Annotated in this window: 67 protein-coding genes (2 of these 67 only partly in view); 63 read left to right on the top strand and 4 right to left on the bottom strand. The window is 30.3% G+C overall.

Translation table 11 applies throughout. The features are described from left to right. The 7 genes from H0I32_RS16460 to H0I32_RS16430 form a co-directional block, all read left to right on the top strand. Window positions 1-1,583, top strand: partial view of a tetratricopeptide repeat protein gene (locus tag H0I32_RS16460; RefSeq protein ID WP_179314888.1) — the 3' portion only. It extends 40 nt beyond the left edge of the window; the window shows 1,583 of its 1,623 coding nt (coding positions 41-1,623); the start codon falls outside the window, past its left edge; it ends in the stop codon at window positions 1,581-1,583. An 821-nt stretch (window positions 1,584-2,404) separates the two neighbouring features. Then, entirely contained in the window at window positions 2,405-3,409 is a 1,005-nt protein-coding gene (locus tag H0I32_RS16455) for a hypothetical protein (protein ID WP_179314789.1), read from the top strand. Window positions 3,410-3,564: 155 nt separating this feature from the next. Next, window positions 3,565-4,401, top strand: a complete 837-nt coding sequence (locus H0I32_RS16450) for a TlpA family protein disulfide reductase (RefSeq protein WP_179314788.1) — start codon at window positions 3,565-3,567, stop codon at window positions 4,399-4,401. Window positions 4,402-4,573: 172 nt separating this feature from the next. Then, the gene (locus H0I32_RS16445) at window positions 4,574-5,095 is read left to right on the top strand and encodes a hypothetical protein (RefSeq protein ID WP_179314787.1); all 522 of its coding nucleotides are present in this window, start codon (window positions 4,574-4,576) and stop codon (window positions 5,093-5,095) included. Window positions 5,096-5,214: 119 nt separating this feature from the next. Beyond that, complete coding sequence (locus tag H0I32_RS16440) at window positions 5,215-5,997, top strand: hypothetical protein (protein WP_179314786.1); 783 nt, start codon at window positions 5,215-5,217, stop codon at window positions 5,995-5,997. A 180-nt stretch (window positions 5,998-6,177) separates the two neighbouring features. After that, window positions 6,178-6,429 (top strand): hypothetical protein, encoded by a 252-nt coding sequence (locus H0I32_RS16435; protein ID WP_179314785.1) that lies wholly within the window; start codon window positions 6,178-6,180, stop codon window positions 6,427-6,429. A gap of 65 nt (window positions 6,430-6,494) precedes the next feature. After that, a complete protein-coding gene (locus tag H0I32_RS16430; RefSeq protein WP_179314784.1) occupies window positions 6,495-6,668 on the top strand; it encodes a hypothetical protein in 174 nt (57 codons plus the stop codon). 819 nt (window positions 6,669-7,487) lie between these two features. Here H0I32_RS16430 and H0I32_RS16425 read toward each other — a convergent pair. Beyond that, a complete protein-coding gene (locus H0I32_RS16425) occupies window positions 7,488-7,865 on the bottom strand; it encodes a Fur family transcriptional regulator (RefSeq protein ID WP_173589718.1) in 378 nt (125 codons plus the stop codon). 89 nt (window positions 7,866-7,954) lie between these two features. Here H0I32_RS16425 and H0I32_RS16420 point away from each other — a divergent pair, with 89 nt between their 5' ends. From H0I32_RS16420 to H0I32_RS16220, 41 genes are all read left to right on the top strand, one after another. Beyond that, window positions 7,955-8,956: an NAD(P)/FAD-dependent oxidoreductase gene (locus tag H0I32_RS16420; protein WP_173589719.1), complete on the top strand. Its 1,002-nt coding sequence runs from the start codon at window positions 7,955-7,957 to the stop codon at window positions 8,954-8,956. A gap of 1 nt (window position 8,957) precedes the next feature. After that, window positions 8,958-9,197, top strand: coding sequence for a hypothetical protein (locus H0I32_RS16415; protein ID WP_179314783.1), 240 nt, complete (start codon window positions 8,958-8,960; stop codon window positions 9,195-9,197). A gap of 1 nt (window position 9,198) precedes the next feature. Then, on the top strand, window positions 9,199-9,801 hold the full coding sequence (locus tag H0I32_RS16410; protein WP_179314782.1) for a class I SAM-dependent methyltransferase: 603 nt from the start codon (window positions 9,199-9,201) through the stop codon (window positions 9,799-9,801). A 158-nt stretch (window positions 9,802-9,959) separates the two neighbouring features. After that, window positions 9,960-10,451, top strand: coding sequence for a hypothetical protein (locus H0I32_RS16405; protein WP_179314781.1), 492 nt, complete (start codon window positions 9,960-9,962; stop codon window positions 10,449-10,451). Window positions 10,452-11,174: 723 nt separating this feature from the next. Further along, window positions 11,175-11,426 carry a hypothetical protein gene (locus H0I32_RS16400; RefSeq protein ID WP_179314823.1) on the top strand — a complete coding sequence of 84 codons (252 nt, stop codon included), beginning with the start codon at window positions 11,175-11,177 and terminating at the stop codon, window positions 11,424-11,426. A 393-nt stretch (window positions 11,427-11,819) separates the two neighbouring features. Then, window positions 11,820-12,674, top strand: coding sequence for a hypothetical protein (locus tag H0I32_RS16395; RefSeq protein ID WP_179314822.1), 855 nt, complete (start codon window positions 11,820-11,822; stop codon window positions 12,672-12,674). 155 nt (window positions 12,675-12,829) lie between these two features. Further along, window positions 12,830-13,465: a hypothetical protein gene (locus tag H0I32_RS16390; protein ID WP_179314821.1), complete on the top strand. Its 636-nt coding sequence runs from the start codon at window positions 12,830-12,832 to the stop codon at window positions 13,463-13,465. 158 nt (window positions 13,466-13,623) lie between these two features. Then, window positions 13,624-14,391, top strand: a complete 768-nt coding sequence (locus H0I32_RS16385; protein ID WP_179314820.1) for a hypothetical protein — start codon at window positions 13,624-13,626, stop codon at window positions 14,389-14,391. Window positions 14,392-14,551: 160 nt separating this feature from the next. Then, window positions 14,552-14,965 carry a hypothetical protein gene (locus tag H0I32_RS16380; protein WP_179314819.1) on the top strand — a complete coding sequence of 138 codons (414 nt, stop codon included), beginning with the start codon at window positions 14,552-14,554 and terminating at the stop codon, window positions 14,963-14,965. A 157-nt stretch (window positions 14,966-15,122) separates the two neighbouring features. Next, window positions 15,123-15,647 carry a hypothetical protein gene (locus tag H0I32_RS16375; RefSeq protein WP_179314818.1) on the top strand — a complete coding sequence of 175 codons (525 nt, stop codon included), beginning with the start codon at window positions 15,123-15,125 and terminating at the stop codon, window positions 15,645-15,647. A gap of 164 nt (window positions 15,648-15,811) precedes the next feature. Then, window positions 15,812-16,525 (top strand): hypothetical protein, encoded by a 714-nt coding sequence (locus H0I32_RS16370; RefSeq protein ID WP_179314817.1) that lies wholly within the window; start codon window positions 15,812-15,814, stop codon window positions 16,523-16,525. Window positions 16,526-16,715: 190 nt separating this feature from the next. Next, complete coding sequence (locus tag H0I32_RS16365) at window positions 16,716-17,291, top strand: hypothetical protein (protein WP_179314816.1); 576 nt, start codon at window positions 16,716-16,718, stop codon at window positions 17,289-17,291. Window positions 17,292-17,421: 130 nt separating this feature from the next. Beyond that, complete coding sequence (locus H0I32_RS16360; protein WP_179314815.1) at window positions 17,422-17,964, top strand: hypothetical protein; 543 nt, start codon at window positions 17,422-17,424, stop codon at window positions 17,962-17,964. A 709-nt stretch (window positions 17,965-18,673) separates the two neighbouring features. Beyond that, complete coding sequence (locus H0I32_RS16355; protein WP_218747095.1) at window positions 18,674-19,240, top strand: hypothetical protein; 567 nt, start codon at window positions 18,674-18,676, stop codon at window positions 19,238-19,240. A gap of 833 nt (window positions 19,241-20,073) precedes the next feature. Then, window positions 20,074-20,277 (top strand): hypothetical protein, encoded by a 204-nt coding sequence (locus H0I32_RS16350; protein WP_179314930.1) that lies wholly within the window; start codon window positions 20,074-20,076, stop codon window positions 20,275-20,277. A gap of 834 nt (window positions 20,278-21,111) precedes the next feature. Beyond that, window positions 21,112-21,993, top strand: coding sequence for a PIN domain-containing protein (locus H0I32_RS16345; RefSeq protein WP_179314855.1), 882 nt, complete (start codon window positions 21,112-21,114; stop codon window positions 21,991-21,993). A gap of 258 nt (window positions 21,994-22,251) precedes the next feature. Continuing rightward, window positions 22,252-22,686 (top strand): lipocalin family protein, encoded by a 435-nt coding sequence (locus H0I32_RS16340; protein ID WP_179314854.1) that lies wholly within the window; start codon window positions 22,252-22,254, stop codon window positions 22,684-22,686. Between the two features lie 402 nt (window positions 22,687-23,088). Next, a complete protein-coding gene (locus H0I32_RS16335) occupies window positions 23,089-23,625 on the top strand; it encodes a YcxB family protein (protein ID WP_179314853.1) in 537 nt (178 codons plus the stop codon). 200 nt (window positions 23,626-23,825) lie between these two features. After that, window positions 23,826-24,173 carry a hypothetical protein gene (locus H0I32_RS16330; protein WP_179314852.1) on the top strand — a complete coding sequence of 116 codons (348 nt, stop codon included), beginning with the start codon at window positions 23,826-23,828 and terminating at the stop codon, window positions 24,171-24,173. Window positions 24,174-24,329: 156 nt separating this feature from the next. Then, window positions 24,330-24,812, top strand: a complete 483-nt coding sequence (locus tag H0I32_RS16325; protein WP_179314851.1) for a hypothetical protein — start codon at window positions 24,330-24,332, stop codon at window positions 24,810-24,812. 112 nt (window positions 24,813-24,924) lie between these two features. After that, window positions 24,925-25,347 (top strand): hypothetical protein, encoded by a 423-nt coding sequence (locus H0I32_RS16320; RefSeq protein ID WP_179314850.1) that lies wholly within the window; start codon window positions 24,925-24,927, stop codon window positions 25,345-25,347. A 10-nt stretch (window positions 25,348-25,357) separates the two neighbouring features. Then, window positions 25,358-25,771 carry a contact-dependent growth inhibition system immunity protein gene (locus H0I32_RS16315; RefSeq protein WP_179314849.1) on the top strand — a complete coding sequence of 138 codons (414 nt, stop codon included), beginning with the start codon at window positions 25,358-25,360 and terminating at the stop codon, window positions 25,769-25,771. Window positions 25,772-25,952: 181 nt separating this feature from the next. Continuing rightward, window positions 25,953-26,204, top strand: a complete 252-nt coding sequence (locus H0I32_RS16310) for a type II toxin-antitoxin system ParD family antitoxin (RefSeq protein WP_042297154.1) — start codon at window positions 25,953-25,955, stop codon at window positions 26,202-26,204. Continuing rightward, the gene (locus tag H0I32_RS16305; protein WP_179314848.1) at window positions 26,197-26,496 is read left to right on the top strand and encodes a type II toxin-antitoxin system RelE/ParE family toxin; all 300 of its coding nucleotides are present in this window, start codon (window positions 26,197-26,199) and stop codon (window positions 26,494-26,496) included. The genes H0I32_RS16310 and H0I32_RS16305 overlap by 8 nt, the downstream gene beginning before the upstream one ends. A gap of 715 nt (window positions 26,497-27,211) precedes the next feature. Continuing rightward, a complete protein-coding gene (locus H0I32_RS16300) occupies window positions 27,212-27,865 on the top strand; it encodes an alpha/beta hydrolase (RefSeq protein WP_179314808.1) in 654 nt (217 codons plus the stop codon). Between the two features lie 121 nt (window positions 27,866-27,986). Next, window positions 27,987-28,625 (top strand): tetratricopeptide repeat protein, encoded by a 639-nt coding sequence (locus tag H0I32_RS16295; RefSeq protein WP_179314807.1) that lies wholly within the window; start codon window positions 27,987-27,989, stop codon window positions 28,623-28,625. Window positions 28,626-28,774: 149 nt separating this feature from the next. Beyond that, window positions 28,775-29,476: a hypothetical protein gene (locus H0I32_RS16290; protein WP_179314806.1), complete on the top strand. Its 702-nt coding sequence runs from the start codon at window positions 28,775-28,777 to the stop codon at window positions 29,474-29,476. Window positions 29,477-30,039: 563 nt separating this feature from the next. Further along, window positions 30,040-30,255, top strand: a complete 216-nt coding sequence (locus H0I32_RS16285; RefSeq protein ID WP_179314805.1) for a hypothetical protein — start codon at window positions 30,040-30,042, stop codon at window positions 30,253-30,255. 65 nt (window positions 30,256-30,320) lie between these two features. Continuing rightward, the gene (locus tag H0I32_RS16280) at window positions 30,321-30,758 is read left to right on the top strand and encodes a hypothetical protein (RefSeq protein ID WP_179314804.1); all 438 of its coding nucleotides are present in this window, start codon (window positions 30,321-30,323) and stop codon (window positions 30,756-30,758) included. A 182-nt stretch (window positions 30,759-30,940) separates the two neighbouring features. Beyond that, complete coding sequence (locus H0I32_RS16275; RefSeq protein WP_179314803.1) at window positions 30,941-32,332, top strand: hypothetical protein; 1,392 nt, start codon at window positions 30,941-30,943, stop codon at window positions 32,330-32,332. A gap of 197 nt (window positions 32,333-32,529) precedes the next feature. Beyond that, window positions 32,530-33,702: an XRE family transcriptional regulator gene (locus tag H0I32_RS16270; protein WP_179314802.1), complete on the top strand. Its 1,173-nt coding sequence runs from the start codon at window positions 32,530-32,532 to the stop codon at window positions 33,700-33,702. Beyond that, on the top strand, window positions 33,702-34,211 hold the full coding sequence (locus H0I32_RS16265) for a DUF4411 family protein (protein ID WP_179314801.1): 510 nt from the start codon (window positions 33,702-33,704) through the stop codon (window positions 34,209-34,211). The genes H0I32_RS16270 and H0I32_RS16265 overlap by 1 nt, the downstream gene beginning before the upstream one ends. A 1,219-nt stretch (window positions 34,212-35,430) precedes the next feature. Then, window positions 35,431-36,453: a hypothetical protein gene (locus tag H0I32_RS16260; RefSeq protein WP_179314920.1), complete on the top strand. Its 1,023-nt coding sequence runs from the start codon at window positions 35,431-35,433 to the stop codon at window positions 36,451-36,453. Between the two features lie 206 nt (window positions 36,454-36,659). Next, a complete protein-coding gene (locus tag H0I32_RS16255) occupies window positions 36,660-37,094 on the top strand; it encodes a helix-turn-helix domain-containing protein (RefSeq protein WP_173589740.1) in 435 nt (144 codons plus the stop codon). Beyond that, complete coding sequence (locus H0I32_RS16250) at window positions 36,983-37,912, top strand: IS3 family transposase (protein ID WP_179377411.1); 930 nt, start codon at window positions 36,983-36,985, stop codon at window positions 37,910-37,912. The genes H0I32_RS16255 and H0I32_RS16250 overlap by 112 nt, the downstream gene beginning before the upstream one ends. Before the next feature lie 110 nt (window positions 37,913-38,022). Continuing rightward, window positions 38,023-38,724, top strand: a complete 702-nt coding sequence (locus tag H0I32_RS16245; protein WP_179314924.1) for a hypothetical protein — start codon at window positions 38,023-38,025, stop codon at window positions 38,722-38,724. 674 nt (window positions 38,725-39,398) lie between these two features. Beyond that, complete coding sequence (locus H0I32_RS16240) at window positions 39,399-39,962, top strand: hypothetical protein (RefSeq protein ID WP_179314925.1); 564 nt, start codon at window positions 39,399-39,401, stop codon at window positions 39,960-39,962. A gap of 740 nt (window positions 39,963-40,702) precedes the next feature. After that, entirely contained in the window at window positions 40,703-41,740 is a 1,038-nt protein-coding gene (locus H0I32_RS16235; RefSeq protein ID WP_179314879.1) for a hypothetical protein, read from the top strand. A gap of 165 nt (window positions 41,741-41,905) precedes the next feature. Further along, the gene (locus H0I32_RS16230) at window positions 41,906-42,373 is read left to right on the top strand and encodes a hypothetical protein (protein ID WP_179314878.1); all 468 of its coding nucleotides are present in this window, start codon (window positions 41,906-41,908) and stop codon (window positions 42,371-42,373) included. A 142-nt stretch (window positions 42,374-42,515) separates the two neighbouring features. Beyond that, window positions 42,516-43,646, top strand: a complete 1,131-nt coding sequence (locus H0I32_RS16225; protein ID WP_179314877.1) for a hypothetical protein — start codon at window positions 42,516-42,518, stop codon at window positions 43,644-43,646. A gap of 66 nt (window positions 43,647-43,712) precedes the next feature. Beyond that, entirely contained in the window at window positions 43,713-44,300 is a 588-nt protein-coding gene (locus H0I32_RS16220) for a hypothetical protein (protein ID WP_179314876.1), read from the top strand. Between the two features lie 719 nt (window positions 44,301-45,019). Here H0I32_RS16220 and H0I32_RS16215 read toward each other — a convergent pair. The 3 genes from H0I32_RS16215 to H0I32_RS16205 are packed head-to-tail and all read right to left on the bottom strand — an operon-like array spanning window position 45,020 to window position 46,218. Beyond that, a complete protein-coding gene (locus H0I32_RS16215) occupies window positions 45,020-45,430 on the bottom strand; it encodes a protein-export chaperone SecB (RefSeq protein ID WP_179314894.1) in 411 nt (136 codons plus the stop codon). 1 nt (window position 45,431) lies between these two features. Then, on the bottom strand, window positions 45,432-45,656 hold the full coding sequence (locus tag H0I32_RS16210; RefSeq protein WP_179314893.1) for a hypothetical protein: 225 nt from the start codon (window positions 45,654-45,656) through the stop codon (window positions 45,432-45,434). Continuing rightward, complete coding sequence (locus tag H0I32_RS16205; protein ID WP_179314892.1) at window positions 45,643-46,218, bottom strand: hypothetical protein; 576 nt, start codon at window positions 46,216-46,218, stop codon at window positions 45,643-45,645. The genes H0I32_RS16210 and H0I32_RS16205 overlap by 14 nt, the downstream gene beginning before the upstream one ends. 195 nt (window positions 46,219-46,413) lie before the next feature. On the opposite strand from H0I32_RS16205, the gene H0I32_RS16200 reads away from it, so the two are divergent. The 15 genes from H0I32_RS16200 to H0I32_RS16130 form a co-directional block, all read left to right on the top strand. Beyond that, on the top strand, window positions 46,414-47,496 hold the full coding sequence (locus tag H0I32_RS16200; RefSeq protein ID WP_179314891.1) for a toxin-antitoxin system YwqK family antitoxin: 1,083 nt from the start codon (window positions 46,414-46,416) through the stop codon (window positions 47,494-47,496). A gap of 161 nt (window positions 47,497-47,657) precedes the next feature. Next, on the top strand, window positions 47,658-48,050 hold the full coding sequence (locus H0I32_RS16195) for an SMI1/KNR4 family protein (protein ID WP_179314890.1): 393 nt from the start codon (window positions 47,658-47,660) through the stop codon (window positions 48,048-48,050). Window position 48,051: 1 nt separating this feature from the next. Beyond that, entirely contained in the window at window positions 48,052-48,351 is a 300-nt protein-coding gene (locus H0I32_RS16190) for a hypothetical protein (protein WP_179314889.1), read from the top strand. 224 nt (window positions 48,352-48,575) lie between these two features. Then, window positions 48,576-49,484, top strand: coding sequence for an alpha/beta hydrolase (locus H0I32_RS16185; RefSeq protein WP_179314921.1), 909 nt, complete (start codon window positions 48,576-48,578; stop codon window positions 49,482-49,484). A 162-nt stretch (window positions 49,485-49,646) separates the two neighbouring features. Next, window positions 49,647-50,087, top strand: coding sequence for a hypothetical protein (locus H0I32_RS16180; protein WP_179314856.1), 441 nt, complete (start codon window positions 49,647-49,649; stop codon window positions 50,085-50,087). Between the two features lie 6 nt (window positions 50,088-50,093). Beyond that, window positions 50,094-50,318: a hypothetical protein gene (locus H0I32_RS16175; protein ID WP_179314857.1), complete on the top strand. Its 225-nt coding sequence runs from the start codon at window positions 50,094-50,096 to the stop codon at window positions 50,316-50,318. A 178-nt stretch (window positions 50,319-50,496) separates the two neighbouring features. Continuing rightward, window positions 50,497-51,303, top strand: coding sequence for a hypothetical protein (locus H0I32_RS16170; protein ID WP_179314858.1), 807 nt, complete (start codon window positions 50,497-50,499; stop codon window positions 51,301-51,303). 161 nt (window positions 51,304-51,464) lie between these two features. Then, on the top strand, window positions 51,465-51,749 hold the full coding sequence (locus H0I32_RS16165; RefSeq protein WP_179314859.1) for a hypothetical protein: 285 nt from the start codon (window positions 51,465-51,467) through the stop codon (window positions 51,747-51,749). Between the two features lie 18 nt (window positions 51,750-51,767). Continuing rightward, on the top strand, window positions 51,768-52,259 hold the full coding sequence (locus H0I32_RS16160; protein ID WP_179314860.1) for a hypothetical protein: 492 nt from the start codon (window positions 51,768-51,770) through the stop codon (window positions 52,257-52,259). A 126-nt stretch (window positions 52,260-52,385) separates the two neighbouring features. Next, window positions 52,386-53,423, top strand: coding sequence for a hypothetical protein (locus H0I32_RS16155; protein ID WP_179314861.1), 1,038 nt, complete (start codon window positions 52,386-52,388; stop codon window positions 53,421-53,423). Window positions 53,424-53,570: 147 nt separating this feature from the next. Further along, window positions 53,571-54,401, top strand: coding sequence for a trypsin-like peptidase domain-containing protein (locus H0I32_RS16150; protein WP_179314862.1), 831 nt, complete (start codon window positions 53,571-53,573; stop codon window positions 54,399-54,401). Window positions 54,402-54,596: 195 nt separating this feature from the next. After that, entirely contained in the window at window positions 54,597-55,031 is a 435-nt protein-coding gene (locus tag H0I32_RS16145) for a helix-turn-helix domain-containing protein (RefSeq protein WP_179314915.1), read from the top strand. Beyond that, window positions 54,920-55,849 (top strand): IS3 family transposase, encoded by a 930-nt coding sequence (locus H0I32_RS16140; protein ID WP_179314916.1) that lies wholly within the window; start codon window positions 54,920-54,922, stop codon window positions 55,847-55,849. Before H0I32_RS16145 ends, H0I32_RS16140 begins: the two co-directional genes overlap by 112 nt. Window positions 55,850-55,983: 134 nt before the next feature. Continuing rightward, complete coding sequence (locus tag H0I32_RS16135) at window positions 55,984-56,604, top strand: hypothetical protein (protein ID WP_179314843.1); 621 nt, start codon at window positions 55,984-55,986, stop codon at window positions 56,602-56,604. 159 nt (window positions 56,605-56,763) lie between these two features. Continuing rightward, window positions 56,764-57,671 carry the 5' portion of a hypothetical protein gene (locus tag H0I32_RS16130; protein ID WP_158850506.1) on the top strand. It continues 1 nt past the right edge of the window, so the window shows 908 of its 909 coding nt (coding positions 1-908); the start codon lies at window positions 56,764-56,766; only part of the stop codon is in view: it crosses the right edge, with 2 bases visible at window positions 57,670-57,671.

The raw sequence follows: 57,671 nt of genomic DNA, 5'->3' as shown, positions 1-57,671 counted from the left end.
TTGAACTTTCTAAATTTAACTCACAACAATTTCAGACTGAATGCTGTGCTTTGGCATTATGGAAGCTTAAAGAAAACAACTATAATCTTGATATTGCTATTAAAGAACTAAGGAAAATTGGATTGAGTAATGAGCAAGCTGATGCTATTTTACAAAAAGTTAATAAGCATACCCAAAAAGAGACAGAATTAAAGCTAGAAAATACAGAGTTTGGTATTTCTGACGAAGCACTAGAAAAAATATTGAATGGTGTAGCTACCAAAGAACAAATCAAAAGCACATTAGACAAATTATTTTCTTTCGCTACTTACCAAGGCAAAAATGGGAAATCAAAAAATGCAATAGACTTATTTAATAAATGTATCCTAATCAATCCACATTTTATTGGTGCATACGTAAACTTAAGTGCTCTATATTACGACATGGATAATTATGAAGAATCCCTTAAAATTATAAATAAAGCAATCAAATTAGACCCTTCAAATAAAGTCTTATATCAAAACAAAGCAATCACTTGTAATACTATTGAGAATCACAATGAAGAAAAAAAATGTTATGAAAAGATTGTCGAAATAGACATTAATGATATTGATGCTTTATTTGCTTTGTCACAATGCCAAGTAATTGATAATGAATTTGAACCTGCTTTAAAATCTTTAAATAAAGTAATCAACTTAGCACCAAACAAGGAAGAATTACACGGACCTCAGTTAAGTAAAATAGGTGTACTTTTAGAATTAGGATTCGAAAAAGAAGCAATGGAATTGTATCATAAAATGATTGAACGATTTCCAGATGACCCATCAATTCACAGCATAATCCCAAATCTTTATTACTTTAAAAATAAAAAACATCTGGCTTTTGATTTTTTCGATTCAAGATATAAACAAACAAAAGATATCCAGTATCTAAAACATAAAGCAGATTTTTTATTTCATAGAGACAAAGAAAAAGCACTCGAATCTTATGAGCAATATTTGAAATTTATACCTAATGATTCTAACGCCTTGGAATGCAGAATAGCTTTAATGTCAGAATTGAAAAAAAAAGTTGACGTAAAGTCTGAGGCAAACAAAATATTAGACATTGACCCAAACAATATTAATGCGCTACATAATAAGGTTAGAGAATTATTTCTAGAAAACAGCTTTCAAGAAGCTTTTGAGATTGCTGAAAGAATCTATTCTTTAGATAAGAATAACATGAACTCTATCAGTCTTTTAATTCAAGTAGGCGAAAAATTTAAAAGTGAAAAAGAAATAATTGAGTTATTAGAAAAATTAAAAACAGAAAACCAACAAGAAAAATACAACATTGAATATCAAAAAGGTTTGTATTACAAATCAATTGGTCAAGATGAAAAAGCTATTTCTGTTTTTAATTCACAAAACCTAGAATATGATTTTGCTTGGAACTACTATCAAATAGCAATAATTAAAAACAATCAAAAAAAAACAAATGAGTGTTTAGATTATTTAGAAAAAGCTATTCAAAGAGATTTAAATATCAAACAAGACGCAAGACATTATCAAGAATTAAAAAACTTATTTGACAATCCCGAATTTAAAAAGATAACTGAATGAAATACTTTTGCTAACACCGTGTATAATTAATTGCTTGGTTCTTCTCTACTTGCGAATATTCCTGCGGAATATTCACGGGTTCGTAAAAGTTTGCTAATTTAGTTGCCAAACCACGCAACTAACCATACACAATCACGTTGTGATTAATATTGCCGACTTTCGGTCATCCACCAAACATTGTAGCTTTCTTCGAGGTCTTTTAAGTTTCTAAAAATGATGTGATTTGAAAATCGACGTAGGAAGATTTTTAAAGCGCCAAACTGTTCGATTGAAATCGTTGAGAGCGCGCTCTCAGAACGTTTGAAAACGTTAAACAGTTTGTCTGAAGTTATTGAAAAAAAATGAGAAAGTCAAGTTTATTGTATTATTTAACATTAACAAATACCTGATTGACAGTTCCTTACATTAATGTTTTTTTCAATAACTCATCATTTTCAGAAATTTAAATAATAAGGATTCGAAGAAAGCTTTTATTTTAAAACAAGCCATATATCGGTATATAACCAATTTTAAAACAAAACAAGGTTTGGTGGCTGGCTCTTTATGTAGCGTCGTCAAGACTACGTATTTTAAATTTTTTGTAGATAACTAAATCTAAACCTATAATAAAGATCCTGGAAAGCTATAAACGAAATAGAAAAGAAAAATACTAAACACAACAGCGTATATAAATAATAGCTAAGTCATTGGTCTCATTTATTTTTCGTTACTTTATAAACAGATATACAATCCGAATAGCAGTTGAATATTTAAGGCTACTATTCATATACGTACACCGTTACCTGCCATTTGAAAATCACTCTGTAGAAGATAATAGTTGAATGAAAACAATAAATAACATATTACTTTTAGTCGTTTTACTTATACTAATAAGTTGTAAAACAGAATTAAAACCTGACTTACAATTTGTTTACTCAATTGACAAACAAGGCGTTTTTATTAATTCATTAAAAGAAAATACTAACAAACAAATTTATAGCTCAAATAAAGTATTTTTAAATAGTTATTTCAGTTTTATAGATGACAGTATTATACAAGTTGGGCACCAAAGTCGATTAAAAAGTGAGGAAAAAGAGCGTAAAGTATATTCTAAATATTTTCATAAAGTAGATGGAGACAGTACATTCATTACAAATAATCCGCCATACACAACAACAGACAGATATGATTTTTTAACTGACAGTATTTTATATATTAACATTAGAAAAGGCTCAAGTTATTTAAAAAGAACTTTGGACTATGAACACTACGAACATTCGGAATTGAAAATAAAAACAACAGAATTTAATGAGAAAGGGAAAGTCATCTCACAAAAAGACACATCTTTTGCTTGCGGAGGAACATCTAGCTCTTCGAAAGGAATACGATTCTGTGATTTTAAAAGATATTACGAAAAAAGCGAAACCATATTAGGCAAGACAATTATTTCAAAACGTGGAGACTTGATTTTACAAGATAAGAACTCTGAATCTGTTTTATTAAAGTTTGACGGACACTTTGACCCAAAATTTGGTAGTGGTTTTTATAATCCAACTTTATCAAGTGATGGTAAGAAGGTGTCATTCCAATATTTAGCTGGATTTTTAAACAGCGGTTCCTGTATTTATGAGATGGACATGGTAACTCAAACCAAAACCAAATTAATCGGAGAAGGTTTTTTTAACCCAATCTATTCACCTGATAACAAATTTCTATTGCTGTTTTCTGATAGTAGAAAAGCAAAAAATAACACTTGGATAAAAGACATATATATTTTAGACATAGAAACTAAAACAAAAACTAAAGTTGGAGAAGGAGAAAACTATATGTGGATTCCGAATAAATAAAAACGGCAGGTAACACCGTGTATAATTAATTGCTTCATTGAGCCTACTTGCGAATATTCCTGCGGAATATTCACGGGTTCGTAAATGTTTGCTAACTTAGTCGCTTAACCACGCAACTAACCATACACAACAACGTTGTGCATAATTTAACAAAAATGAAAAAACATCAAATAATTACAATTTTATTATTATTTTTTGTTTTTTCCTGCAAAGATAAACCTGAAAAAACTCAATTATCAGAGCAACTTGAAAACCTTGAACCCAAAATCAACTTGAATGAATTGGAAACTGATTTTATGAAATGGTGGACTTACCACTCAAATAACATTTCTTTATCTTTAAATTTTACAAGTTTAAACGAAAGGTCAGATACGATTGAAAAAAAGCAATTTTTGGAGAAACTAATTACTTCCAAATTTATACCTGTAAAATTAAAGTCAAATGAAGGGTTTGAAACATATAAACTTTTCAAGCTTGATTCCTCTGCTAATAAAAGTATTGGAAGTACAATAAAAAATGAATCCTTGACAAAACTTAAACATTACAAGATGGAAGGATTGCCCTTTTCTGAATTTGACTTTACTGACCTGAATGGTAATCTCTACACTAACGAAAACACAAAAGGAAAAACTATAATCCTGAAAACTTGGTTTATTAACTGCAAAGCTTGTGTCGCTGAATTCCCTGAACTAAATGAATTGGTCGAAAAACACAAAAAAAGGAATGACATAATCTTTGTGAGTTTAGCATTAGACACTAAATCTGAATTGGAAAACTTCTTACATAAAAAAGATTTTGAATATAAGGTCGTTCCTAATCAAAGAGATTTTATTAAAAAAAAATTAAATTTACAAATCTATCCAACACACATAATAGTGGATAGAAATGGAATAATTTTAAAAGTGGTAAATAAGGCTTCAGAAATGATTGAGTTTTTAGAGAATGAAAAGAAATTGACTGAAAACATTTTACCGCCACCGCCACCGATGTAAAAAAAACTATGCACAACACCGTGTATAATTAATTGCTAGGTTCTTGCCTACTTGCGAATATTCCTGCGGAATATTCACGGGTTCGTAAAAGTTTGCTAACTTAGTTGCTAAACCACGCAACTAACCATACACAAAACCGTTACCTGTAATGCCGAAAAACCATGAAAACTGAATGAACATCTTACTGAAATTAAAACATTGGCAAATTTTTTTAATTTGGATTTTAGGAGCTATTCAATTGGCGATTTTTATGAAATCTGACTTTTGGTTTATATCATTTGCTATTTACTTCGGACTTTTTTTTCTCTGGATTTATTCCATTGGTAAAATTCTGAATAAAAACAATCCTGAATTAATTAAACGTATGAATATTTGGTGGATTTTATATGCGCTTTCCTTAATTCCTTTTGCATTAGACTTCCGAGATATGGTAACGGAATCTTACGACCGAATTGACTCGTGGATTATAGCTCTGACTGGAATTATTGGATTTATATCAATTGCGAAAATTGTAATTTATTCGGCTAAAACAATGAAAAAAGCTGAATTGCACAAAGATTATAAAACAAAGGATTTAGTTTCGGAAATATTTTTCATCTGGTTTTTCATCATTGGAATTTGGATTTTACAACCACGACTGAATAAAATAATGGCTGATAAACAAAGCACTACAGGTAACACCGTGTATAATTAATTGCTAGGTTCTTGCCTACTTGCGAATATTCCTGCGGAATATTCACGGGTTCGTAAAAGTTTGCTAACTTAGTTGCTTAACCACGCAACTAACCATACACAACAACGTTGGCAATAATAATGAGACAAACTTTTAGCATATTAATAATCGTTCTGATTTCAATCAATGGATTTGCTCAATGCGATGATATTGAAAAATTGGAATTAGGCGGAACTTATTCTTCTAGAACTCGAAACTATATTCCTTTTGAAATAAAGCATAAAGATAAAATAGAAAAAGAAGACACTTTTTATCCATACGACATAAAGCATATTGAAAAATATTCTGATTTTATTCTGCTTAAAGCCAAAGAGTATATTGTTGAACGCTCTAATATTGACTTTTATAATAAATTAGAAATGGGACAATTTCAGGTAAATTACCCAAAATCTGTAAAAGCAAAATATGGCAAAGAAAAATTATACAAATTATCGAATTACAAAGTAACCTATTGGATTCTTCATACTTATCGGAATAACGGTTTTGAATATGCATTTGGATTGGAATTCGACAAAGATGGAAAAATGATTTCTGAAAACGAATTCCCTGATTTCTCACTCAATCCTGAATTTGAAAAACTGAACGAACCTTGCCTTGCGCTAAACAAAGTCAAATCTGATGAGAGATTTAAGGACAAGAAAATCGAATTTATTGAATTGGCGTATCTTGACGAGATTAATTCATTTTGTTGGTTAATTAAAGAAAAGACAGACCAACCAAAGGAATTAGGCTTAAATCATTACAAAATTGAATTATTTTATGTCAATGCCAACACAAATAAAATAGAGCTAATTAAAGAACAAAATGGAACCATAATAGCTTGTGGATTTGAAAAACCGAAATTTGTAAAAAATAAAGATTGAACAAAATTACTATTGCCAACACCGTGTATAATTAATTGCTTGGTTCTAGCCTACTTGCGAAAATTCCTGCGGAATTTTCACGGGTTCGTTAAAGTTTGCTAACTTAGTTGCTTAACCACGCAACTAACCATACACAAACACGTTGGCATTCATTGAGCAGAACCGTTAAAAATGACAATTATGAGTAATTTAAAAGACATTAAATCGGAAATTGAAAAATATGCAAATGACTCAAATCTGACTGAATTACTAATCGTTGAGAAACTGAAAAAACATTACTTTGACAAAAAAGTAAACGAGAATTTAAAACTGTATAAGAAAGGTAAGAAAAAAGTGAGCGAAATAACAAAAGACCTGAAAATCTCGCCACGAAAATTTTATGCGATTTTAGAAAAAAAAAAAATAGAACATAAGAAATATAAAAAAGAGTAAATTAAAACAAAACGTTTAACTTTTAGCTCGTTTGCGGAATCTGAAACTGAATTAAAAAATATATTATGAATAGAATAAGAATAATTGGTTTAATAATGTTAATAATCGGAATTGTTTTGCAGTTTTCATTTGAAAATGATGGAACTGATTTTCTTACTGGATTATTAGTAGGAGGAGGAATTGGATTGCTAATAACTGGACGAATTAAATCTAAAAAAAAATCTCATTCTGACGTTTAGAATGTTTAAGAAATTGGAATTAAAAAAGTTTACGGAATAAATAGTTGACCGAATTTACTCAAACGCTAGAAAAACATTAAACTAAATAAAAAAACAACGAAATGCCAACACCGTGTATAATTAATGGCTAGTTCGAGCTTGCTTACGAAAATCCTCGCGGATTTTCTATTCGGTTTTTATTTGCTAAATTAGGTGCTTAAACACGCCACTAATCATACACAAACACGTTAGCAGCAAGCAGTCACGTTTTGCTAACAGCTTTCTTAATCCAAGAGTTCTTTATTTTTTGAGTCGATAAAATTCTTAATTGAATAATCTGACTAGATAAGTATTACGGAATAGCAACGCTGGATTAACTACTCAGATGGATAAGCCGAATTGACTTAGAGTGCGGAACAACAACGTTGGATTGATTACTCAGATGAATAAGCAGAACTGATAAGAATTACGGAAAAACAACGCAGGATTATAGAAACCATTAAAAATTAGAATTTACCAGATCCATAAAGAAAACCATCAACTGACTCTACTCTACTTTAATTTTACAACTTTACGGCCGATCTGAACGCGAAAAAACCAATCTGAACGTAATTGGACACTGAAAACGGAATTATGCACTAAAATCAATCTTAGAGTTGTTTAAAGAAACAGCGTAAAATTAAAAGCCGGCTGCTAACACCGTGTATAATTAATTGCTTTTGAGAGCTTACTTGCGAAAATTCCTGCGGAATTTTCTCTGGTCCGTAAAAGTTTGCTAAATTAGCTACCAAACCACGCAACTAACCATACACAAACTCGTTGTGGGCAATGTAAACAAACCTACGAACAGTCATTACAAACCCCAGACAGAACACAATTTGCATTTTGAACTTCATAGCCATTGGGAAATGAATATTCAACAGGAACTTGCAGGCATTCAATCGTATCACACAATAAACACCGAAAATGAAAATGATGCTGAATAACCTCTTGTGGATTTTCACATTTTTTACAAACCGCAAAATATTGTTTACCGTCTTCTGCAACAATTTTATGTACGACATCATCATCACAAAATCTATTTAAAACCCTATATATAGTTGCCCTATTTATTTTAATATTAATTTGTCTTTCAATAGCATCCTGACTTAAAGCCTTTGTTGAATTTGAGAGCAAATCGAGTATAGCTTCTTTTGTAGGTGTATTCCTTCGATTCATATTTTATTGCGAATAAGTTGCAATAATATAAAAAGATTGTATATTTGACAAAAATACTATTGCGACAAAATCGCATTAAATAAATATAAATGACGAGAAGGGAAATAATTAAACTAATAGGAGCAACAGGTTTAGTACTTACAATACCACAACCGTTATCACTCTTCGCTCAATACAATAACAAAATGGATAAAAAAGAATTTGAAGTAATTATTATTGGTGGTAGTTATGCGGGACTTTCAACTGCAATGAGTTTAGGACGCTCATTGAGAAATACATTGATAATAGATGCAGGAAAACCGTGTAATCGTCAAACACCACACTCACATAATTTTTTAACTCAAGACGGAAGTACACCAAAGGAAATTTCTGAAATTGCAAAAAGTCAAGTAACAAAATACGACAGTATAAAATTCTATGATGGACTTGCAATTAGCGGACAAAAAAGTAATAAAGGATTCGAAATCACCACTTCAAAAGGAGATATTTTTACAGCAAAAAAATTGGTTTTAGCTACAGGAATAAAAGACTTAATACCAGATATAAAAGGGTTTTCTGAATGTTGGGGTATTTCAGTTGTGCATTGCCCATATTGTCACGGATACGAAATAAGAAACAAGAAAACTGCTATTATTGCAAATGGAGAAAGAGCATTTCACCTTGCTTCTTTAGTGAATAATTTAACCCAAGAAATAACAATTCTCACTTCGGGAACAAAAGATTTTGATGAAAACCAGCTCAAAAAGTTAAAACAGTATCAAATTCAAATTATAGAAAAAGAAATTTCTGTAATAGAACATCAAAATGGACAATTGGAAACAATTGAATTTAAAGATGGTAGTTCGGAAAACTTTGATTGTGCCTATGCTTCTATTCCTTTTGAACTTAATTCAAACATACCAAAAGAATTGGGGTGTAATCTCACAGAACACGGACATATTGAAGTGAATTTTATGCAAAAAACTACAGTAGAAGGTGTTTTTGCTTGTGGTGATAATAGCACAATGATGCGTTCAGTTGCTATAGCAGTTTCTAGCGGAAACATTTCAGGTGCAATAATCAATAATGAACTTACACAAGAGCGTTTTTAATATGGTAGAAGTATTTATAACCAACGTAAAATCAGAATGTCTCTCAAAAGAAATTCTACAACTTTTGGAAAACGAATATCCTAAACTTGAATCTAATTTTGACTTGGAGAATTTCAATAAACCATATCCTTGTGGCCATTCCATATTAAGAATTGAAGGAAAAATAATTAATATAAAATCAATATCTAAACGACTAAAAAGTAAAGGAATTGAATTATTAGAAGATAAAATTTGTGTATAGTATGACAGAGTTTTGGGAAAAAGCATTTAACAACAAACAAGAAATGTGGGGTAATAATCCAGCAAAATCTGCTTTACTAATAAAAGACTTCTTTCTGGAAAAATCTGTAAAGAACATTCTAATTCCAGGAATTGGTTATGGACGAAATGCACAACCATTTATAGAAAGCGGATTAAACGTAAGCGGAATTGAGATTTCCAAAACTGCCATTGATCTAGCTAGAAAACATTATGGGATTGATATAAACATTTTTCACGGTTCTGTAACCAAAATGCCTTTTAACAATAAAAAATATGATGGAATATTTTGTTATGCTCTCATCCATTTATTGAACAGCGAAGAAAGGAAAAAACTAATCCAAGACTGCTACCACCAACTAACTAAAAACGGGTTTATGGTTTTTACTGCTATAACCAAAAACACCTCTCAATATGGACAAGGAGAATTGATAAGTAAAGACCGTTACGAAATTCATAAAGGAGCGAAAATATTTTACTATGACCAAGAATCAGTCAAAACAGAATTTGAAAAGTACGGACTTTTTGAAATCACAGAAGTAGATGAAAATCAGTCAATGTACCTAATTAAATGCAAAAAAGAATAAAAACACTGCCCACAACACCGTATATAATTTATTGCTTAGTTCTAGCCTACTTACGAAAATCCTCGCGGATTTTCTATTCGGTTTTTATTTGCTAAATTAGGTGCTAAACCACGCAACAAACCATATACAAACACGTTGTAGCTAATTAAAACCAACAAATGCGAATAATATTTATTATACTTTTGAATTCTTTGATTTTAGTTAGTTGTGGAAATCAAAATAAAGACAAAAAAGCCGAAATTAAATTAGAAAAGAACGAAGTGGAAACGAAATCATTATTGGACAACGTTAAACTTGCCGTAAATCCAAAATTTAAAGATTGGGTATTATTTGAAAATGGAACTTACATAATATTTGATGATATAACTCAAATTGACAACATTGAAAGTGAAGCAATAAGACTAATGAAAGAATTCGGACCAGTACACGCTGGTGGACCTGCTGGAGATTTTAATGTGATATCACTAAATCAAACCGAAGGTTGGGTCGTATCTGGACACGGTTATGGAATGTATACGTACGTTAACCCTTCTGAACTAGAATCAAATTCACCTGAAGACCTTACAATTGGAATTTATGGACGTTCAAAACGGAATAGTGACGGACAAAATCCGAATATAATTTATGTAAATAGTTCGAAAAATAACTAGCTACAACACCGTGTATAATTAATTGCTTTATTGAGCTTACTTGCGAATATTCCTGCGGAATATTCACGGGTTCGTAAATGTTTATTAACTTAGTTGCTTAACCACGCAACTAACCATACACAACAACGTTAACTACAAGCTGTCTCGCCAACTAACATTTTTCTTAAATTGAAACATCGTAAGCCCTAATTTGATTGATTACTCAGATGGATAATTAAATCTGAAAAGCATTACGCATTGCTTACGGTTTGACTTCATAAACCAAGAAAAATAGAATTTTAAAAGATAATTTAAAGAAACCAATTTTGAGCTTACTCTACTCTGTTTGAAATTAAAACAACTAAGATAATTTTAGATTAAAAAGATCAATAAAGTAAATCAAGATTGAAAAGCTTGTGTTTATCGTTACGGTTGAACTGTACGCAGGAAAACCAATCTGAGCTAAACTGGATTCGCTAAACGGAGTAATACCCTTAAACCGTTGCTAAAATTAGAATTCCTAAATTATATTTATTGGAAAATTTAAAAATCTGAAATCTGTATAAATAGAAAAAAAGCCGGTAGTTAACACCGTGTATATTTAATTGCTTGGTTTCTGCTTATCTGGAATATTCCTTCGGAATATTCTCAGGTTCGTAAAAGTTTACTAATTTAGTTGCCAAGCCACGCAACTAAGCATACACAAACACGTTGGCAACCATTACCCACTCAAAATAAGAAAAAATGATAGAATTAATTGACAATATAAATTATTTAGAACCTAATAACGATGTCGAAAAAGCTATTTACGAAAAAGTAAATGAGCATTATAAAAACGAAGTTGAAAAGATTTTTAAAATCATAAGACAAATTAAAACCAATCATAATGCTAAAGTCTTTGCTGTTGGGAATTTAATAGACAATCAAATTAACTTTAAATTGGAGTGTGAAAATGTTGAATTATCTGAAAAGATCAAAAATATATTTGACTCTTAAATTGGAAATTATTAATAGAAATTAATATTGATGTTTGATTTTTATAAATTTCAATAACATCTCCTAAAGATATATTTTCCTTTTTCAATTTTAATTGATTATACTTAAACTCATCCAGTAACTTTAAGTATTTTTTTGAATTAGTTTTAATTGTACCTAATGTAATAAACATAACATTTTAATTTAAAATCATCCACTTTAATATTGGGGGAATGAAAACCCATTATCTGAATTAAAAAACGGTTGCCAACACCGTGTATATTTTATTGCTTTTTTAGGCTTACTTACGAAAATACTATCGTATTTTCTATTCGGTTATTATTTAGTAACTTAGTCGCTTAAACCACGCAACAAAGTATACACAAACACGTTAGCAAACATTTACAGAAAACCGTGAAATACATTAATATTCTCATATTACTATTAATATTTAGTTGTTCGAATGACAAAACCATTTCGAATAACAAAAAGAAAATTATTAAAGATATTGATACTTTAAAATTCTCTTACAATGGATTCAATAATGGTTTGCGACTTGATTTGTTAAGTGATGGCAGTTTCATTAGCGAAAATTACTTGTTTGGTTGTACTGGTGGTGGAGAAAGAAAAAAAGTCTTTGGAACTTATAAAATGGATAGTGTAAATCTAAAACTGGTTCCCGAAAAAATAGAATATACTGAATATCCAATTGATATGGAATCGAAACCAAAAACGATAAATATCACATACGGAATTGACTCACTTAAGATTAAAACTGAATTCCAAATCTTTAATTGGGAAAACAAAAAATATCTTCTCTCAGATTTTTATGATTATGGTTGGAGTTTAGACAAAGAAAATGATTACATAAGATTTGCTAATTATCTAAATTCTGGATTTGAGCCAAAATCTAGTGGTAGATATTTAGTTACCGAAACAAAAGATACGATACGAACAGAATTTGATTTAAAACAAATACCTGAAAAATGGCAAGATTATTTCCTTAAAGAACCCGTTTCAGCGAAAATCAAAAAAATTAAAAAAATAACTGACCCATACGATGAAGAAAATATTTCTTGGCAAATAGAATTAGATAAAGGAATAAAAGACCGTATGAATAACCGATTGACATTAGAAACCAAAGACGGAGAGTTTTTTATTGAAATAGATTCAGTTTTAACAAACAACAGTTTTGGAATTACGTATATGTATGACTTTTCACCGAAAAAATTCCCAATCGGAACTGAATTAAGAACAATATGGAAATAAAAAACGATTTGCTAACACCGTGTATAATTAATTGCTTTGTTCTTGCTTACTTGCGAAAATTCCTGCGGAATTTTCACGGGTTCGTAAAAGTTTGCTAATTTAGTTGCTTAACCACGCAACTAACCATACACAACAACGTTGGCATTAATTTGAGAATGACAGAATACAGAATAAAAGTTATTAAACAAAAGAGACTATTAATTTCTATTTTATTAGTGTCAATAATCCTGCCTTTTTGTTTTCTGACACCAACTCTATTTGAATTAACTATTTGGAAAATAACTGTTCCAATTTTGACTATCGGAATTCTTGGAATTCTATTATTCTATTTTACTTGTGGACATTTAAAAATAAAACTTGAAAACAGAAAACTTGATTTTAATTGGGAACATAAACCAATATTAAATTTTAGAAAATATAAATCAATCGGAATTGATGAAATAACATCTATTATAATTGAACAAGGAATATATTTGCGAAAATTAAAAACAAAAGACTCTGAAATCGAACTTGGCGGAATAAAATCCAAAAACGCTGACTCTTTAAGACTATTGAATTTATTAAAAAAAGAGACAAGTATTAAACCGAAAGATAGTTGGGATGTTTGGAAAGAACGTGGTTGGCTGAGAACTGCTTATCGAATTAATCTTTTAATTTTAATTATTGCAATTGGAATAGTAATTACATTTATAATTCTGAAAGGATTTGACTCAAAGCTATTGCTGTTTATTCCATTAGTCTTCAGTCAACTGATTTTTAGCCATTTACAAATGAAAGACAAACTGAAATAAAAAAACTAATGCCAACATCGCATAAAAATAATGCGTAAATTAGTGTTTAAATAAAGAACAGTTCACTTTTGTTACTTCTGATTTTCCTGCGGAAAATCCTCGCACACAAAACCGCACTATTCTTATACGTAACCGTTAGGCACAATTAAAACGCACCAATGAGCAAACTGCTAATATTTATAATTTCACTACTATTAATGAGCTGTTGTGACAAAAATGAAATATCAGATAGCGGATTAAAAGGAAATGTAAAAATGATGACTGAATATAATGTCGTGGTCAAATACGATTCTTTAAATAATCTAACTCTTGACACCTTATCTACAATTAAAAGATTATATAACGACCGAAATCAAATCATTCAACGAAATCAAGTTTATACTTTCAGCGACGAAACTATAGATATTACTTACGAATATAATCGCTGTAACAGACTTAAAAAAGAACGAGTGAAAATGTCATTTGACAGTGTTACTGTTGATGTGGATTATATTTATAAAGGTTCCCTTTTGGATAAAACTATTTCGGAATCTTCAAGAGATAGTATAACCTTCAAGCAAATAGGATTGAATTATTATAGTTCTGACGAAAGGTTAACCAAAAGTACTACTTCTCAATTATTCATTAACCAAAAAGATGGAGATACAATTAAAAACTCATTGCAAATTGACATCTATAATGAAAATGAAACTCTAACGAAATCGGAATTCAAATATCAAGAGAACCCGTCAAAAAATAGCCGATACAATTATTTTTACGAAATTGATAACTTAATTAAAACACAGCAATACAATCGTAATGACTCATTAATTTCAACAACTAATTTTGAATATAAAAATGACAGCATAGGAAATTGGATTGAAAAAAAAGTTTTTGAGAACAATAAACTGACATCCATTCAAACTTGGAAAATTGAATATAAATAACTGTGCCTAACACCGTGTATAATTAATTGCTTGGTTTTAGCCTACTTGCGAATATTCCTGCGGAATATTCACGGGTTCGTTAAAGTTTACTAACTTAGTTGCTCAACCACGCAACTAACCATACACAATCACGTTGTACACAAGCTAAAAACTCACTCGAATGGGAAAAAAAATACTATTTGGAATTATATTAATTGGAGTTTTAGCTTTAATTGGATATTTCGTTATTTTGGCAAACTTTGATCTTTTTGACAAACCAATCGAAACTGAATTGAAAACTGAATGCGATTACGAAGGTGTACGAAAAATTAGAATGACTGAAATGAGCGGAAATGCAACTTCAAACAAATCAATTCACATATATGTAACGGACTGCAATGATGACGAATATAGCTATCACGAACCAATATTTACGGTTAGTGCCAGTTTTATTAAACCGAATCTAGTGGATTTTGAATGGAAAAACATGGATACTGTAACTATTAAATATGATAAAAAATTAGACGTTTTTGAAAAAATAATAGTATCAGAAACGACCAAACCAAAATTAACACTTGAATATATAATGGAATAAAAAGCCAATGTACAACACCGTATAAAATTAATTGCTTTGTTCTTCCCTACTTGCGAATATTCCTGCGGAATATTCACGGGTTCGTAAAAGTTTACTAAATTAGTTGCTTAACCACGCAACAAACCATATACATAAACGTTGGCAAACATTTGAGCGAATGAATAAATCAATAACCTTTCTTCTTCTGATTTCATTTTTATTTAGTTGTAATAGAAATTCAGAACGAATTAAAATAACTGTATCACATTATGACAATCTAAATGTTGACGAATCGAAATGGAAAGACATAGAATTAATCAAAGATTCACTAACTGATTTAAAAGAAACAAAAGTTGATTTATATTTTAGTCAAAAGCTTGCCAAAATACCATTTTATATGCCAACAAATGGGATTTATAAGGATTCAATAAAAGATAATGAATGTGACTGGAGTTCTTATCCTGCGAATGTTAAATGCTATGAATATGACAATAAAAATCGTGTAAAAAGTATGAGTGTTAACGGTTCTGGAACAATGGGAACTTGGAATTACCAATACGACGAATTAGATAGAATTACTAATATTGAATATTTAGGAACTATTTACACGATAAAATACGATGACAAATATGGAATTCTAAAAGAAATAATCAAAGACTTGCCTAGTAATCTCGAAGAGAGAATTGAAATTACGTACGAATAAAAACGATTTGCCAACAAAGTGTATAATTAATTGCTTGGGTAAGTGCCTACTTGGAAAATTCCTTCGGAATTTTCTCGCGTTCGTTTTTGTTTGCTAAATTAGTTTCTTAAACACGCAACTAACCATACACGAACACGTTGGCAACAAGCTGAAAAAACATCGAGATGAAATTTAAAGGAGGTGCAATAATTATAGGTTCGTTACTTTGGGACAACGAAGCAAAACGAATCAAATGGAGAAAACTCTATCTTGAATCTTTAGAAAATAGAATTTCATTAAAAGTTCGGATTCGTTACGGAAGAGAATCAATTTCAAGGAGTAATACGCACACAATGATTCTATCAAATCACCCAAAAACGGAATTCGGAAATGCATACATTCTGCCATTTAAGGAAATACTTAAAAACGCTAAAAATCTAGAAAGTCAAGCATTTGCTATGGCAGCAGCAGAAGGACTTTGGAAAAAGACTGGATCTTCTTTGAATAAAAACTGGGGAACTGTTGGACTATTAATAAATCCAAAACTTGAGGAAAGCAGAAATCTTGAAATAATAAAAGAACGTTGGACAAAAATATATTCAGAATATAATTTCAATCCAAATGATTATACTATTGAAAAAGAACCTGAAATAATTGACAAAAACGGATTTCTAAAAATAGAATGGACTGATGAAATGAATGAATTTGATTTTCTGATAGCGACATTGACTGTTCCTAATCCAAAGTCTTTGCTTAACGAACAAATAATAGCTGATAGAATTAATGAAACTGGATATGACGAATATTTTTTAAACAATTACAAAAACGGAATTCGGACATTCCAAGACGAAGAAATAATAAACAAACTGAATAAAAAGCCAGTTGCCAACACCGTATAAAAATAATTCCGGTTTAGTGCTTAATCAAAGGTCGTTGCGTGTTTGTAACGTCTGATTTTCCTTCGGAAAATCCTCGCATACAAACCCGCAACTATTCTTATACATAAACGTTGCCAGTAATTTAAAAAAATCCGTAAACTGAAAGAAAATCTTGTAATCGGAATTATAAATAATATTAAAATCAAACAAAATGTGTCGTTACGGAATTAACTCATATAAACCTCACTATGCTTGCTTCGAATGTCGAAAAACATTTAAAAGGAGACTATTAATTGATATTGACGGAAATACGGGATATTCCAAAGTTTGGGAAAATCAGCCATATAAATGTCCTGAATGTAGCGGAATGACGGCAAATATGGGATTGGATTTTGAATCGCCAAAAAAAACTGATTTGAAAGCGTGGAATCATATTCGAGATTTATACGAAACTGGAATTACTTTTCATTCTTGTGGATGTTCTGGACCTGGTTACATTCCAAAAGACAAACAAAGTTTGATTATGTTTCTTCAAGAAAAAAAAGAGAATTATATAAAACATAGAAGATTTTGGTCTAATAGAATTGAACCAAAAAATGATAGCGAGAAAAGTAGAGACTGGGATAAAAACAATGAATATCTATTTAGTATTCCAAATGACTTTTATACTGGAACTAAAAAGAATCGAAAAGTTGAAATAGAAAAAGCTGTCGAATATTGGAGCGAGAAGATTGAATTTATTGATAACCGACTAAAAAAAACTACTGGCAACACCGTGTATAATTAATTGCTTTGGCAAGTGCTTATTTGGAAAATTCCTTCGGAATTTTCTCGCGTTCGTTTTTGTTTACTAAATTAGTTGCTGAAACACGCAACTAACCATACACAAAACCGTTACTTGCAATTTGAACCAACCAATGAAAAAAAGCATTTTAATAACAATAATTGGAGTATTAATTATCGGAATTGGATATTTCGGAATTAAAATGTTTGACTTTGCAAAAGGAGTAAAAGCAGATATTCCTAAAAATGTAGAGAATTACGAAAAAAATAAAACAGAAAAACTAATCAAAGTAGAACAGAAACTTGACACTCTAAATATTGACAATTACAATCTTGTGTTTTTTCATCCAAATGAAGCAGAGTTTGAAGAATTATTAAAAGAAAAAGGAGAAGAAAGTGAAGGACTTTATGAAGTTGACTCTGATTTCGGATTTTATGCAAGTAATGTATATGACTCTATCTCTAAAACCGAATCAAAAGTTAAAATTATAACTGAAAGAATAATAGAGTATTCAACAAAAAGCGGAATTAAATATCTTGACCGACTAAAAAATAAAGAACATCCATATGGAATAATATTTAATAACGTGAATTGTGAACCAAGAATTGAATTTGGAATAATGACTGATATTGATATGTTTCAAATATGGAATGAATATAAAAAAAACTGCAAGTAACACCGTGTATAATTAATTGCTGTATTATTCTCTACTTGCGAATATTCCTGCGGAATATTCACGGGTTCGTAAAAGTTTGCTAACTTAGTTGCTTAACCACGCAACTAATCATACACAAACACGTTAGCTTTAATGCTGGAGCAAGTTTGCGGTTTGAAAAAAGCCCGGTTTATTTTTCGATTTTTTTTTAGAATTTTAAGTAAGATAAATCAGAAAAACTGTGTGTCGAATTTCAAAAATTTTTGGAATTATCACTCAAATGTGGAATGAAATACAACAGCGGAATTGCTCACTCAAACTCTGAATTGAATTACGCTTGATTTTTTAGCTTGTTTGCGGAATCTAAAACTGAATTGGAAACTCGGAATCTCAATCAATCGGAATTTAGCAAGTTGCAGAATTGCTTACTCAAATCTGAATTTAAATATTGCGGAATTTACTCAAACTTTGAAAACGAAAATTATCGGAAAAACATAAATTCGGAATAAATTACTAAACGTACAAAAAAGCACTAAAAGCTAACAACGTGTATAATTAATTGCTTTTTTTAGATTACTTACGAAAATTCCGCTGGAATTTTCTCGGGTTCGGTCTATTTTTGCTAACTTAGTCGCTTAACCACGCAACTAAGTTATACACAAAACCGTTAGCTTTAATGCAAGAGCAAGTTTGCGGAACCGAAATTTTTAATAAAAAAGTTGAACTTTAATTGAAAAATATATTAATCATATTATTAATTGGAATTTCCTTCTCAAGTTGTTTGGACGACCCAATCACAACCCGAAAAGTTACGAATGACTATTATCTGAATTGGGTTTATGATAATTCTGACCAAATATTATTGCGTAGTTCAGACGACGGAAAAAGTGGTTCGATTGAAATATCGGAAACAGTTTTCGCAGTTGGATTTAATGATAATTATATTATCGCCAAACAACATCCGAATTTGGAAAAAGAGATTAGTGAAAGACTATTCGGGAATTTTGCTACTAATGGAGACTATCTTTTAGAAAATCCTTCTGACACGATTTATTTGTCTAAAGATGACCGAATTTATGAACAAGATGGAAAATGGTATCATATAAGCAATGGTTGGAATCCGCCTGACAGTTTAAAACCATATAAAAAAACAACTTATTATCATATTATAGATATAAGACCCAAAAATGGAAAAAAATATAAGTTTAATAATAAATCGGAATTTTGGGCCAAAAGAGAACGTTTAGGAATACCAAAAAGCTTGGATTTTTCGATAATAGACAAAGATTTGGAATAAAGCACTAAAAGCTAACACCGTGTATAATTAATTGCTTTGTTCTTCTCTACTTGCGAATATTCCTGCGGAATATTCACGGGTTCGTAAAAGTTTACTAATTTAGTTGCTTAACCACGCAACTAACCATACACAAACACGTTGTGATTAATATTGCCGACTTTCGGTCATCCACCAAACATTGTAGCTTTCTTCGAGGTCTTTTAAGTTTCTAAAAATGATGTGATTTGAAAATCGACGTAGGAAGATTTTTAAAGCGCCAAACTGTTCGATTGAAATCGTTGAGAGCGCGCTCTCAGAACGTTTGAAAACGTTAAACAGTTTGTCTGAAGTTATTGAAAAAAAATGAGAAAGTCAAGTTTATTGTATTATTTAACATTAACAAATACCTGATTGACAGTTCCTTACATTAATGTTTTTTTTCAATAACTCATCATTTTCAGAAATTTAAATAATAAGGATTCGAAGAAAGCTTTTATTTTAAAACAAGCCATATATCGGTATATAACCAATTTTAAAACAAAACAAGGTTTGGTGGCTGGCTCTTTATGTAGCGTCGTCAAGACTACGTATTTTAAATTTTTTGTAGATAACTAAATCTAAACCTATAATAAAGATCCTGGAAAGCTATAAACGAAATAGAAAAGAAAAATACTAAACACAACAGCGTATATAAATAATAGCTAAGTCATTGGTCTCATTTATTTTTCGTTACTTTATAAACAGATATACAATCCGAATAGCAGTTGAATATTTAAGGCTACTATTCATATACGTACACCGTTGCCATTCATTGGCGGAACGCACTCAAAAATGAACAATAAAGAAATAATATTATGAAATCATACACAAAAAAAGCATTGAAATCGGGAATATTCGCTGGAATTGGTTTTGGAATTGCTACAGCAGGAATAGACTATTATGATGGAGATGATTTTGAATTATGGAAATTTATTTTTAAAGTTTTATTCTTTGCAATATTTATGGGACTTTATTTTAATTACAGTTTTAAAAAACAATTCGAAAAAGAATCTAAATAGAATCTAAATAGAAATCTAAAACTGAACTGAATGCGGAATTTAGCAAGTTGCGGAACTGCTCACTCAATCGGAATTGAAAAAGTTTGTGGATTAAAACACTGACCGAATTGACTCAAACGTTGAAACTCGGAAAACGGAATTTAGCGGAATAACAACAATCTGAAAAACAACGAAATGGCAACAACGTGTATAATTAATTGCTTTGGTAAGTGCTTATTTGGAAAATTCCTTCGGAATTTTCTCGCGTTCGTTTTTATTTGCTAAATTAGTTGCTTAAACACGCAACTAACCATACACAACGACGTTGCCTACAATGCTGGAGTAAGTTTGCGGATTAAAAAGGCTTGGTTTTATTTTCGATTTTTTTTTTAGAATTTTAAGAAAGTAAAAACGAAAAAACTATGTTGCGGAATTCTGAAAATCACGCTGAATTCTCACTCAAATGAGGAATGAAAAGCAACGTCGGAATTGCTTACTCAAAATCTGACTGAATTGCTGTACGGAATTTGACAAAATTACGGAAAATTGGAAACGGAACTAAACCTAAAAATAACGTCGGACTTCCACTCTACCGAAAAAATAATAAATCGGAATTTGAGCAAGTTTGAGGAATTGAAAACGAAAGAACTTACTCAAACCCTGAAAAGAGAAACGTTAAATTACAGTAAGAAAAAAGCACTGTAGGCAACAACGTATATAAAAAATTGCTACTTTTAGCTAAATCAAAAGGTCGTTGCATGTTTGCTACGTCTGAATTTCCGTTGGAAATTCCTCGCACGCAAACCCGCAACTTTACATATACAAAACCGTTGGGCATAATTTGAAAAAAACAAAATGGCGAAAAAGAAAATTGAAAAATTAGATGCTTTAATATTCATTGACACAAATATATTACTTGATTTTTATCGAATTCGTAGAACAGATGTTTCTTTAAAATATTTAGAGTTAATAGAAAAACATAAGGATCAACTTATTGTTACTAGTCAAGTAGAAATGGAATATAAAAAGAATCGCCAATCTGCAATTCTTGAATCAATTACTGAAGTTAAAAAAATCAATAATGTTAATTTAAGCGTTCCAGCAATTCTTTCAGATTCCAAAGCTGTTGATATGATTAAAAAGCAAAAAAAAGAAATCGATATTCAACAAAAAAAACTGAAAGAAAAGATAGAAAAAATATTAACCAATCCGAATCGAAATGATGAAGTTTTTAAAAAGCTTCAAAAAGTGTTTAAACATAAATGTGATTTTAATTTAAACAGAGAAAACAAACAAAGATTCACAATTAGGAGGCTTGCTCTTAAAAGATTTATGTTAGGATATCCACCTAGAAAAAACAGTGACAATTCTATTGGAGACGCAGTGAATTGGGAATGGATAATTAAATGTGCTGAGACTTCTAAAAAACATATTATAATAGTTACTCGAGATACTGATTTTGGAGCTATACACGAAAACGAATCCTATCTGAATGATTGGCTGAAACAAGAATTTAAACAACGAATCAGTCAACAAAGAAAATTAGTATTAACAGATAAATTATCAAGAGCTTTTCAATATTTAGAAATACCTGTTACTAAAGAAATGATAGAAGAAGAAGAAAAAGTAATAAAGCTTTCATCTGAACTCTACAGAAAAAAATTAATAGAACAATTATTGAAAAAATTTAGAGAAACTGAAAAAGATAATAATGATGAGGATGAAACAGATAAATAAAAACTATGCCCAACACCGTATATAATTTATTGCTGGCTCTAGCTTACTTACGAAAATCCTAGCGGATTTTCTATTCGGTTTTTATTTGCTAACTTTAGTGCTTAAACCACGCAACAAACCATATACAACAACGTTATGTGCAATACCACTCAAATCAAAAAAAAACTATTATATTACGACAATATTTAAGTTATTGAAAAAGATAAAAAAATCAATAAAAATTTTAAACCATAATTATAAATTTAATATTTAAAAAAAATGAAACAATTAACCCGAATCTTTTTAGCCTTATCCATTGGAATATTCTTTTCTTGTACTAGTGATGATGATAGTACAAGCCCTTCTTTGTCAAATGACGAATTAATTATAGGCTCATGGACATGGACTGCTCAATCCGAAAATGGTGTTACGGAAGACTTATCTAACTGTAATTTATTAGAAACTTATGTTTACAACGGAACACAAGCTGAACAGACCGATTATTATGGAGATGCATGTGACCAATCCTATTCATCTACAGAAAATTATTCAATTGATGGCAATATCCTTACTTTTTCTGATGTAGATGACGCAACAGATTTTTATAGTGAAGAAATAATAGAGCTAAATGCTACAACACTTAAATTGAAATATGTAGAAACGTACCAGAGCGAAACTTTCACTTATATTGATACTTATACTAAAATAAATTAATACATAAAAAAATAGCACATAACAGCGTTTAAAAAATAGCAGAAAAGAATATAAATTAAATTTTAATTCTTTTCTGCTATTTTTTTTGATTAAAAACTTAGTTAACAGACAGCATTAATTTAAATGATAGAAACGAAAATCGTTCTAAATAAAAAACGGATTTTAATTCGGAGGTTTTTTTGAGTTTTAAGTAAATAAGTTAGATTTGAGAAAAATCACGTCAGAAAATAATATACGAAAATAAAAAAACAACTGCACATAACACCGTGTATAATTAATTGCTAGGTTCTTCCCTACTTGTGAAAATTCCTGCGGAATTTTCACGGGTTCGTAAAAGTTTACTAATTTAGTTGCTAAACCACGCAACTAACCATACACAAGACCGTTACCATTAATACCGAAATGAAAATAAACTACGAACTTACTAACTCGGATTTTTTAGAATATCAGCTATATACTTCTTCAAAATCGGAATCACATAAAAAGAAACGTTTTCGTTCCAGATACATAGTCTTTATATTATATACATTAATTGGACTTTATTTCGCTTATAAAAATGATAATAAAGCGATTGGAGGAATAATAGCTTCATTTGGATTATTATGGTTTGCTTTTTATCCAATGTATGCCAAATGGAATTATAAAAGACATTTCAAAAAACACGTAGAAGAGAATTATAAAAATCGAATTAATAAACCAGTGGAAATTGACTTTGATGAAAATTCTGTAAATGCTAAAGACTTTACTTCTGAAAGTAAAATAAACGGAACTGAATTAAAAGAACTTATCGAAACGAAAAACCATTTCTTTATAAAGTTGACAACGGACTTATCTCTGATTGTACCAAAGCATTCGATTGAAAATCAAACAGAATTCAAAAAACGTGTGACTGATTTAGGAGCTGAATATGTTGACGAACTAAATTGGGAATGGAAATAAAAAAGTACTAATGGCAACACCGTGTATAATTAATTGCTGGCTTCTAGCCTACTTGCGAATATTCCTTCGGAATATTCACGGGTTCGTAAAAGTTTACTAATTTAGTTGCTAAACCACGCAACTAATCATACACAACAACGTTGTATGTAATGTGAGCAACGAACTCAAAAAAACAATTTGAACAATAAAATAAAAAATTTATGAAGAAATTATTTATTACTGCAAGTCTGATTTTAGCATTTGGAATGAATTGCTCTTCTCAAAATGAAGTTAAGACTGAAAATGAATTTACTTACTCTTGTGACGAAATGGTAAAACAAAATCTCGAGAAGGAAACAATTACTCTTATTGGAAATGCGAATCTGAAAACCAGTGTGTTTGAATTTGAGAATGCGGACAAAATCGTACTGAATAAAAAAACTCAAGAAATATATGTAATTGGAGGTTATAAAGTTCATCTCAATGGAGGAACAATAACTCAAAAACCTAACTCGGAAAAGAAATGGTTAAGGTATAAAATTGGAGAAAATGTAGCTTATGTAGAATAAAAACACTACATACAACACCGTGTATAATTAATTGCTGTGTTCTTCACTACTTGCGAAAATTCCTGCGGAATTTTCACGGGTTCGTAAAAGTTTGCTAACTTAGTTGCTGAACCACGCAACTAACCATACACAATCACGTTGGCAATAATGTCGGAAATGCATAAAGGAATCATAATTTTAGCTTATTTAATTGCCTTACCAATATTTGGACAGAATATGGATTTACCCAAAGATTTAACTGAATTTTTAAAATCAAAATCGGAATTGATATATGACCAAAAAACTGTGGAACCTGACTTTGTCGGAATTATTGACTTTGACAAATTAGAACTCGGAAAAGTATGGATTGCGGGAAATGTTAGCGGAAAATCATATTACGAAATTCCAGCTATCAATCTGACTGATAAATGCGAACATTATGACCCTGAATACATCCTACTCTATTTGCCGAATGAAAAACTTTACGGAACTTGGGATTCTGACCATTGGACCCTTTATGTTTTCCCGAACATTAGCTGGACTGATATTACTAAAAATCCAGCTGAATTTATAAACCAACAGTGGAATCCGAAAAAAAAAATCGGAATTGAATTTGACCCAAAAGCTGATTATAAAATGATAAACGGATGGCCATTTTGACCGAAAATAAAAACACTATTGCCAACACCGTGTATATTTAATTGCTTTATTGAGCTTACTTGCGAATATTCCTGCGGAATATTCACGGGTTCGTAAATGTTTGCTAACTTAGTTGCTTAACCACGCAACTAACCATACACAACAACGTTGGCAACAAGCTGAACTCACTCAAATGGAACGTCGAACGATAATAATAATTGGATTTCTATTCTGTTTAATCGGAATTTTTATTGCACCATTATTTTATGAAAACATTCAGTACGGAGAAATTTTCTTTTTGTTGATTATATATCCAATCCCAGCTCTTATTTTAGCAATAGCTAACGGATATTTACTTTCTTTTTCTGAATTTAAAACTCAAAATTTGATTTTAAAAATCGGAGTTGGACTCATTCCCATTCTGATTATGATATTATTCGCTATTGGAAAAGAATCACCAATTAAGTTTATAGCAACTTTTGGAATTTTGGGAATTGGAATAACCAATCTGATTTGGATTACTAAACTGTCAAGAAAACAAATAAAAGCTAGCTAAAAAATAACGAATGGAAACTAAATCAATCGAGCAATTAGAAAAAGATGTTTGGAAAAATCCATCTAAATTTCCAACTGATTTGATTGAAAAATGTTATCGCTATCGGAAAATCAGTATTGCGGAATTGACAAACGAACAGATAAGGCTTCTAATTTCTCAAAAAATCGGAACTGAACATCTAATCGGAATTGCACTCGAAAAACTCGAACGGAATATTTTGACCGAATGTGACTTTTATGAGGGCGATTTACTTGTCGTAGTTTCGAGTTTACCGACTGAATTTTGGAATGAAAATAAAATTGAATTTCTGAATTTTAAAAACATTGTGGAATTGAATTCAGAATTAATAAAAAGCGAACTCGGAGAAAAGAAATTTGACCGAATAAATGAAAAAATAAAAGCCAGTTGCCAACACCGTGTATAATTAATTGCTTTGTACTTGCCTACTTGCGAAAATTCCTGCGGAATTTTCCCGGGTTCCTAAAAGTTTGCTAACTTAGTTGCTTAACCACGCAACTAACCATACACAAACACGTTGTGTGCAATTTGAGGCAAATTTTGCTATTATACCAATTTTTGGTATATTTGAGCTAAATTAGTATCAAATGAACAAAAACACATCAATATCACTCGGAAATTATTTCGACCAATTCGTGCAAAGCCGAATTAGTGAAGGAAGATTTAAAAACGTCAGTGAAGTAATTCGTGCTGGATTGAGACTTTTAGAGGAAGAAGAAAGTAAAGTAATTGCTTTGAAAACTGCAATACAAGAAGGAATTGACAGCGGAATAGCTCACGATTTTGACCCAAAAAAGCATCTTGAATCTCTAAAAGCGAAAAAGCACTCGAATGGCTGAATATAAGTTGACGAACAAAGCTGTTGAGGATTTATCAAAGATTTGGGATTATACCTTTGAGGTTTGGTCGGAAAAACAAGCTGACAAATATTACGATGGACTAATTTCTGATTGTCAAGAAATTGCAGAAAATCCTCATTTAGGAAAAAACTACGAAGGAATATCAAAACAACTTCTCGGAATTAAGGTAAATCGACATATAATTTTTTACAGAACTCTAAATGAAAATTATGTAGAGATAACAAGAATACTGCACGAAAGAATGGACTTAAAGAAAAGAATAGCGGAATAAAAAACTGCACACAACACCGTGTATATTTAATTGCTTTATTCTTCTCTACTTGCGAATATTCCTGCGGAATATTCACGGGTTCGTAAAAGTTTACTAATTTAGTTGCTTAACCACGCAACTAACCATACACAATCACGTTGACAGCAATGCGTGTGCGGCAAAGTCCAACTCTAAATTGGAACTTATACAAATCTAAATTTTGAGAATAAAATAAAATTGGAATTTCAAAACGTTGGAATGAAAATCACAACGCAGGAATTAAGCAGAACGGAAAATTACGGTTGAAAAAATAGCTACATCGCAATAAAAAAGCCTAGTTACTTTTTCGTGATTTTTTTTTTTTGACTTTTAAGTAAGTAAAATCAGAAAAAATGGAGTCGGAAATTTTAATTTCTTGCGGAACTAAATTGGAATAATTATCTAATTCATTAAACACGAGAACTGAAATTTGATAAGTTTCCTAGATATTAAAAATATAGCGCAGGATATACAAGCTGTGTGGAAAATGCGTGTCTGATTAGCAACAACGCAGGATTAAAAAAATAAGCACGGCTGCCAACACCGTGTATAATTAATTGCTTTGTTCTTCACTACTTGCGAATATTCCTGCGGAATATTCACAGGTTCGTAAATGTTTACTAAATTAGGTGCTTAACCACGCAACTAACCATACACAATCACGTTGTAGTGCATTAAAAACGAACTTCAGAACTCAATGAAAATATTTGGAATTAGTGGACTTGGAGCTGACAAAAGAGTGTTTAAATATTTAACTCTTGAACACGAATTAATTCCTGTAGAATGGATTAAACCGAAAAATAAAGAACCAATTATTGAATATTCAAAACGACTAATTGAAGAATACGGAATTGGAAATGAAGAGAATTTTGGAATTTTAGGAGTAAGTTTTGGAGGATTAATAGCAACTGAAATCAGCAAATTGACAAAACCGAAATTCACTATTTTAATTTCATCCGTAGAAACAAGAACTGAATTAAGCGGAATTATCAAACTTGCGGGAAAATCTAAAATTATTGAATTAATTCCCGAAAAATTATTGAATCCACCGAAAGTAGTTGCTCATTTTATGTTCGGAACTGAAAAGAAGGAATTATTGAATTCAATTTTGGCTGACACAGACTTGAATTTCACGAAATGGGCAATTAGAGAATTAATGAACTGGAAAAATCAATTAAGATTAGAAAAATTAATCAAAATTGGCGGAACAAAAGACAAACTACTTCCACCAAAAGGAGAAAATACAATTCTAATTGAAAAAGGAGAACATTTTATGATAGTTGATAAAGCTATAGAAATAAGTAAAATAATTAACGAACGAATAAATAACGCACTACAACACCGTATATAATTTATTGCTAGCTTCTCGCCTACTTACGAAAGTCCTCGCGGACTTTCTTGGTCGGTAATTATTTACTAAATTAGTTGCTTGAAAGACGCAACAAATCATATACATAAACGTTAGCAAACATATGAGACAAACTATCTGCATATCATTAATTCTAATACTATTTAGCTGTAATTCCGATAATGAAAAAGAAATTGCGGAATTATTTAAGCAAGTAAATGATAATAGAATTTCGGGTAAAAAATATGATGCTATTAAAGATTGCGAAAAAATCATTTCGTTAGACAATTCGAATATTGATGCTTATCGTGTTATGTCTGAATTATCTTTTGAAACTCTCGATTTTCAAAAATCTTTAGAACTGAATAAAAAACTTACCGAACTTAAACCAGACGCATATCAATACTTTTATAAAACTGGACTTTTACTAGAAATACTAGATAAGAAAAAGGAGTCTGAATTATATTATAAGAACGCACGAGAGGTGTTTTCTAAAAAAGAACAAGAATATTGGCTAAAAACTGACACGTTAAGTATGGCTTCTATGTTTATGGAAATAGGCGATAGTCTTAAAAGCAAAGAGTTACTAGAATTAGCAATTAAAAGAAAGCCTACTGATTCTATGTATTTTAACGTTCTTAAAGAGTTTAATAATTATAGTCACATTCAAAATATAAATCAATTAAAAAAAATAATGATGGAATCTAAATATGCCGAAACATATAATAATGGAACATCAAAAATAATCAAAGTGGAAAATTAATACGTTTGCTAACACCGTGTATAATTAATTGCTTGGTCTCTGCTCATCTGGAATATTCCTTCGGAATATTCTCAGGTTCGTAAAAGTTTACTAAATTAGTTGCTTTACCACGCAACTAACCATACACAATCACGTTAGCAAACATATAAATGAACATCTACAAAAATATATTCCTAATCTTATTTTTACTACTATCGACAATTAATTTTGCGCAAAATACGGCGGAATCTGATTGTGAAAACGGATTTAAAAAAATCGAAACTGAACTGAAATCTCAAAAAACTGTTTCTTATAAGATTATTTATTCCCAAAAATTATACACCGAAGAAAGTTTCGAATATAGTGAAGGAATAATAGTATTAAATGACTTAAATGACCAAATTGAACAGAAAGAAATTATTGAAACAATTGCTCGAATTGGTGTTGAAAATAAGTTGACTAAAATTATCGCATTTAGAAATTGTAATTCAATTGGACTTTACTTAAAAAAAACTGAACTGTCAACTGAACAAAACAATTTATTGAGTAACGACTTAATTGCGGAAATGAATATTGATTTACAAAAATCCTTATCGAAAAAAGAAAGAAAAAAACAAAAAAGGAAACGTGACTTTATTGAATCAGTTTCGAAAGAATCTTGTGAGAAACTGACTGAATTAGGAACTGACAAATTAACTATGGAAAGTTTTAATCAGATAGTTTCAGGTACATCCGCAAAATACGCCGAAAAAACAATGAAAGTTTATGAAATGTCGTTTGAGGAAAGTGTCGATAAATTTTTAAAAGATTTAATGAATCATTTAATGTCTGATTGTCGAGTTGTAAAAGATTCTGCAAGGAATCAAGAATAAAAATACGTTTGCTAACAACGTGTAAAATTAATTGCTAGTTCTAGTCTACTTACGAATATCCCTGCGGAATATTCTATTCGGTTTTTATTTGCTAAATTAGTTACTTAAACACGCAACTAATCTTACACAAACACGTTACATAAAATACCTCCGAAAATCGCAACTCCTATCAAAACCGAATTTCTAAAAAATAAATTCCTCGGAATTTCCATCACTCAAACTCTGAATAGTTGCTTACTCAAACTCTGAATTTATCATAAATTGGATTCTCACTCTTGCGGAATTTCTTACTCTAACGGATTTTAGAGTTAGTTTGCGGAATTATTAAATCAAAGGTAAAGATTGATCACTCAAACTCGGAATAAACCACTCTTGCTTCAAAGATCTAAGCAAACGTGATTACTCAAATGTGTCGGTAAATTATGTAACAACGCATAAAAAAAATTGCTATATTGAGAACTAAATTTAAAAGTCGTTGCACTTTTGCTACATCTGAATTTCCTACGGAAATTCCTCGCACGCAAAAACGCAACTCTTTTTATACAAAACCGTTGGCAATAATTATGAAAAAACTAATCCGAATACTTATTATAATTTCTTTCATCACCTGTTCTTCTCAAAACAAGAACAAAGTTGAGGGTGAATGGTTTCTAATTAATCCAGATGGATTTACTAAATTAACTATCACAAATGATAGTTTATTAACTCAAAACTTATCGACTGATTTCAGTCCAAAAAAAGGAGGTAAACAAATAGCTGTGGAAATCACTAAAAAGTAAATTTAAAGGATAGAGTATTACTACTTGGAGAAAATTCAAAATTTAAAAACGTCTTTTTTACTTTAATGACTTTAGAATATACCGAAAAAGATAATACTATAAAAACCATATGGAATGGGATTGATTCTGTAACTACAATAAAATCTATAATTAAACTAACCGAAAATGATAATCGTAAACTTTTAGGTTATAATTTATATTCAAAGGCACATTTAGAAACTTTAAACAAAATGAAATCTATTGAAAATATGGATTTGGAAGACTACAAAAAGTATTTAAATATATATTACTGGAATTTGAAATTAGCAATGACTGAATACGAGAAAAACATAGAAGGTTATTATGGCGAAGCACCAAAATTCTTTTATCAAATTAGTATATCATCATTGCTGGAAATGAACTATAATCCCATACAAACTTCAGAAACGATGAATTCGCTAATGACAAAGTATAAAGACAACGAAGAAATAAAAGAATTTATCAACACACTTAAAGAAAAATAACTATTGCCAACACCGTGTATAATTAATTGCTTTGTAAGTGTTCATCTGGAATATTCCTTCGGAATATTCTCAGGTTCGTAAAAGTTTACTAAATTAGTTGCTTAACCACGCAACTAATCATACACAAAACCGTTGTGGGTAATTCCTGCTACGTTGAAAACAAATTATAAAATTTTAAAATAATGAATAAAATATTTATTATAATATTCCTAGTAGTCCCAATTGGCTTATCAGCTCAAACGTATTACAATCTAACGGATAAAGTTATTCCATACAGAAAGGGTAATTTATGGGGTTATGCTGATAGAAAATCTAAAGAAATATTAGTTAAACCAATATATGATTCTGTCAACCATGACTTTTTAAAAAAACTTCGTTGGATTCCAAAAGTTTCTAAGAATGGAAAATGGGGATTGTTTGCATATAATGCAGATAAAAAAAATTATGAACTAGTAGTTCCTATTGAGTACGATTCTATAACGAATCTTGGTTTTGTTAATAAAAATACTGCTTTATGGAAAAATGGGAGTTTCAGATTTTTAAATAACAAATTCAAAAATGCTTTTGATAAAAAAGATTATTTTATAGATTATTTTATTGAAGAAAAGTACGACTTTACTGTTATACTAAAAAGGCAAAACAAAAATGATGTTTGGTATAGGCAAATTGTTGGAGGAAGACCAAAAGCCATTGTATTAGATAGTATTTTTGAGATTAATAAAATTGTTAATGAAAAGCAATATTTCAATCTAAAAAAAGAAACATCTGCTTTATTTTATAAAATCATAAATCAAAAGAAAGAAATTATTAAAAGCGAAAAAGATAATAATGTAACTTATGTAACAACAGAACAACCTGAACATCCTAAAATGTATCCTCTATTATTTACAAATCCAAATTCGCACCAACAATATGTTTTCTACGAATATGGATATGGAAAAAATAAACTGGAGAGGTTTATTAAGGTTCCTACTACTGAAATATTGGAAATCGAAGATAAGGTAGTTCATCGTATAAGCTCAAAAAAGAACCAAAAACTCTCAACAAACACTAAATTTAGTATTGACAGTACCAACGATAGTAAAAAATATAAAACTAAGAAGAAAAACAAATACATTTTAACAGGTAAATATCATAGCGAAATTAGACTCATTCAGTCTTCTAAAGCAAAAAAGTTTGGTATAGCAAAAAAGGATGAAGCATTTTTACCAGATAACGTTTTGGTTGAACCCATATACAAAAATGTGTTACTATATAAATTAAGTAAGTACCGTGAAACATTTTTCTTAGTTTTAGAAAAGTCAAATGGGAAAAAAAGTATCTTCTATTTAAACAAAATTCAGGATTTTGAGTTCGAAGAATTACAAGTATTTCAATCTGAATTAAGATATTCAAATAATGGGTTGAAAGGTGTAGCTTTTAGAAATCGGGAATTGACTTTTTTACCACCAAAATTTAGTGAAATCCCAGAACCAATTTATAAATATGGCTCTACTGATTTCTTAAAAGTATTTATCCCTAATAATGTTTACTATTATTTATCAACAGATGGTTTGGAATTCTATGAGAAATAAAACTACCCACAACACCGTGTATAATTAATTGCTTGGTTCTTCACTACTTGCGAATATTCCTGCGGAATATTCACGGGTTCGTAAAAGTTTGCTAACTTAGTTGCTTAACCACGCAACTAACCATACACAATCACGTTAGCCACAAGCAAAAAAAAATTACGTTCCAATTTAAAGTTTTACCTTTGTAGAAAAAAATAATGGCTGATAAAGCATTCATAACATCTGAAATATTAAAGTGGGCTAGAAAGTCCGCTAAAATTTCTGTGGAAGATGCTGCCAAAAAAATTTCTGTATCACCCGAAAGATATTTAACTTGGGAAGATGGAATTGATTTTCCAACTATTCGACAAGCGAAAATCTTAGCGAAAAGTTTTAGAAGACCTTTTTCGTTATTTTTCTTGCCTGAAGTACCAAAAGATTTTCATCCACTTCAAGACTATAGAAGAGATGACTCTCAGGAATTAGATACAGCTTCTTTATTTATAATCCGAGAAGTTCAAGAAAAACAAAATTGGATAAGTCAACTATTTGAAGAAATAGGAGAAAATACACTTCCATTTGTTGGTAAGTATTCTATTAACGATAATCCAGAGGTTGTTGCAAAAGACATTTTAGACACTTTAAAGATTAATCCGAGTGATTATAAAAAAACACCTATTTCTGAATGGATAGATAAAGCAGAAAGTGCAGGAATATTTATTTCTCGTGCAAGTTTCTTACACTCAAGATTAGTCTTAGATAGAGATTTAATTCAAGGATTTGCAATTGCCGATAAATATGCACCATTTGTTTTTGTAAACTCAAAAAACTGGAATGCACCACAACTTTTCACGCTTGTCCACGAATTAGCTCACATTTGGATAGCAAAATCAGGTGTATCAAATGAAATAGAAATTGATTTTACAGACAAACCAAAATCCAAATTTCATCCTGTAGAGTTATTTTGCAACCAAGTTGCAGCCAATGCATTAATGCCTAAAGAATTAATAACTCAACTTGGAAATGATACTTTTGAGTCAAATAATAAGATTTTTAAACAATCAAAAGAACTTGGAATAAGTTCGTTTGCTTTTTTAGTTCGTGCATTAAACTTAAATTTAATTTCTCAATCCGAATACAAGTCTTTAAAACAAGATGCACAAAATGAATTTGAAAAGTTTTTAGAAAGAGAAAAAATTAAAAAAGAGAAACAAAAAGAACGAAAAGGAGGTCCTGATGCTTATTTGCTTCGTTTAAATAAAAACAGCAAACTATTTACAAGAATAGTGATGGACTCTTTTAATAATGGCTCACTATCACCTTCAATTGCTAGTAATCTGCTTAATACTCAGATAAACAAATTTCAAAAATTCGAAAAACTACTTGCCTAATGTTTAAAAATGAAAAAGTAGTTTACTGTATTGATGCTAATATTCTAATTCAAGCTTGGCAAAAATATTACTCACCCGAAATTTGTCCATCGTATTGGGAGGTATTAAATGATTTAGGTAAAAAGGGAATAATATTTATTCCAGAATTAGTGTACGAAGAAATTGAGAGTGGAGAAGATAACCTATCAGAGTGGTTAAAGAAAAGTGATATTCCAATTAGAAAAATTGATGGAGAAGTAACAAATCATCTAAAACAAATATATTCATCTAATCCAAATCATAAATACCTAGTTTCAAGTAACGGAATTCACTCAAAAGCTGACCCTTGGGTTATTGCACACGCTATGAAAGAAAATGCAATCGTAGTTACAAAAGAAACGAAAGACTATTTTAAAAAACAAACGAAAATTAAAATACCTCACGTTTGCGACAATATGAATGTTAAGTGGATAGATGATTTTGAATTTATTAGAAATTTGAATATTAAATTTACTTGTAAATCGGAATAATGCCAGATGGCTAACACCGTATATAATTTATTGCTGGATTCTCGCCTACTTACGAAAGCCCTCGCGGACTTTCTTGGTCGGTAATTATTTACTAAATTAGTTGCTTGAAACACGCAACAAACCATATACAACAACGTTAACTGTAATAACGCAGCGCAACCAAATTCGGAACTTTAAGCAAAAAAAACAAGTTGCTTAAGCCGAATTGAATGCAAAAATCTCACTCGAATTCTGAATTTTAAAACGTTAGATTGATAAACACAACGCACGAATTTCTCACTCGAAACCTGAATAAAAATACGTTGGAATTTTAGCTCGTTTGATTAATTGGAATTGGAATCTCACTCAATCCGAATTCTCACTCAAATCCGAATTGAAAACTGCAGAAATTCACTCAGTCGGAATTTTAGCAAGTTTGCAAAAGCCGAACTTAACGGAAATCGAGCATCGCTCGATTTTTTTTTATAAATTAGAGGTTTAATAATTAAAATTAATTCAGAATCATCGGAATATAAATATTGTGGAATATCAAGAAATCGAAAACACTCAAACAAATAAAAACCAATTAATTACTACAGTTAACACCGTGTATAATTAATTGCTTTATAGAGCTTACGTACGAAAATCCTCTCGGATTTTCTATTCGGTAAATATTTAGTAACTTAGTTGCCAAACCACGCAACTAACTCATACACAAACACGTTGCCTACAATGCTGGAGTAAGTTTGCGGATTAAAAAGGCTTGGTTTTATTTTCGATTTTTTTTTTAGAATTTTAAGAAAGTAAAAACGAAAAAACTATGTTGCGGAATTCTGAAAATCACGCTGAATTCTCACTCAAATGAGGAATGAAAAGCAACGTCGGAATTGCTTACTCAAAATCTGACTGAATTGCTGTACGGAATTTGACAAAATTACGGAAAATTGGAAACGGAACTAAACCTAAAAATAACGTCGGACTTCCACTCTACCGAAAAAATAATAAATCGGAATTTGAGCAAGTTTGAGGAATTGAAAACGAAAGAACTTACTCAAACCCTGAAAAGAGAAACGTTAAATTACAGTAAGAAAAAAGCACTGTAGGCAACAACGTATATAAAAAATTGCTACTTTTAGCTAAATCAAAAGGTCGTTGCATGTTTGCTACGTCTGAATTTCCGTTGGAAATTCCTCGCACGCAAACCCGCAACTTTACATATACAAAACCGTTGTACACAATTATGAAAAAACAAATCCTAATATACTTTTTAGTTTCAATTTCTGTATTTAGTTGTAAAAAAGATATAGCCGAATTTGAACCTACGAATCCCTTTCAAAATATTGTCCTTGTCGAAAATCAAGTGTTTGATTTAGACACCATAAGCGTCAAAGAAATTATTGGAGAAAAAGGTACTAAAATCTACTTCAATCGAGAAGATTTTGATATTGGCGAAAATGATAAAATAAGTTTAGAGCTCAAAGAATATTACAATAGATTAGAATTAATTTCTGATAACTTAAATACAATTACTGATAAAAATGAGCTTCTGGAATCTAATGGTGTAATATTCTTAAAATTTAAATCAGGAGATAAAGAATTAAAGCTCAAAGACCAAAAAAAACTAAAAATTAAATTCAAGAAAGAGTTTAGAAAAGGAGACCGAATTTTTAATGGCGTTTTTGATTCTATTAATCAAATTGAATGGATTGAAGATAAAGACACATACATAACTTTCCCTATAATAGACACTATTTTATCAAGACGCTATGGTGGAGTTTTAACTTATAGAGATAAAATAATACCTGTTGATTCCTTGGACTACTATTCAACAACTAATGAAAATTTAGAATTACAAATAGAAAATGATATTTCGGAAATTAATGATGAATTAGCAGTTGATAACTGGTGGAAATATCCTGACGTACTAATTGACGAATTTGGCTGGATAAACGTTGATAAGATTTTAATGCCTGATGGCAATGTTTCTTACGAGCTTGTTTTAAATAAAGACAATTTAGAATTTGTTTCGACCTTCCTTATTTACAAAGATTTGAATTCGTTCATATCGGATTACAGAAAACCAAATGATTTAATTTTTGCAAATATTCCTATAAAAAATCAAACCTCATTAATAGTGCTTGGTAAAGCAAAAAAAGAATTTTATGTCAAAAGAGTACTCATTGATGAAAACACAAATGGAATTCTTGAATTGGATTTAAAGAAAGTAGACTCAACCGAATTTGAAAAAATATTAAAAAAATAACTGTGTACAACACCGTGTATAATTAATTGCTTTGTTCTTCTCTACTTGCGAATATTCCTGCGGAATATTCACGGGTTCGTAAAAGTTTACTAAATTAGTTGCTTAAACACGCAACTAACCATACACAAGACCGTTGTGCAACATTTGACCAATGAATTTTCCTGAAATAGGTTGACTAAAAATTAAGCAATTAATTACAGTCACTTATGAAAACACAAAATGAACACTGGCGAAAAAAAAGTTACCAAAAAGCCACTTTAGAGACCAAACTTTTAGTCGTTGACCAAATCTTAAATGGTCAGCTTTCAAACAACCAAGCTTCAAAAAAATACGATATCCCTCGAACAACCATTACCTATTGGTTAAGAAAATACAGTACTTTAGTACAACAAAATACGGGTATGAGTAAAAACGATGAAATTAAAAAGTTAAAGGAAAAGATTGAAGAACTTGAGTTTCAAAAAGACTTTCAACAAGACATTATAGCTGACATGGAACTTATTACAGGAGTCGATATGTCAAAAAAGTCATTACCCAAAACATTAGCAAAAGAGATAGAGTTAAAGAAAAAACAGCGTATAAAAGAAAATGGCTCTATGGATGTTTTGGGATATCTAAACAAGCCTTCTACAAAAGACTAAGAACTCAACAGAAAAAAGAAATAGATCATCAAAAAATGATTAAAATGGTCAAAGACTACCGTAAAAAAGTAGGCTCAAAAACTGGTGGTATTAAGCTACATAAAGAACTTAAACGAGAATTTATAAGCGCTGATATTAAAATTGGTAGAGACAAGTTCTATCGCTTCCTCAAACTAAATAACCTTTTAATTCCTAAAACAAAAAATTACATTACCACTACAAACTCAAACCATATGTACAAAAAATATAAAAACCTGGTAAAAGACCATGTCCCTACTCGTCCTGAACAACTTTGGGTCAGCGATATCACTTATATTAAAACACAATACGGTCATAATTATTTAGCCATTGTTACAGATGCTTATTCTAAGCAGATTATGGGATATAAACTCGACAACCATATGAGAACATCACTTTGCACAGATGCGCTCGCTATGGCTATTAAAAATAGAAAATATCCCAATCTAAAGCTTATCCATCATTCGGATAGAGGTTTCCAATACTGCAACCCCAAATACACACAGTTTGCTGAAGGTAATGGAATTACAATGAGTATGACTGAACAATACGATCCTTACGAAAATGCTGTTGCTGAACGCATTAATAGAACTCTTAAATATGAATATGGATTAAAACAAACCATTAAAAACACTGAATTAGCAAAAAAAATGACACAACAAGCCGTCTATATTTATAACAATTTAAGAACCCATTTTAGCCTGGATCTCAGAAAACCTACTGAAGTCCATCTGAATCCAAACATCAAATACAAATCCTATCGAAAAAATAATGTAAATTTACCTGAACTTACGATTTAAGAACTGACCTAGTTCAAACTATTTTTTGCCTTCTAAACCGCTGAAAAAAAAATCTTTTGAACGTCTAAATATTAACCAAAAAGAGTCAACCTATATCAGTATAATACACAATGAACAAAATTTTAACCTACATATTAATATTTCTGACTTTCAGCTGTGTTGAGAAAAAGAAAGAATCTAAATCTGACATTAAGGCTGAGAATAAAGAAATAATCTCAATAGAGACCGATTCAATTGAATTGAAAGCTGAACCGATTGTTGAAATTAAAAAATCTGATTCTCTATTTATTAACCCAAATGATTTCAAATACTCAAACCTTAATGAATTTGATTTAAGAGGTTGGTATTATGGAAAAATTGTAGATAGTCTTAAATCCTTCTCATCAAAAGAAAAGTTAGTTGAATATTTTCAAGACGATAGACTCAAAGGAAATAATATTTATCCTGTGAATTATCAATACTTTTCAATCCAAAAAAATGACAAATCTGAAAAAATAATTACAATCATAGAAGGAGACGAAAGTTGTTGCCACGATTTACATTATTTAATTTACAACTCTGAAAATAAATTGTTGAGCGATAATATCGTTGCAGGAACTGGTGGAGATGGAATGTGGGGATATGACCAATATGGAAAATTTGTAAATGACTCAACTTACATCTTGACCCGAATTGATATGGAAGAAATTGAATTAGAAAATGGCGGAACAAAAACTGAAATAGATTCTGTAATTACAAATTATAGATTTTATAAAAATAAACCATTTGAAAAATTGACTGAACAAAAATTTGAAAAATTAGAAAAACATTAAAAAACGTTGCACAACACCGTATAAAAATAATTGCGGTTTAGTGCTTAATCAAAGGTCGTTGCGTGTTTGTAACGTCTGATTTTCCTTCGGAAAATCCTCGCATACAAACCCGCAACTATTCTTATACATAAACGTTAGCTTTAATGCTGGAGCAAGTTTGCGGTTTGAAAAAAGCCTGGTTTATTTTTCGATTTTTTTTTAGAATTTTAAGTAAGATAAATTAGAAAAACTGTGTGTCGAATTTCAAAAATTTTTGGAATTATCACTCAAATGTGGAATGAAATACAACAGCGGAATTGCTCACTCAAACTCTGAATTGAATTACGCTTGATTTTTTAGCTTGTTTGCGGAATCTAAAACTGAATTGGAAACTCGGAATCTCACGCAATCGGAATTTAGCAAGTTGCGGAATTTGAGCAAGTTTGCGGAATCAAAAACTGCGGAATTTACTCAAACTTTGAAAATAAAAATTATCGGAAAAAAATAAATTCGGAATAAATTACTAAACGGACAAAAAAGCACTAAAAGCTAACAACGTGTATAATTAATTGCTTTTTTTAGATTACGTGCGAAAATTCCGCTGGAATTTTCTCGGGTTCGGTCAATTTTTGCTAAATTAGTTGCCAAACCACGCAACTAACTTATACACAAAACCGTTGTAGCAAATACGCGAAATGAACAGAACATATTTTAAAACCATAGTTTTCGGAATTTTAATTCTGACCTTTACGAATTGTAAAGCGCAAACTGACGAAAAGCCAAATCCGAAAATCAACTCGGAAAATTACTATGAATATTATCAATCTGGCGGAACAAAATCGACCACGACGAATTGGTTGCGAAGACACGAAGCAGTTCCAATCATTATTGACGAATTGGAAAAACTTGGATTCAAAACCAAGCAATATATCCTTTACGAATTAGAAGACGGAGGACAAATAATACTTGACGTTTACAATCGTGAAAATGATTTAGGAATTGTTTTCAATACTGGACATTTTGCTTTTATAAAAAAAGAACAACGAAACACTCGGACTTACAAACAAGATAAATTTAAAATCTCTGGTAGTTTAGGAAAAAGAAAAGTTTATGAGGACTTACCTAAAAACATCATTGTTTTACAAGAAACTTGGTATTGGTATCAAACACAGAGCAGTTCGAATGACAAACTTGTGAATAAAAAAAACAGCGGAATTTATTCTGCGAGAAGATATAAGAAAAAAAGTAGCGGAACTTGAAAAGTAAAAGTACTTGCTACAACACCGTGTATAATTAATTGCTAGGTTCTTCCCTACTTGCGAATATTCCTGCGGAATATTCACGGGTTCGTAAAAGTTTGCTAACTTAGTTGCTAAACCACGCAACTAACCATACACAAAACCGTTAGCAGCAAGCAGTCACGTTTTGCTAATGTCGTTTCTAATCCACGAGTTTTTTATTTATACTCACGATAAAAATCTCAATCGAATAATCTAACTTGATAAACAGTTCGCAAAATTAACGCTGGATTTATTACTCAGACGGATAAGCCAAATTGACTAAGATTGCGGAACTACAACGTTGGATTAATCACTCAGATGAATAAGCAGAACTGATAAGAATTACGGAAAAATAACGCAGGATTATAGAAACCATTAAAATTAGAATTTACGAGATCCATAGAGAAAACCATCAACTCACTCTACTCTATTTTAATTTACAAAACTTTACGGCCGATCTGAACGTGAAAAAACCAATCTGAACGTAGTTAGACACCAAAAACGGAGTTATACGCTAAAATCAATGATATAGATGTCTAATTAAACTGTGTGGAATTTAAAAGCCGGCTGCTAACACCGTGTATAATTAATTGCTTTTTTAGGCTTACTTACGAAAATTCCTGCGGAATTTTCTCTGGTCCGTAAAAGTTTGCTAAATTAGCTACCAAACCACGTAACTAACCATACACAAACACGTTAGGCAACATAAAAAAACAGAAATGCGATTAAAAATAACTTTACTACTAATATTTACTATATCAAATACAATTTTATCACAACAATTAAATTATCCATCAGATATTTTTTCTGAACATAATGAACTTCTGTATAAGAATAAAGACTCTTTTGGAATAAAAGGAAAAATTAAGTCTATCTCTGCATACGAGACAAAACCATCCATAGTAAAAATGTTCGATGGAAAAAAAATAAAATATTACGATTTAACATTTGACGAATCAGGGAAGTTAGTAAACAAAAGCACTTATAAATTCAATCGAGCAAACGATTTAAATTACTCATTGAAAATTACAAAAAATGAAGATTCCATTCAATGTGATTTTTTTAATTTCAATGGAGTTATTTACAAAAAAATTATTAATCTATATGGTGAAAACAAAAAACTTAAAGAAACAGAGACACTTTTAACCTTTAAAAAAAATACTTATAAAGTCGACGTTAAAAGAACTTTTGAATATTATGGAGATAGTCTAATCAAAAAAATGATTTACAAAAAAAAGGATGACGAATATATTTTAGAAGAAGAAACCATGACAGAATATTTTGATAGTTTAAATTATTCCTATAAAAAATATAAAGTTCATATATATGGCAATGTTTCACTAAATAGTAATAAACCATATAAATATTCAGGCAAAGATGTTACTATTAAAGATTCTTTAGGCAGAACTATTTCTTACCTTAAACATCAGGGTTTAAATCCCAACACATTCGAATATGACAAATATGGAAAAGTAGTTAAAGAAAAGTATGGCTATACTAATCTTGCTTATAAATATGATGAGAAACAACGATTAATCGAAAAAGATTTAGGTGTACATACTTCCGAACCTAAACAATTATATTTCTACAACGATAAAAATGAGCAAATTCACATTAAACAAGTAAGAGATAATGGTACGACCCAATTCGAACAAAAAATAAAGTATGACGAAAAGGGAAATTGGAAAGAATTTATATTCTATCAAGATGGAAAAATATCAGCAATAACGACATTCGAAATAGAATATTATGAATAAAAATTACGTTGCCTAACACCGTGTATAATTAATTGCTTCATTGAGCTTACTTGCGAATATTCCTGCGGAATTTTCACGGGTTCGTAAAAGTTTGCTAAATTAGTTGCTGAACCACGCAACTAATCATACACAAGACCGTTAGGGCAAATTTGAGAAAAAAACAGAATGTTAGATATCATTGGAGAATTACTTTTATGGCGTGAAGATTATAAATTTGCTAAGCGGAAAAAAGCCAGACGTGAATTTGAAAAGGAAAATAAACTTCCGAAAAAAATAATGATTCATCCTACATGGAAAGCATTCGGCATTTTTATGGTTTTTATGTTAATAGCAAAATTAGTAATTGGACATTTCTTCTTTTCTAATTATGGAACAAAAAAAGCTTCTGAAAAAATAGCTGAGATTGAAATAATTCTTGAAAATGAAAAAAGCTCACTTGGAATCTATCCTGAAAAACTGAATATAATAATTAGAAATAATCCTTTAAGGAAAAATATTACGTCTGATTACTGGAACAACGAGTTCTTCTATGAACAAACTCAAAATGGACTTGGTTACGTCCTTATCTCAAAAGGTAGTGACGGAATTTTAAAAACTAAAGATGATATTAACGGAAATAATAACTTGCCCTAACATCGCATAAAAATAATGCGTAGATTAGTGCTTAAACAAGAGTTAGTGCATTTTTGTTACATCTGATTTTCCTACGGAAAATCCTCGCACACAAAAACGCACTATTCTTATACGTAACCGTTAGGTGCAAGCTGAGAACGAAATGCAACAAGAAGATTTAAAAGGAAATGTAAAATTTTGTCGACAGATTAAAGAAGGAAATTTGTCCTCTGAAATTTGGTATGATACTTTAGGCAGAGTAATCAAAAAAAAAGTATTCTCTTACTATGACAACTATTTGAGTATGTTTATTAAAAAGAGTTATAAAAACAAGACTTGTATTACTCATTTAGAAATGTATAATAAAGAAAGGAAATTACTTGAAAAGCATAAGATTATTACTGATGAATTTGACAATGTAATATATAGAATTATTAAAGATGTAAATGACAAAATAGTTGCTGAAGTAAATAGGTCATTCGATGAAAAAGGAAAATTAAAAGAACTAAAAACATTGGTATGCTTGATTAACTATGATTATGACAAATATGGAAACTTATTAAAAAGCATAAAATATGATAAGGAAAATAATCTTATAGAAACTGAAATTAACACCTATAACGTTAAAAATAAAAAAGCAAGTTGGAAGCATTATGATTCTAACGGTTTACTTGTCGGCTACAAATACTACAAGTATTCTAATGATAAAATTGTTCAAAAAATAAGATTTTATAAACCCGGAAACAATACCGATTTAAGTGCTCGAAATTATATAGAGATTTTAAAAGATTTTAAGGGGATATCAAATCAAATAGATGCTTTCAAGACTGATATAAACTCTAAAGAGGTAGAAAATCATTTGAGTATTGATTTTTTTGACTCAGCAACATTTTACAAATATGATACCAATGAAAACCTCGTGCGCAAGTCCACATACGTGTATCAACCATATTTTAAAGAAGGCACCTTAAATGATAAGTATGTCAATGGTTACAAATATGACGAAAATAATCAACTGATTTATAAGTCAGAATTTGAGCAAATGACAGAAAGAGATTTATTCGAAGAATATCATTACAGTCCAAATGACCTTCAAACTGAAAAAGAAGACAAAGCATTTGATAAAAAAGGAAATATCACCTATTGTAAAAATTCTTACTCTGAGACATCATATGAATACAAATATTATGGATACAAAAGCCTGCACCTAACACCGTGTATAGTTAATTGCCTGCTTCTAGCCTACTTGCGAAAATTCCTGCGGAATTTTCACGGGTTCATAAATGTTTACTAACTTAGTCGCTAAACCACGCAACTAACCATACACAAACACGTTGTGCTTCATACCCAAAAAACCGAAATGACACTAATTCATCGAACTTGGTTGGAATTAAAACCGAATGAAAATAATGGCGGAAATCAAGAGTATTTCTCGGAATATTATAACCGAATTTGTGAAACGAAATTTGAATTAGGAGAATTTCCAAAAGAAGTTTATGAACAATGGATTCATCCACATCACAAAAATCATAAAACTTTAAAAAATTATTCTTGGATTAATTTTGACTTTATTGAATTTGAATTAGTTTCTTGGGATTTTGAGTCATTAAATAAACTTTACGTGATTGAACAATTCCAATCGTATGTGAATCAAAGAGCTAGTCTTAATAATATCGAAGATTTCTGCTGTATAGATGAAGATATTGACTATTGGAAAACAAATGGAACGTGGAAAATACCGCCTATTATTTTGGATATTAATTCTCTGAATGTGGAATTACCAAGTTGGAGTGAATTAAAGAAACCCTTCCAACTCGTAGAAGGACATTCTAGATTAGGATATTTGAAATCAATGAGAAACATAGAATCTAGCGGAGAATTTAAATTAGCGGAAAAACATAAAATTTACCTAATGAAAAAAAGTACGAAAGCACAACACCGTGTATAATTAATTGCTTTGTTCTTCACTACTTGCGAACATTCCTGCGGAATATTCTATCTGTGATTTATTTGCTAAATTAGTTGCTTAACCACGCAACTAACCATACACAAAACCGTTGGCATTCATTGACAGAACGCACTCAAATTGAAATATCTATGATTAAAAGAAATTTTTCCTCAATATTAGTTATCATAGCTATGATTTTAAATATCTTGAATTTTGGTTACTTAAATTTCAATATTGATTCATTTAGTTTTTGGTTATTTATAGGTTCTACACTTTTACTTATTGCAGCTTTAATAAAAATATTTATTACTGAAAATAAGGAAAAGAAAAAATCAATATCTGACTAAATAAAAAATAATTTTATGTCCGACTTTTAGCTAGTTTGCGGAATCGGAAACTGAACTGAAAAACAAAACCCGAATTGATTGCGGAATTTAGCAAGTTGCGGAATTGCTCACTCAATCGGAATTGAAAAAGTTTGTGGAATAAATCGCTAACCGAATTCACTCAAACGCTGGAAAAACTAAAAACGGAATTAAGCCGAATAAGAATAACTCGGAATAAAAACAACGAAATGCCAACACCGTGTATAATTAATTGCTTTATTCTTCTCTACTTGCGAATATTCCTGCGGAATATTCACGGGTTCGTAAATGTTTATTAACTTAGTTGCTTAACCACGCAACTAACCATACACAACAACGTTGCCAGTAATTTGACTAATCAGCAGACTCTTCGCTTTTAACGGATTCTTCCTTATCTTTTACGAACTGAACAAAATTAATAGAAGGCAGAATTACTGGGTCATAACCCGATTGTAAAGTTAAATTTGAAACATATGCTCTTAAAAATGGAAAAGCTATTGCTGGTGCATTGATTTTTGGGAAATTAGAAAGTTTAAATTCTTCAGTAATATCATCATTTAGTTTAAACATAAAAATAGCCTCAACAAATAAATCAAAAAATTTATCCTTAACTTCTATTTCAAATCCAACACCAAAAGAATTTTTCGTCTCTTTAGGAAAAAAGTGACCAGTAGATAAGTCAAAAGAATTATTCTCTCTTGGCTCATCTTTAATTGACGAAAAGTTTACGTTAATAACTTTCCAATTTTCTAATTGAATTTTCATATTAAGCAGCTAAGAGTAAAGATTCCATATCATTAGTATCTACGCTATTATCAGAATTTGAACAATAGAAGGTCTGACCGACCGTATCAAATAATTGATTGTCAATTTCAAAATCTAAATCTTCTTCAAAACCATATTTACCAATTGCTTTAAAATATAGTTCCTCTGGACTTATGTTTTCAAAGTATTGGTCTATTCGATTCTTTATTTCTTTATTTAGTTTCATCTTTTATATCCCCTATTTCTATAATATTAGAACTAGTTATATTTTTAATTGGTTCATAAACTGTACATATTGTACAATTAGAAGTTCTCAATGTAATGTTTTTAATTCTTTCTTTTGCAAATTTAATGTAAAAATTCCCTTTAACAACATCTATTGGTAAAATACCTTCATCTCTTGCTAAGTTAACTAATAATCCATCTATTGGTTTAAATCTTTTGTTAAGTTTTCTAATTTTTCTTTCAAAACATTCACTAATATAAGTTAGTAGTTCAACACCTTCTTCTTTAGTTAAATCTAAAAAATTACCTTCTTCAACTTCAATAACAGAATTAATAACACAATAACTTTTATACTTATTAACCTGTTTGTTTTTATCCCAAGCCTCAGCTATAGACCACTTTTTAGCTTGTTCTTCTGGTTTAGAGCTAATGCCATTTACAAAAAAATAAACACCATTCCCTAACCATTCATCATCACCTATTGACGATTCATAATTAGAACTTACTATTTGTTTTGCAGCATTTACACTTGTTCCGTGAAAACCACTAAATTGTAATAACATTTATGAAAATTTAGAACAAAAATATAAAAACTACTGGCAACAACGTATATAAAAAATAGCTAATTCTATTTCTAACAAATTTGCTTTGCTTATTTAATAACGTTATTTTAGTCGGAAAAGTATGTGTATACTTACACGCTACTTTCCATATACAACCACGTTGTGTGTAATTAAAAATCAAACCAACATACTGAATTGAAAATAACATATTACTTACTACTTTCGATAATCTTGCTTTCATGTAAAGATGATATTTCTGATGATAGATTCAGAAATGAAAACTTTGTCTATTATAAAGAAGATGGAAAATCTGGCGAATGGTTAAAGATAAAGCCTAATTTTCAAAAAGAACTTCCTAAATCTCATTCAACCTATTTTTTTCCAAATGGTAATAAGTTTTTAGAACTAATAGTTTTAGATAGCTTTCATAATAGAATTTATAATTTCTACAATAAAGACCAAAAGTTAACGCGCATTAAAACATATAAATCTGATTCAATTTATAAAGAAATATATAAAAATGGCTACTTTCAAGGTTACTATTCCAATCTTGGCACTCTTCATTCAGAAGGTTTAGTAGAAAAAAATAAAAAACAAGGAAAGTGGAATTATTACTATGAAGATGGAATAAACATAAAGCAAATTGCTGAATATAACAATGGAGAGTTACAAGGTGTAATTAAAGATTTCTGGCAGAATGGAAATCTTAAAAGTATTTCTAATTGGAATAATGGTATTGAACTAGGAGAAGGAATTATATATCACGAAAATGGTAAAATTGATGAAAAGCATTTTATTAAAGATGGTAAAATCCATGGAAAAATTGAACAATTTTATTCTACTGGTTCCAAAAGATTTTGGGCAAACTCGTGGTATGGAATCGTTAAAGACACTTCAATGTATTTTTATGAAAATGGTGCATTAGAAAAATTGACTCTTGTATCATTGGATACTATTTCAAAAATATCAAATGGCAAAGAGTTTACTTATTATTCAAACGGCAAACTCAAAACAGAAAGTGACGTTAAAAATGATAAACTCAATGGGGTTTCTATTACATATTATGAAAACGAAAACATAAAAGAATGGATGCAGTTAAAGAACAATATGCTTAATGGAAAATATATTGAGTACTATGAAACAGGAGAAAAAAAGCAAGAATTAAAAGCTAAAAATAAATACTTAACTGATAATATTTATTTTTTTGATAAAAAAGGGATAATTATTAAAACATTAATAGCTGAAAGTGGAGTAATAGTTGATTCTATTATAAAATAAAACTACACACAACACCGTGTATAATTAATTGCTTCATTGAGCTTACTTGCGAATATTCCTGCGGAATATTCACGGGTTCGTAAATGTTTACTAACTTAATTGCTTAACCACGCAACTAACCATACACAAACACGTTGTGCATAATTTAACCAAACCGCAAAATGCCATTTCCATTAGACGAAAAATATATAAAAGAAACTGAATCGGAATTGAACGTAAAATTCCCATCTGAATTTAAAAAACGTATGATTAAATCAAATGGAGGAGAATTAGTGACGGACGAATATGAATTTGAACTTTTTCCTTTTTTTGACAAATCTGACCGAAAAAGAATAAGTCGGACTTGTAATCACATTGGACTTGAAACTAAAAATGCTCGTGAATGGAATGGATTTCCAGAAAATGGAATTGCTATCGGTTCTGACGGTTATGGAAATTTAATTATATTGACTCACAGCGGAAACAGAATTTTGACTGACCAAGTTTATTTCTGGAATCACGAAATTGGTCAAATAGAAAAAATTGCAGAATCAATTAACGAATTAGAAAATTAGAATGGATATTTTACAATGGATTTTAAACCAACTTGACAAACCTCTTAAAATGATAATGTTCAGGTTTAATATTGACAAATGGACTTGTAGACATTGTGAAGGAACTGGTGTGTGTTTAAGTGGTTTTCAAAACGATAATAGTTGTAAAACTTGTATAAAAGAATATAACGAAAAAGAATTTAGCTCGCAGATTAAAGTAAGATGTTCTGTTTGCGGAGGAAATGGAAGAGAAAAAGAATATTTATTAAAACAAAATCTAAAGTTAAAGAGTTCTGAACCTAAAATTATTGATAAAGAATAAAAACTATGCACAACACCGTATAAAATTAATTGCTGGTTTTAGCCAGTTTACGAAAGTCCTCGCGGACTTTCTATCTGTGATTTATTTGCTAACTTTAGTGCTTAAAACACGCAACTAATCTTATACAATCACGGTTGGCAGTAATTAGAGAGAACTGTACAAGATATTAACTTTTTGACTATCAATAAAGACATCACATTTAAAAAAATCGCTGAATTAAAATTATGAATAAGAAAAAAACATCCACTTTTTACTTAACAGTCATTTTAAATATTTTGACAATTATTCCCATCCTAGGTCAAGAAATAAGAGAAAGTAACATAATCGAATCACACAAAATTTCATCTGAAAATCAAGATTATTTAATCAAAATTACTTTTCCACCTAATTATGATAACAAGAGAAGTTATAATGTTCTCTATTATCTAGATGCGTGGTTTATATCAGATATTGTCACAGGTTCGTACAATGTTTTGAATAGATCTGAATACGTAGAAGATATTGTTTTAATAGGAATTTCAATTGAAGGAAACGAGTTTGACTTTAATAAACAAAGAGTCATGGATTTCACACCTACTAAATATAAATTAAGTAAGAAATTTAAAGCTTTAATTTCAAAAGGTATTAAGCCCATATTAAAATCAGGATCTGGAGAAAATGCAGTTCTAAAAAACTCTGAAACGACTGGTGGTGCAGATAATTTTATTGAATTCCTATCTGGAAAATTATTTCCTTTTATAGAAAAAGAATATCCTAATTTAAATAAAAGAAAAGGCCTTTTAGGACATTCACTTGGTGCACTTTTTGGTACATACTTAATACAAAAAAAACCAAACCTTATAGATGATTACATCTTAATTTCCGGACCTCTTTTTTGGAACGAAAATGAGGTTCTAAAAGAAGGTTTGTTTGACGAATTTAAAAAGTCGTCAGAATTTCATCAGTTATTTTTAAGCTATGGGAAATTAGAAATTAAAAGAACAACCGAATCAAATGAAAAACTGAATACTATTATAGAAAGTCTTAATAAAAATAATTTTAATTATAGTCTAAAAGCATATGAAGAAGCTAATCATAATTCGATTTTATCAAGAGCTATTTATGATGGATTACTCTTTACATATAAAAAATAACTACTGCCAACACCGTGTATAATTAATTGCTAGGTTCTAGCCTACTTGCGAAAATTCCTGCGGAATTTTCACGGGTTCGTTAAAGTTTACTAACTTAGGTGCTTAACCACGCAACTAACCATACACAAACACGTTGTACGCAAGCTGAAAAACGAACTCAAATTGATAAAAAGAGCTATAATAATAACATTAATTCTCAACTCGATAATTCTGATTGGAATTCCGTCAGGACACGGTTATGGAATAATGATATTGATTGAATATTTAGGCGTTCGGAATATAATCGAGTATGGATTTGAATTCGATAAAAACTACCCTTATGAAAGTAGTTTATTTTTGATAGCCATTGTTTCACTTATTGGAAAACTGATTTCAATTGGACTATTGTTTTCAAAAAATATTTTGACTAAAAAGAACTGGATTTATATCGGACTGACTTTAATGCTGATTTCATTCCTTTTTGTTTGTTATGGAACTTGGGAATATGACAGTTTTCTTTTTGCAATAACACTTGGAAGCGGAATTCCATTTTTAATGTATTTCGGCAGAGTTTTATATCTAATTAATAAAGAAAATAATAAATCGGAATTAGTAACTGAATGAAATTAAATGGAACCATCAATATTGACATCGCTAATTGGTATTTTAGTTTTTACTATTTTAATGTACTTCGGTTTTAAATACGCAAATGGAAATTGGAAAGTTTCTGAATCTAAAAAATCTGAATACTTGAATTGGACGAACAAACACGGAATGACAATAAAAAAAGCGATAATTATTATATCAATCATTTATGGAATTTCAATGTTAATTCAAATATCGAGTTTAATATAAAGTAGCGAAAAGCCTGCGTACAACACCGTGTATAATTAATTGCTGTTTTCTTCCCTACTTGCGAATATTCCTGCGGAATATTCACGGGTTCGTAAATGTTTGCTAACTTAGTTGCTTAACCACGCAACTAACCATACACAATCACGTTGGCAACAAGCTAAAAACAGAACGCAAAAAAATGAAAATCTTCACTTTTATATTGACTTTTGTAATTTTATCAAGTTGCGTTGATTCTAAAAAACCAATTCACGAACAAACAAAAATCGAACTTGAATTAGTAGATAATATTCATATAAAAAAAAGACTTAACGAAACCGACTCAATTCGTTTGAATAATGAACAAACTGAATTTTTTGTAAAAGAATGGAATAATGCAACGTCTGGAGGACTTTATAAAATGGGACCTGAATTTTGGATAATAGTAAAACTCAAAAATGATTCAATAAGAAAGTTTAGAACAAATAGAAATTTAATAAAAGAAAAGAAAGATTGGACTTATTCTTTATCTGATTCAACTTTCATAAATACAATTTGGGATTCTAAAATCAAAACTGAACCATTAAAATTTAAACAAGTCATTTTTGGCAGGTATTGCGGAGAATGTGATGCAAATTGTGCGCCAATGTTTCGCTTAATAATGGACAAAAATGAGCCCACTCTTTCGGCGGATTTTGAAGATTCGTATTTTAATTTAGAAAGTAAACTTGAATTCAAGACTGACCTAAATCAAGAAAAAGAACTCAAAATTGCTAATGACATTGCGGAAAAAATCCCAGAGACTCTTTATAATTGGAAAACTGACAAAGAAAGATTTGGATGTCCTGACTGTACAGATGGTTGCGGATATTATCTGGAATTTATAAAAGAGAACGGAAATTTAAAAGTATTTGATTTGGACGATTTTGAAGAAACTGAAAATATACCGAAAGAGGTTTTGGAATTTACTCACTTCCTTGCGGACCGAATTAAATTTTTAACTAAATAAAGCCAGTTGCCAACACCGTATATAATTTATTGCTGGCTTCTTGCTTACTTACGAAAGTCCTCTCGGACTTTCTTTGTCGGTAATTATTTACTAAATTAGTTGCTTGAAACACGCAACAAACCATATACAAACACGTTGTGTACAATGCAGAAAAACTTAAAATGATTGAGAAAAATCTTGATAAAGAAAATGAAATAAAACGAAAAAACGCTTCTCTAACTCACTCGGAATGGATGACTTTTTTCTTTTTGCCGTTCTTTAACCGACAACCTTTTGGTCAAGATGATGAGTTGTCGCTAACAGAATTAGAAAGATTTAAAAAGTATGGATTTGAAAAAAAATACACTGAAGCCATAAATACAAAACGCCAAGGTCTTAGGTTTTGGTTTATTGTAATTGTATTAGTTGCAGTTGCTTTTGCCTTCTATGATAAAATTTTTAGTTAATTGTTTACAATGCCGAAAATGATAAAGGAATTTAACTTAAAACTGATTTTATTAGAATGTTTCGCTCTGATTTTTATCATAAGCGGAATTGACCGATTGTACGTGGCATATAACGGAAATCAATTCGATGCTTTAATGAGCGAGGATTGGGAAAAATTTGAATCTCTGACTGATGTAAGAGCTGGAGATTTTTTTGCTAACCAAGCATACTGGACTCTAGCAAGTCTAATAATAGGAATTTTAATAGTTGGACTTATAAACTGGAAAAACAAATTCGGAATCATAAATTCAATGGTAGTTCTCATTTTGACATTTGGAATATCTGCTACTGGAATTTACTCAGATGGAATAATAAACAGATATCTGAATTACTTTTGCGGAATATTCGCTGAAGGTTATGGAATGGCTTTTTTAATTGGCGGTTTACTAATAGCATTAATCGGAATTATGATTTTATGGAAAACTATAAAAATGAACAAAAGCACTGTACACAACAACATGTATAATTAATGGCTAGTTCTCGTCTACTTACGAAAATCCTCGCGGATTTTCTATTCGGTTTTTATTTGCTAACTTAGTTGCTTAAACACGCCACTAACCATACACAAACACGTTAGCTTTAATTAAAATGAACAAATGAGCATATTCAAAAAATTATTTGGCAAGACTAAAAAAAAGAAAACTGAGAAATTTGAAAGTACTGGTTTACCAAAAGAAGCACAACAAGAGTTTCTAAGAATGATGAAACAAATGTCAAGTAGTTCTAACACACCTGAAGAATTCAAAATAGAGCTTTACGATTCTTTAAATAGATATTATTCAAATCCTGAATTACAAACTGACCTGAATTTAACGGATACAGATGGAACTGTTTATGAAGAGCACGAAGCATTTGGAGGAACATTCGCTGAATGGCAACAGATTAAATCTGTTTGGGATAGAAGGTCGGTACTTTTTCAACATTGGGATGAATCAGAGTTTGCAAAATTACAGAAATGGCAAATTATAGAACGCTATACTAAAGACAGATATGGTTTGAAAGCTATTGAATTTCAAAAAACAAACATTACAAATGATGATTTTCAAGACATTCGGTTAGTTGTTGCCTTATCAAAATTATATCGGGCAATGGACTCTTATGATAATGCTTTACGATATGCCAAAGGTGCTTATGAATTAAGACCTGATTTGGATATAGTTAAAATAGAATATGCAAATGTTCTACATCTTTCAAATTCAGAAAACGATAAGGAACTGTCACACAAAATTTTCAATGAAGTACTTGAAAAGAGAATTAAAGAGTCAGAAGAAAAAAGTATTGCGTTACTAAATTATTTTATGTTTTCGCCTAATTACATAGATTCTTCTGTTTTTGCAGTTTCTTTTTTACTACAAGGAGATTGTGATATTGAGACTTGGGAAAAGCTTGCAGAAGAATATTATTGGTGTCCCGTATTTAGATATGAACATTCTGTTTTCCTTAACTCAAAAGGAGAAACATTAAGAGCAATGGCTAAGCTCAATTCCTTGGCAAATGAGTTCCCTTGGTATAAAACTGGTGTATTAGCTTGTGTTAATACTATTAATCAAATGCGAGAACAAAGAAACGACAAAAGCTTTATGAGTAACGAAATGAAACAAATGAAGGAATACAAGAAAATGTGGAATAACTAAAGCTAACACCGTGTATAATTAATTGCTAGGTTCTTCCCTACTTGCGAATATTCCTGCGGAATATTCACGGGTTCGTAAAAGTTTACTAAATTAGTTGCTTAACCACGCAACTAACCATACACAACAACGTTAGCTACAAGCAAAAAAATGACAATAAACGAAAATTCATTGAAATGTGTTAGAATTGAAGTTCTAGCCGAAAACACTAAAGCTCATCTGACATGGGGGTCTGGTTTTTTATGCAAAAAGGATGAGAAAACATTTTTAGTTACTAATTGGCATATTGTAACTCTCAAAAATTTCCAAACAAAAGAAAATTTACATTCATCAGGCGCCATTCCTTGTTTTTTAAATTTGTTTGTTCACAGCATTAAACAAACAGAATCAACTTCTTCTTGGTATGAACTTGCAATTAAAGAATTAGAAATCTATAATTCAGAAGGTGAAGGTGATGAAAAAATATTTAATAATATTCCTAAGTGGTATGAACATCCAACATCTGGCAGTGAAATTGATGTTGTAGTTCTAGATATAACATCAGAATTAGCTAATACTAGTTTCGAATTGACTTCTTTTAATATTGACGAAGAAATTTCAAAAGACGTAAAACTTAGAGTAATGGATGATGTATTTGTAACAGGGTTTCCATTAAAAACAAGTACTACGCCAAATAAGTTACCAATATACAAAGGCGCAACTATTGCGTCTGAACCAAATATGTTCAGCTCGTTACCCTTATTTTATATCGATGGGAAAACTAAATCTGGAATGTCAGGTTCACCTGTAATTAAAAAAGATAATGATATTAAACAAATTCCTTCAGCGACAGCAATTACACTTAGTCAAGGTAGAATAGGATTAGTAGGAGTATATTCTGGTAGAGACAGACAAGAAAAAGATGAGTATGAAGCCGAACTAGGAATTGTTTGGAAGTTTAAAGAATGTTTATTACCAATAATAGAATATGCCTGTAGCTAACACCGTGTATAATTAATTGCTTTATTGAGCTTACTTGCGAATATTCCTGCGGAATATTCACGGGTTCGTAAAAGTTTACTAAATTAGTTGCTTAAACACGCAACTAACCATACACAAGACCGTTGTGCAACATTTGACCAATGAATTTTCCTGAAATAGGTTGACTAAAAATTAAGCAATTAATTACAGTCACTTATGAAAACACAAAATGAACACTGGCGAAAAAAAAGTTACCAAAAAGCCACTTTAGAGACCAAACTTTTAGTCGTTGACCAAATCTTAAATGGTCAGCTTTCAAACAACCAAGCTTCAAAAAAATACGATATCCCTCGAACAACCATTACCTATTGGTTAAGAAAATACAGTACTTTAGTACAACAAAATACGGGTATGAGTAAAAACGATGAAATTAAAAAGTTAAAGGAAAAGATTGAAGAACTTGAGTTTCAAAAAGACTTTCAACAAGACATTATAGCTGACATGGAACTTATTACAGGAGTCGATATGTCAAAAAAGTCATTACCCAAAACATTAGCAAAAGAGATAGAGTTAAAGAAAAAACAGCGTATAAAAGAAAATGGCTCTATGGATGTTTTGGGATATATAAACAAGCCTTCTACAAAAGACTAAGAACTCAACAGAAAAAAGAAATAGATCATCAAAAAATGATTAAAATGGTCAAAGACTACCGTAAAAAAGTAGGCTCAAAAACTGGTGGTATTAAGCTACATAAAGAACTTAAACGAGAATTTATAAGCGCTGATATTAAAATTGGTAGAGACAAGTTCTATCGCTTCCTCAAACTAAATAACCTTTTAATTCCTAAAACAAAAAATTACATTACCACTACAAACTCAAACCATATGTACAAAAAATATAAAAACCTGGTAAAAGACCATGTCCCTACTCGTCCTGAACAACTTTGGGTCAGCGATATCACTTATATTAAAACACAATACGGTCATAATTATTTAGCCATTGTTACAGATGCTTATTCTAAGCAGATTATGGGATATAAACTCGACAACCATATGAGAACATCACTTTGCACAGATGCGCTCGCTATGGCTATTAAAAATAGAAAATATCCCAATCTAAAGCTTATCCATCATTCGGATAGAGGTTTCCAATACTGCAACCCCAAATACACACAGTTTGCTGAAGGTAATGGAATTACAATGAGTATGACTGAACAATACGATCCTTACGAAAATGCTGTTGCTGAACGCATTAATAGAACTCTTAAATATGAATATGGATTAAAACAAACCATTAAAAACACTGAATTAGCAAAAAAAATGACACAACAAGCCGTCTATATTTATAACAATTTAAGAACCCATTTTAGCCTGGATCTCAGAAAACCTACTGAAGTCCATCTGAATCCAAACATCAAATACAAATCCTATCGAAAAAATAATGTAAATTTACCTGAACTTACGATTTAAGAACTGACCTAGTTCAAACTATTTTTTGCCTTCTAAACCGCTGAAAAAAAAATCTTTTGAACGTCTAAATATTAACCAAAAAGAGTCAACCTATATCAGTATAATACACCAACAAAATCGAACCAAATCAAATAATGAGCGAAAATATATTTATTGAAAAATTCCAACATAAAACTGACTCGGAATTAGAATACATTTTAGAAAACAAAAAAAACTATAACGAACAAGCTATTGCTGCTTCAATTCACATTTTAAAAGAAAGAAACGGAAAAACACCTGAATTGGAATCTGTGGAAAACGAAATTAAAATCGAAAAGAAGAAAAAGGAAGTCGCTCGCGAAAAAATTATCGAAGAAGACAAAAAGAAAGACAATATAACGGACGACCCAAATGCACCTGAACTTCATTCTAAAAAAGTAATTATGGTGTTTTCTGGATTATTCTCAACGATTTTCGGAGCAGTTTTACTAATGTACAATATGAAGCAAACCGACAATCAAAATGGAAGAATTCAAGTTTTGATTTTTGGAATTTTATATACGATTATTACGCTTGTCGTTGTAAACTTGCTAAACATTGGAGGTAATATTGCTTTGATTTTTAATATTGCAGGAGGAGGAATTTTGACAGAATATTTTTGGAATAAATTTATCGGAAAAGAGTTTGAACACAGAAAAAGAAGTTGGGTAAAACCAGCAATAATATCAGTTTTGATAACAATTCCGTTGATTTTAGCAGCGATTTACGGACAATAAAAACTGCTTACAACACCGTGTATAATTAATTGCTTTGTTCTTCCCTACTTGCGAATATTCCTGCGGAATATTCACAGGTTCGTAAAAGTTTGCTAACTTAGTTGCTAAACCACGCAACTAACCATACACAAACACGTTGTACACAATTTGACTACGAAAATGAAAAAAATATTAACACTGTTAATTCTGACTATCTTTTTTGGATGTGACAAAGATGATGGATATGAATCAATTGAAATAGACAACAGTTCTTTAACACACGCTGAATTAGGCTTTGAATTAGAAGAGCCTGAAACTATATTAAATGATATTGCAAAAGGAAGTTTTGATAAAAATATTCAAAATGTTTTACTACAAATGTTTGATAACTTTCCTGAACCAGCGGAAAGATATTGGGAATTTGAATATATAGAAGACACAAACAGACTTTCTAAAATGACTTTTTATTTACCACATTATTCAGGCTGTGAAAAGAACATTTTTGTCTTCCATTACAATCTTGAGAATCTTATTGAGTCAATTGTGTCAACAAGAACTAATCTTTGTAATGAATATGAAGTTATAAAAACTTACACATTTAACTACAACAATAATGGACTTCTAAAAAGTATTTTTATGGATAATGACTATTTCGTTGAGGAAAACTACTTTGGTTATTATCCAAACGGAAAAATTAAGGAAATTTATAATGACCATCGAGGAAGAGGTTTTGATGTTAGTTTTGGTCACCAAAAATTTTACTATGATTCTACTTTTTCAAACGTTACAAGAGTAGAACACACAAGTGGAACTAATTACAGTTATACTTATAAATATTTCTACGATAATAAAGAAAATCCATATAAAGACCTTTTTATTGCAGTATCAGTTTTTATGCCATACATCGGACCAGCATATTTATCTGAGAATAATGTAACAAAGGTTATTGAAAAAAACGAAAATAATGTAAATGGTAACGAATTCACAAATGAATATCTTTTTAATTTCTCTAATTCAAATGTTTTAGAAAGCTATTCTGATATGGACGAGGAAGAGTTTCCATATATTTTATATTCAACGAACCAATA

Origin of the sequence: Winogradskyella sp. HaHa_3_26 (assembly GCF_019278425.1) — a bacterium.
Classification (GTDB): domain Bacteria; phylum Bacteroidota; class Bacteroidia; order Flavobacteriales; family Flavobacteriaceae; genus Winogradskyella; species Winogradskyella undariae.
This window is presented reverse-complemented; position numbering and strand designations above follow the sequence as displayed.

Excerpts from the sequence above, each read along its gene's own strand:
- H0I32_RS16430 (WP_179314784.1), top strand. The coding sequence starts at position 6,495 with ATGAATAGAATAAGAATAATTGGTTTAATAATGTTAATAATCGGAATT.
- H0I32_RS16205 (WP_179314892.1), bottom strand. The coding sequence starts at position 46,218 with ATGTTATTACAATTTAGTGGTTTTCACGGAACAAGTGTAAATGCTGCA.
- H0I32_RS16405 (WP_179314781.1), top strand. The coding sequence starts at position 9,960 with ATGCGAATAATATTTATTATACTTTTGAATTCTTTGATTTTAGTTAGT.
- H0I32_RS16425 (WP_173589718.1), bottom strand. The coding sequence starts at position 7,865 with ATGAATCGAAGGAATACACCTACAAAAGAAGCTATACTCGATTTGCTC.
- H0I32_RS16455 (WP_179314789.1), top strand. The coding sequence starts at position 2,405 with ATGAAAACAATAAATAACATATTACTTTTAGTCGTTTTACTTATACTA.
- H0I32_RS16160 (WP_179314860.1), top strand. The coding sequence starts at position 51,768 with ATGATAAAGGAATTTAACTTAAAACTGATTTTATTAGAATGTTTCGCT.
- H0I32_RS16235 (WP_179314879.1), top strand. The coding sequence starts at position 40,703 with ATGCGATTAAAAATAACTTTACTACTAATATTTACTATATCAAATACA.
- H0I32_RS16245 (WP_179314924.1), top strand. The coding sequence starts at position 38,023 with ATGAACAAAATTTTAACCTACATATTAATATTTCTGACTTTCAGCTGT.
- H0I32_RS16220 (WP_179314876.1), top strand. The coding sequence starts at position 43,713 with ATGACACTAATTCATCGAACTTGGTTGGAATTAAAACCGAATGAAAAT.
- H0I32_RS16230 (WP_179314878.1), top strand. The coding sequence starts at position 41,906 with ATGTTAGATATCATTGGAGAATTACTTTTATGGCGTGAAGATTATAAA.
- H0I32_RS16370 (WP_179314817.1), top strand. The coding sequence starts at position 15,812 with ATGAAATTTAAAGGAGGTGCAATAATTATAGGTTCGTTACTTTGGGAC.
- H0I32_RS16155 (WP_179314861.1), top strand. The coding sequence starts at position 52,386 with ATGAGCATATTCAAAAAATTATTTGGCAAGACTAAAAAAAAGAAAACT.
- H0I32_RS16445 (WP_179314787.1), top strand. The coding sequence starts at position 4,574 with ATGAACATCTTACTGAAATTAAAACATTGGCAAATTTTTTTAATTTGG.
- H0I32_RS16260 (WP_179314920.1), top strand. The coding sequence starts at position 35,431 with ATGAAAAAACAAATCCTAATATACTTTTTAGTTTCAATTTCTGTATTT.
- H0I32_RS16330 (WP_179314852.1), top strand. The coding sequence starts at position 23,826 with ATGAAGAAATTATTTATTACTGCAAGTCTGATTTTAGCATTTGGAATG.
- H0I32_RS16185 (WP_179314921.1), top strand. The coding sequence starts at position 48,576 with ATGAATAAGAAAAAAACATCCACTTTTTACTTAACAGTCATTTTAAAT.
- H0I32_RS16340 (WP_179314854.1), top strand. The coding sequence starts at position 22,252 with ATGAAACAATTAACCCGAATCTTTTTAGCCTTATCCATTGGAATATTC.
- H0I32_RS16170 (WP_179314858.1), top strand. The coding sequence starts at position 50,497 with ATGAAAATCTTCACTTTTATATTGACTTTTGTAATTTTATCAAGTTGC.
- H0I32_RS16390 (WP_179314821.1), top strand. The coding sequence starts at position 12,830 with ATGACAGAATACAGAATAAAAGTTATTAAACAAAAGAGACTATTAATT.
- H0I32_RS16420 (WP_173589719.1), top strand. The coding sequence starts at position 7,955 with ATGACGAGAAGGGAAATAATTAAACTAATAGGAGCAACAGGTTTAGTA.
- H0I32_RS16195 (WP_179314890.1), top strand. The coding sequence starts at position 47,658 with ATGCCATTTCCATTAGACGAAAAATATATAAAAGAAACTGAATCGGAA.
- H0I32_RS16315 (WP_179314849.1), top strand. The coding sequence starts at position 25,358 with ATGGAAACTAAATCAATCGAGCAATTAGAAAAAGATGTTTGGAAAAAT.
- H0I32_RS16280 (WP_179314804.1), top strand. The coding sequence starts at position 30,321 with ATGACTTTAGAATATACCGAAAAAGATAATACTATAAAAACCATATGG.
- H0I32_RS16305 (WP_179314848.1), top strand. The coding sequence starts at position 26,197 with ATGGCTGAATATAAGTTGACGAACAAAGCTGTTGAGGATTTATCAAAG.
- H0I32_RS16210 (WP_179314893.1), bottom strand. The coding sequence starts at position 45,656 with ATGAAACTAAATAAAGAAATAAAGAATCGAATAGACCAATACTTTGAA.
- H0I32_RS16300 (WP_179314808.1), top strand. The coding sequence starts at position 27,212 with ATGAAAATATTTGGAATTAGTGGACTTGGAGCTGACAAAAGAGTGTTT.
- H0I32_RS16450 (WP_179314788.1), top strand. The coding sequence starts at position 3,565 with ATGAAAAAACATCAAATAATTACAATTTTATTATTATTTTTTGTTTTT.
- H0I32_RS16360 (WP_179314815.1), top strand. The coding sequence starts at position 17,422 with ATGAAAAAAAGCATTTTAATAACAATAATTGGAGTATTAATTATCGGA.
- H0I32_RS16265 (WP_179314801.1), top strand. The coding sequence starts at position 33,702 with ATGTTTAAAAATGAAAAAGTAGTTTACTGTATTGATGCTAATATTCTA.
- H0I32_RS16255 (WP_173589740.1), top strand. The coding sequence starts at position 36,660 with ATGAAAACACAAAATGAACACTGGCGAAAAAAAAGTTACCAAAAAGCC.
- H0I32_RS16145 (WP_179314915.1), top strand. The coding sequence starts at position 54,597 with ATGAAAACACAAAATGAACACTGGCGAAAAAAAAGTTACCAAAAAGCC.
- H0I32_RS16215 (WP_179314894.1), bottom strand. The coding sequence starts at position 45,430 with ATGAAAATTCAATTAGAAAATTGGAAAGTTATTAACGTAAACTTTTCG.
- H0I32_RS16190 (WP_179314889.1), top strand. The coding sequence starts at position 48,052 with ATGGATATTTTACAATGGATTTTAAACCAACTTGACAAACCTCTTAAA.
- H0I32_RS16385 (WP_179314820.1), top strand. The coding sequence starts at position 13,624 with ATGAGCAAACTGCTAATATTTATAATTTCACTACTATTAATGAGCTGT.
- H0I32_RS16345 (WP_179314855.1), top strand. The coding sequence starts at position 21,112 with ATGGCGAAAAAGAAAATTGAAAAATTAGATGCTTTAATATTCATTGAC.
- H0I32_RS16325 (WP_179314851.1), top strand. The coding sequence starts at position 24,330 with ATGCATAAAGGAATCATAATTTTAGCTTATTTAATTGCCTTACCAATA.
- H0I32_RS16240 (WP_179314925.1), top strand. The coding sequence starts at position 39,399 with ATGAACAGAACATATTTTAAAACCATAGTTTTCGGAATTTTAATTCTG.
- H0I32_RS16310 (WP_042297154.1), top strand. The coding sequence starts at position 25,953 with ATGAACAAAAACACATCAATATCACTCGGAAATTATTTCGACCAATTC.
- H0I32_RS16270 (WP_179314802.1), top strand. The coding sequence starts at position 32,530 with ATGGCTGATAAAGCATTCATAACATCTGAAATATTAAAGTGGGCTAGA.
- H0I32_RS16415 (WP_179314783.1), top strand. The coding sequence starts at position 8,958 with ATGGTAGAAGTATTTATAACCAACGTAAAATCAGAATGTCTCTCAAAA.
- H0I32_RS16285 (WP_179314805.1), top strand. The coding sequence starts at position 30,040 with ATGAAAAAACTAATCCGAATACTTATTATAATTTCTTTCATCACCTGT.
- H0I32_RS16275 (WP_179314803.1), top strand. The coding sequence starts at position 30,941 with ATGAATAAAATATTTATTATAATATTCCTAGTAGTCCCAATTGGCTTA.
- H0I32_RS16350 (WP_179314930.1), top strand. The coding sequence starts at position 20,074 with ATGAAATCATACACAAAAAAAGCATTGAAATCGGGAATATTCGCTGGA.
- H0I32_RS16175 (WP_179314857.1), top strand. The coding sequence starts at position 50,094 with ATGGAACCATCAATATTGACATCGCTAATTGGTATTTTAGTTTTTACT.
- H0I32_RS16295 (WP_179314807.1), top strand. The coding sequence starts at position 27,987 with ATGAGACAAACTATCTGCATATCATTAATTCTAATACTATTTAGCTGT.
- H0I32_RS16335 (WP_179314853.1), top strand. The coding sequence starts at position 23,089 with ATGAAAATAAACTACGAACTTACTAACTCGGATTTTTTAGAATATCAG.
- H0I32_RS16435 (WP_179314785.1), top strand. The coding sequence starts at position 6,178 with ATGAGTAATTTAAAAGACATTAAATCGGAAATTGAAAAATATGCAAAT.
- H0I32_RS16165 (WP_179314859.1), top strand. The coding sequence starts at position 51,465 with ATGATTGAGAAAAATCTTGATAAAGAAAATGAAATAAAACGAAAAAAC.
- H0I32_RS16375 (WP_179314818.1), top strand. The coding sequence starts at position 15,123 with ATGAATAAATCAATAACCTTTCTTCTTCTGATTTCATTTTTATTTAGT.
- H0I32_RS16410 (WP_179314782.1), top strand. The coding sequence starts at position 9,199 with ATGACAGAGTTTTGGGAAAAAGCATTTAACAACAAACAAGAAATGTGG.
- H0I32_RS16135 (WP_179314843.1), top strand. The coding sequence starts at position 55,984 with ATGAGCGAAAATATATTTATTGAAAAATTCCAACATAAAACTGACTCG.
- H0I32_RS16290 (WP_179314806.1), top strand. The coding sequence starts at position 28,775 with ATGAACATCTACAAAAATATATTCCTAATCTTATTTTTACTACTATCG.
- H0I32_RS16365 (WP_179314816.1), top strand. The coding sequence starts at position 16,716 with ATGTGTCGTTACGGAATTAACTCATATAAACCTCACTATGCTTGCTTC.
- H0I32_RS16225 (WP_179314877.1), top strand. The coding sequence starts at position 42,516 with ATGCAACAAGAAGATTTAAAAGGAAATGTAAAATTTTGTCGACAGATT.
- H0I32_RS16380 (WP_179314819.1), top strand. The coding sequence starts at position 14,552 with ATGGGAAAAAAAATACTATTTGGAATTATATTAATTGGAGTTTTAGCT.
- H0I32_RS16400 (WP_179314823.1), top strand. The coding sequence starts at position 11,175 with ATGATAGAATTAATTGACAATATAAATTATTTAGAACCTAATAACGAT.
- H0I32_RS16150 (WP_179314862.1), top strand. The coding sequence starts at position 53,571 with ATGACAATAAACGAAAATTCATTGAAATGTGTTAGAATTGAAGTTCTA.
- H0I32_RS16440 (WP_179314786.1), top strand. The coding sequence starts at position 5,215 with ATGAGACAAACTTTTAGCATATTAATAATCGTTCTGATTTCAATCAAT.